Annotated in this window: 48 protein-coding genes and 1 pseudogene (2 of these 49 cut by a window edge); 33 read left to right on the top strand and 16 right to left on the bottom strand. The window is 31.6% G+C overall.

Annotated elements, in window-relative coordinates; all coding sequences use genetic code 11:
* The 3 genes from nfsA to ACXAHM_RS14615 form a co-directional block, all read left to right on the top strand.
* Window positions 1-171: the final stretch of an oxygen-insensitive NADPH nitroreductase gene (nfsA, locus tag ACXAHM_RS14625; RefSeq protein WP_474961195.1), read on the top strand. It extends 555 nt beyond the left edge of the window; the window shows 171 of its 726 coding nt (coding positions 556-726); the start codon falls outside the window, past its left edge; its stop codon occupies window positions 169-171.
* A gap of 157 nt (window positions 172-328) precedes the next feature.
* Entirely contained in the window at window positions 329-859 is a 531-nt protein-coding gene (locus ACXAHM_RS14620) for a GNAT family N-acetyltransferase (RefSeq protein WP_474961194.1), read from the top strand.
* A 106-nt stretch (window positions 860-965) separates the two neighbouring features.
* Complete coding sequence (locus ACXAHM_RS14615) at window positions 966-1,481, top strand: hypothetical protein (RefSeq protein ID WP_474961193.1); 516 nt, start codon at window positions 966-968, stop codon at window positions 1,479-1,481.
* A 33-nt stretch (window positions 1,482-1,514) separates the two neighbouring features.
* On the opposite strand, the gene ACXAHM_RS14610 is transcribed toward ACXAHM_RS14615, so the two are convergent.
* Together ACXAHM_RS14610 and ACXAHM_RS14605 are read right to left on the bottom strand one after the other, a co-directional pair.
* Window positions 1,515-2,111: a hypothetical protein gene (locus ACXAHM_RS14610; protein WP_474961192.1), complete on the bottom strand. Its 597-nt coding sequence runs from the start codon at window positions 2,109-2,111 to the stop codon at window positions 1,515-1,517.
* Window positions 2,112-2,129: 18 nt separating this feature from the next.
* A complete protein-coding gene (locus tag ACXAHM_RS14605) occupies window positions 2,130-3,053 on the bottom strand; it encodes a hypothetical protein (protein WP_474961191.1) in 924 nt (307 codons plus the stop codon).
* 258 nt (window positions 3,054-3,311) lie between these two features.
* Between ACXAHM_RS14605 and ACXAHM_RS14600 the strand changes: the two genes are divergently transcribed.
* Together ACXAHM_RS14600 and ACXAHM_RS14595 are read left to right on the top strand one after the other, a co-directional pair.
* Entirely contained in the window at window positions 3,312-4,421 is a 1,110-nt protein-coding gene (locus ACXAHM_RS14600; RefSeq protein ID WP_474961190.1) for a sensor histidine kinase, read from the top strand.
* A complete protein-coding gene (locus ACXAHM_RS14595; RefSeq protein WP_474961189.1) occupies window positions 4,418-5,098 on the top strand; it encodes a LytR/AlgR family response regulator transcription factor in 681 nt (226 codons plus the stop codon). Before ACXAHM_RS14600 ends, ACXAHM_RS14595 begins: the two co-directional genes overlap by 4 nt.
* A 58-nt stretch (window positions 5,099-5,156) precedes the next feature.
* Here ACXAHM_RS14595 and ACXAHM_RS14590 read toward each other — a convergent pair whose 3' ends face one another.
* The 8 genes from ACXAHM_RS14590 to ACXAHM_RS14555 all read right to left on the bottom strand — a co-directional run bounded on the left by ACXAHM_RS14590 (window position 5,157) and on the right by ACXAHM_RS14555 (window position 12,995).
* Window positions 5,157-5,393, bottom strand: coding sequence for an energy transducer TonB (locus ACXAHM_RS14590; RefSeq protein WP_474961188.1), 237 nt, complete (start codon window positions 5,391-5,393; stop codon window positions 5,157-5,159).
* A 175-nt stretch (window positions 5,394-5,568) separates the two neighbouring features.
* Window positions 5,569-7,095 (bottom strand): sulfatase-like hydrolase/transferase, encoded by a 1,527-nt coding sequence (locus ACXAHM_RS14585; RefSeq protein ID WP_474961187.1) that lies wholly within the window; start codon window positions 7,093-7,095, stop codon window positions 5,569-5,571.
* 316 nt (window positions 7,096-7,411) lie between these two features.
* Window positions 7,412-8,038: a transglycosylase domain-containing protein gene (locus tag ACXAHM_RS14580; protein ID WP_474961186.1), complete on the bottom strand. Its 627-nt coding sequence runs from the start codon at window positions 8,036-8,038 to the stop codon at window positions 7,412-7,414.
* A gap of 426 nt (window positions 8,039-8,464) precedes the next feature.
* Window positions 8,465-8,944 (bottom strand): N-acetyltransferase family protein, encoded by a 480-nt coding sequence (locus ACXAHM_RS14575; RefSeq protein WP_474961185.1) that lies wholly within the window; start codon window positions 8,942-8,944, stop codon window positions 8,465-8,467.
* A gap of 3 nt (window positions 8,945-8,947) precedes the next feature.
* The gene (locus ACXAHM_RS14570) at window positions 8,948-9,472 is read right to left on the bottom strand and encodes a hypothetical protein (RefSeq protein WP_474961184.1); all 525 of its coding nucleotides are present in this window, start codon (window positions 9,470-9,472) and stop codon (window positions 8,948-8,950) included.
* Window positions 9,473-9,660: 188 nt separating this feature from the next.
* Complete coding sequence (locus tag ACXAHM_RS14565) at window positions 9,661-12,378, bottom strand: AAA domain-containing protein (protein ID WP_474961183.1); 2,718 nt, start codon at window positions 12,376-12,378, stop codon at window positions 9,661-9,663.
* 169 nt (window positions 12,379-12,547) lie between these two features.
* Window positions 12,548-12,724, bottom strand: coding sequence for a hypothetical protein (locus tag ACXAHM_RS14560; RefSeq protein WP_474961182.1), 177 nt, complete (start codon window positions 12,722-12,724; stop codon window positions 12,548-12,550).
* A gap of 13 nt (window positions 12,725-12,737) precedes the next feature.
* On the bottom strand, window positions 12,738-12,995 hold the full coding sequence (locus tag ACXAHM_RS14555) for a hypothetical protein (RefSeq protein ID WP_474961181.1): 258 nt from the start codon (window positions 12,993-12,995) through the stop codon (window positions 12,738-12,740).
* A 426-nt stretch (window positions 12,996-13,421) separates the two neighbouring features.
* On the opposite strand from ACXAHM_RS14555, the gene ACXAHM_RS14550 reads away from it, so the two are divergent.
* The 12 genes from ACXAHM_RS14550 to ACXAHM_RS14495 all read left to right on the top strand — a co-directional run bounded on the left by ACXAHM_RS14550 (window position 13,422) and on the right by ACXAHM_RS14495 (window position 28,618).
* On the top strand, window positions 13,422-13,970 hold the full coding sequence (locus ACXAHM_RS14550) for an RNA 2'-phosphotransferase (protein ID WP_474961180.1): 549 nt from the start codon (window positions 13,422-13,424) through the stop codon (window positions 13,968-13,970).
* Window positions 13,971-14,255: 285 nt separating this feature from the next.
* Window positions 14,256-18,890: a glycoside hydrolase family 9 protein gene (locus tag ACXAHM_RS14545; RefSeq protein WP_474961179.1), complete on the top strand. Its 4,635-nt coding sequence runs from the start codon at window positions 14,256-14,258 to the stop codon at window positions 18,888-18,890.
* Window positions 18,891-19,592: 702 nt separating this feature from the next.
* Window positions 19,593-20,441, top strand: a complete 849-nt coding sequence (locus tag ACXAHM_RS14540) for a hypothetical protein (protein WP_474961178.1) — start codon at window positions 19,593-19,595, stop codon at window positions 20,439-20,441.
* 303 nt (window positions 20,442-20,744) lie between these two features.
* Entirely contained in the window at window positions 20,745-21,284 is a 540-nt protein-coding gene (locus ACXAHM_RS14535) for a hypothetical protein (RefSeq protein ID WP_474961177.1), read from the top strand.
* Window positions 21,285-21,668: 384 nt separating this feature from the next.
* Window positions 21,669-22,361 (top strand): energy transducer TonB, encoded by a 693-nt coding sequence (locus ACXAHM_RS14530; protein WP_474961176.1) that lies wholly within the window; start codon window positions 21,669-21,671, stop codon window positions 22,359-22,361.
* 360 nt (window positions 22,362-22,721) lie between these two features.
* On the top strand, window positions 22,722-23,213 hold the full coding sequence (locus ACXAHM_RS14525; protein ID WP_474961175.1) for a hypothetical protein: 492 nt from the start codon (window positions 22,722-22,724) through the stop codon (window positions 23,211-23,213).
* 263 nt (window positions 23,214-23,476) lie between these two features.
* Entirely contained in the window at window positions 23,477-24,103 is a 627-nt protein-coding gene (locus ACXAHM_RS14520) for a hypothetical protein (protein ID WP_474961174.1), read from the top strand.
* Window positions 24,104-24,129: 26 nt separating this feature from the next.
* Window positions 24,130-25,242, top strand: a complete 1,113-nt coding sequence (locus ACXAHM_RS14515; RefSeq protein ID WP_474961173.1) for a suppressor of fused domain protein — start codon at window positions 24,130-24,132, stop codon at window positions 25,240-25,242.
* Window positions 25,243-25,346: 104 nt separating this feature from the next.
* Entirely contained in the window at window positions 25,347-25,961 is a 615-nt protein-coding gene (locus ACXAHM_RS14510) for a toxin-antitoxin system YwqK family antitoxin (RefSeq protein ID WP_474961172.1), read from the top strand.
* Window positions 25,962-26,451: 490 nt separating this feature from the next.
* Window positions 26,452-26,862, top strand: coding sequence for a response regulator (locus tag ACXAHM_RS14505; RefSeq protein ID WP_474961196.1), 411 nt, complete (start codon window positions 26,452-26,454; stop codon window positions 26,860-26,862).
* A 108-nt stretch (window positions 26,863-26,970) separates the two neighbouring features.
* On the top strand, window positions 26,971-27,831 hold the full coding sequence (locus ACXAHM_RS14500) for a hypothetical protein (RefSeq protein ID WP_474961171.1): 861 nt from the start codon (window positions 26,971-26,973) through the stop codon (window positions 27,829-27,831).
* A gap of 64 nt (window positions 27,832-27,895) precedes the next feature.
* Window positions 27,896-28,618 carry a CPBP family intramembrane glutamic endopeptidase gene (locus ACXAHM_RS14495; protein WP_474961170.1) on the top strand — a complete coding sequence of 241 codons (723 nt, stop codon included), beginning with the start codon at window positions 27,896-27,898 and terminating at the stop codon, window positions 28,616-28,618.
* Between the two features lie 47 nt (window positions 28,619-28,665).
* Here the strand turns inward: ACXAHM_RS14495 and ACXAHM_RS14490 are convergent, their stop codons facing one another.
* Together ACXAHM_RS14490 and ACXAHM_RS14485 are read right to left on the bottom strand one after the other, a co-directional pair.
* Window positions 28,666-30,147 (bottom strand): right-handed parallel beta-helix repeat-containing protein, encoded by a 1,482-nt coding sequence (locus ACXAHM_RS14490; protein WP_474961169.1) that lies wholly within the window; start codon window positions 30,145-30,147, stop codon window positions 28,666-28,668.
* A 2-nt stretch (window positions 30,148-30,149) separates the two neighbouring features.
* On the bottom strand, window positions 30,150-31,580 hold the full coding sequence (locus ACXAHM_RS14485; protein WP_474961168.1) for a sulfatase: 1,431 nt from the start codon (window positions 31,578-31,580) through the stop codon (window positions 30,150-30,152).
* Between the two features lie 340 nt (window positions 31,581-31,920).
* Here ACXAHM_RS14485 and ACXAHM_RS14480 point away from each other — a divergent pair, with 340 nt between their 5' ends.
* The 3 genes from ACXAHM_RS14480 to ACXAHM_RS14470 all read left to right on the top strand — a co-directional run bounded on the left by ACXAHM_RS14480 (window position 31,921) and on the right by ACXAHM_RS14470 (window position 35,626).
* Window positions 31,921-32,376, top strand: coding sequence for a hypothetical protein (locus tag ACXAHM_RS14480; protein ID WP_474961167.1), 456 nt, complete (start codon window positions 31,921-31,923; stop codon window positions 32,374-32,376).
* A gap of 330 nt (window positions 32,377-32,706) precedes the next feature.
* Complete coding sequence (locus ACXAHM_RS14475) at window positions 32,707-34,131, top strand: sulfatase-like hydrolase/transferase (RefSeq protein ID WP_474961166.1); 1,425 nt, start codon at window positions 32,707-32,709, stop codon at window positions 34,129-34,131.
* A 10-nt stretch (window positions 34,132-34,141) separates the two neighbouring features.
* The gene (locus ACXAHM_RS14470) at window positions 34,142-35,626 is read left to right on the top strand and encodes a sulfatase-like hydrolase/transferase (RefSeq protein WP_474961165.1); all 1,485 of its coding nucleotides are present in this window, start codon (window positions 34,142-34,144) and stop codon (window positions 35,624-35,626) included.
* Between the two features lie 103 nt (window positions 35,627-35,729).
* Here the strand turns inward: ACXAHM_RS14470 and ACXAHM_RS14465 are convergent, their stop codons facing one another.
* Together ACXAHM_RS14465 and ACXAHM_RS14460 are read right to left on the bottom strand one after the other, a co-directional pair.
* Window positions 35,730-37,622, bottom strand: a complete 1,893-nt coding sequence (locus ACXAHM_RS14465) for a hypothetical protein (protein ID WP_474961164.1) — start codon at window positions 37,620-37,622, stop codon at window positions 35,730-35,732.
* Between the two features lie 207 nt (window positions 37,623-37,829).
* A complete protein-coding gene (locus ACXAHM_RS14460) occupies window positions 37,830-39,383 on the bottom strand; it encodes a sulfatase family protein (RefSeq protein ID WP_474961163.1) in 1,554 nt (517 codons plus the stop codon).
* A gap of 408 nt (window positions 39,384-39,791) precedes the next feature.
* Between ACXAHM_RS14460 and ACXAHM_RS14455 the strand changes: the two genes are divergently transcribed.
* The 3 genes from ACXAHM_RS14455 to ACXAHM_RS14445 all read left to right on the top strand — a co-directional run bounded on the left by ACXAHM_RS14455 (window position 39,792) and on the right by ACXAHM_RS14445 (window position 43,993).
* Window positions 39,792-42,224 (top strand): glycoside hydrolase family 2 TIM barrel-domain containing protein, encoded by a 2,433-nt coding sequence (locus tag ACXAHM_RS14455; protein WP_474961162.1) that lies wholly within the window; start codon window positions 39,792-39,794, stop codon window positions 42,222-42,224.
* A 404-nt stretch (window positions 42,225-42,628) separates the two neighbouring features.
* Window positions 42,629-43,303 (top strand): hypothetical protein, encoded by a 675-nt coding sequence (locus ACXAHM_RS14450; RefSeq protein WP_474961161.1) that lies wholly within the window; start codon window positions 42,629-42,631, stop codon window positions 43,301-43,303.
* 141 nt (window positions 43,304-43,444) lie between these two features.
* Window positions 43,445-43,993: a hypothetical protein gene (locus ACXAHM_RS14445; protein WP_474961160.1), complete on the top strand. Its 549-nt coding sequence runs from the start codon at window positions 43,445-43,447 to the stop codon at window positions 43,991-43,993.
* Window positions 43,994-44,005: 12 nt separating this feature from the next.
* Here the strand turns inward: ACXAHM_RS14445 and ACXAHM_RS14440 are convergent, their stop codons facing one another.
* Window positions 44,006-44,914 carry a toxin-antitoxin system YwqK family antitoxin gene (locus ACXAHM_RS14440; RefSeq protein ID WP_474961159.1) on the bottom strand — a complete coding sequence of 303 codons (909 nt, stop codon included), beginning with the start codon at window positions 44,912-44,914 and terminating at the stop codon, window positions 44,006-44,008.
* A 452-nt stretch (window positions 44,915-45,366) separates the two neighbouring features.
* Between ACXAHM_RS14440 and ACXAHM_RS14435 the strand changes: the two genes are divergently transcribed.
* On the top strand, window positions 45,367-51,261 hold the full coding sequence (locus ACXAHM_RS14435) for a LamG-like jellyroll fold domain-containing protein (protein ID WP_474961158.1): 5,895 nt from the start codon (window positions 45,367-45,369) through the stop codon (window positions 51,259-51,261).
* Window positions 51,262-51,301: 40 nt separating this feature from the next.
* Here the strand turns inward: ACXAHM_RS14435 and ACXAHM_RS14430 are convergent, their stop codons facing one another.
* Complete coding sequence (locus ACXAHM_RS14430; RefSeq protein ID WP_474961157.1) at window positions 51,302-51,787, bottom strand: flavodoxin family protein; 486 nt, start codon at window positions 51,785-51,787, stop codon at window positions 51,302-51,304.
* 136 nt (window positions 51,788-51,923) lie between these two features.
* Between ACXAHM_RS14430 and ACXAHM_RS14425 the strand changes: the two genes are divergently transcribed.
* The 9 genes and pseudogenes from ACXAHM_RS14425 to ACXAHM_RS14385 form a co-directional block, all read left to right on the top strand.
* A complete protein-coding gene (locus tag ACXAHM_RS14425) occupies window positions 51,924-52,427 on the top strand; it encodes a hypothetical protein (protein ID WP_474961156.1) in 504 nt (167 codons plus the stop codon).
* Window positions 52,428-52,471: 44 nt separating this feature from the next.
* Window positions 52,472-52,834, top strand: a complete 363-nt coding sequence (locus tag ACXAHM_RS14420) for a hypothetical protein (protein WP_474961155.1) — start codon at window positions 52,472-52,474, stop codon at window positions 52,832-52,834.
* A 345-nt stretch (window positions 52,835-53,179) separates the two neighbouring features.
* On the top strand, window positions 53,180-53,884 hold the full coding sequence (locus ACXAHM_RS14415) for a hypothetical protein (protein WP_474961154.1): 705 nt from the start codon (window positions 53,180-53,182) through the stop codon (window positions 53,882-53,884).
* 158 nt (window positions 53,885-54,042) lie between these two features.
* The gene (locus ACXAHM_RS14410; RefSeq protein ID WP_474961153.1) at window positions 54,043-54,708 is read left to right on the top strand and encodes a DUF4476 domain-containing protein; all 666 of its coding nucleotides are present in this window, start codon (window positions 54,043-54,045) and stop codon (window positions 54,706-54,708) included.
* Window positions 54,709-54,781: 73 nt separating this feature from the next.
* The gene (locus tag ACXAHM_RS14405) at window positions 54,782-55,288 is read left to right on the top strand and encodes a hypothetical protein (RefSeq protein WP_474961152.1); all 507 of its coding nucleotides are present in this window, start codon (window positions 54,782-54,784) and stop codon (window positions 55,286-55,288) included.
* Between the two features lie 66 nt (window positions 55,289-55,354).
* A pseudogene (locus tag ACXAHM_RS14400) lies at window positions 55,355-55,573 on the top strand (prolyl oligopeptidase family serine peptidase); the annotation flags it as partial.
* Window positions 55,574-55,753: 180 nt separating this feature from the next.
* Entirely contained in the window at window positions 55,754-56,059 is a 306-nt protein-coding gene (locus tag ACXAHM_RS14395; protein ID WP_474961151.1) for an antibiotic biosynthesis monooxygenase family protein, read from the top strand.
* Window positions 56,060-56,595: 536 nt separating this feature from the next.
* Window positions 56,596-57,162: a hypothetical protein gene (locus ACXAHM_RS14390; RefSeq protein WP_474961150.1), complete on the top strand. Its 567-nt coding sequence runs from the start codon at window positions 56,596-56,598 to the stop codon at window positions 57,160-57,162.
* 290 nt (window positions 57,163-57,452) lie between these two features.
* On the top strand, window positions 57,453-57,671 hold the 5' portion of the coding sequence (locus ACXAHM_RS14385; protein ID WP_474961149.1) for a hybrid sensor histidine kinase/response regulator transcription factor. Its footprint extends 3,819 nt past the window's final position; 219 of the gene's 4,038 nt are visible here — the first part of the coding sequence; its start codon is at window positions 57,453-57,455; the stop codon falls past the right edge of the window.

Here is a 57,671-nt window from a genome sequence, read left to right as displayed (position 1 = left end):
GATCAAAAAGTGATTGAGGAATATGATGAAACCATCAAAGCATATTATCTAAGTCGCTCTAGTAATAACAAAACCATGAGTTGGAGTGATCAAATAAAGGGTAAATTAAAAGGAGAAGCAAGGCCATTTATGAAGGAAGCCCTCCAAAAGAAAGGGTGGTCTCTCAAATAATATCCTCAAGGTGCTGTCTCTTATAGGCAGTGCCTTTTTGTTTTATAGAATGTATTATTTTAGGTATTTATTCCATTTTCACTTTGAAAAGTGAGTAGATTAATGCCCTTTATTATCTATTATTTATATTTATCGATCACTAAATTTCTAAAACCATATGAATATCAAAATCCGCCAAGAACGTCAAGATGATCATCCCTTTGTTTTCAATTTAATCAAAGATGCTTTCGAAGATGAAGAATATAGTGATCATCAAGAACATTTTTTAGTGGAGCGATTAAGAGAATCTGCTGCTTTTGTGCCGGAATTATCTTTGGTAGCTGAAATGAATGGACAAATTGTCGGTTTTATTGTATTGACTAAGATTTTAGTGAAAAATGAGACGAAAACTTTTGGTTCATTGGCGATGGCTCCAGTTGCGGTGCTTCCAAAGTATCAAGGAAAAGGTGTCGGAGGGATGTTGATTCGTGCAGCACATGAAAAAGCAAAAGAGTTAGGGTACGGTTCTATTATTTTATTAGGTCATGATAAATATTATCCAAGGTTTGGTTATGAACAACTCAATAAGTTTGGCATTCGTTTGCCTTTTGACGTTCCAGAACCCAATTGTATGGCTATAGAATTAGTGCCTAATGCATTAAAAAATGTAAGTGGTGTAGTGGAGTATCCAAAAGCCTTTTTTGAATAAAGTACTATTCATTGATCTAGAAAAAATTAATAATAAATTTTATTTCTTCTCTTCAACCTTTATTTTGTAATAATTTAATTTCTCTTTGTACAAAATACTGTTGATTATGGCTCGTCAATTTGTGAATGTTTTTTCTATTCTTTATTTATCTTCTTTGCCTCTTTATGGCCAATCAAATCCACATTTTAATAAATTTATTAGCCAACTAACAATTAAAGAACTGCCTTTTCAAGCAAATACAAATTTCGATAATTTTGCTTTCAAAGATGAACTAAATCATAAAGAGCAAGAATTGTTACAAGTGAAGAAAATCAAACCTTCAATTGATAAAGTATTCTGTAATGAGAAAATAAGTTTATCTTCTGATTTTATAACTCTATATGTTTCTGTAAAGGAGAATGAGCAAGAATTAAGATCTTATCTTGTTACTTATTCTAAAAATGGAGATATGATTGATCATATAGAGGTTGCATATGATGAAATTGCCGAAGGTATGTTACAAACAAGAAGTGAGGTGAAGTTACATATCATCAAAGTGATTGAGACGGTTTCTTTTGGAACAAGTACAGAGAAAATAAAGAGGTATGAACTTTCAGAGAATGGTGAATTTTTAAGAATTTAGAAGAAGTTCGTTTGAAAGTTGAGCTATTCACGCTTAGTACATAGAGGATTTTTGTTTGTCTGTATAGAATGGGGAATTTCTTCCAAAATCATCAACTGTATATCCTTGAAACATTCTATTTGTAATTATATCTTTTACAAAAAATGAAGTGCCAATAATTGGTACATTTGTGTTCACTAGTTCTTCTACATGAAAGACAGGACCATAAACAGTATAAGAATATTCTAAAATATCTGAATTAGCCACAAACTGTAAATACTTTGGAATAGGATTTTCATCCATCAAATTGCTTTCATCGTAAAAAAGGATATAACTGACATTAAAAAGTTCACCGATCAATTGAGCTACATATTCAGCATGGCAAACAGATTCTTCTGGCTCAAATGTTGAATAGGACCAATCCCTCACTTGAAAAGCAAGTGCTTCGAAAGTAGTTTTTTTCTCTTTTTCAGTAGGATAGTATAGAGAAATTTTTCCTTCTTTTGCAGCCAATAATAAGCTCTCAGATAATTTTAATAAATGATCATTTCCTTTAAATGAGGTATTAATATGGACTTCCTTGTATTTTGTTTGAGCGTTGATAGAATGAAAAGAAATAAGAAAAGTGATTAGATAAAATATTGTTTTCATGGGAGTAAGGTACGTGTGTTATTTTGTATATAATTCATTAAGATCAGTAGCCATTGTCATAAAGGCAATAGTATTTATTTTCTGCTCTTTTACCTCATCAATAATTGCATCAGAAGTTGATTTTAAGACGTAATCACCTCCTTTTTTATGGACTATAAATATTTTAATATCTTCACTTGGGACATCTAAAAGAGCGAAATTATCAATCTTTTTATCCTTGACAGTATAATACAGTAAGGTATTTAGAGAACGGTAATGCACATAAATCTTCTTGATATTTTCATTATTCACCATCAACTCATACTCTTTTAAATATGAATTATTAATCAAGAAATCATAGTTATGTAAACCTGCACCTTCTATGTCCATCACTTTATATATATATTCTATTTCATCTTTATTCAACGAGGCATCCCAACCCCAACTTCCTCCTCCCCAACCTTCTGAAAAGTCATCTTCATTTTTAGGTGTAATATTTCCCCAGGCAGCATCATTATCATTTCGAGCATAATCAAGGATAGGTGTGCTCAATTGTTTCCATTCTTGTTTTAGAGAATCATATCGATAACCATTGTATTGATAGATACCATCAGAAACATAGGAAATTCTAATTTTTTTTCCTTTTCGAATCGAATGCCTATGGTATTGTATGTCAAACATTCCACCCGAAACATAAATTCCTTTCGAATCTCTCATTTTAATATCCCCCTCCATCATATCTTTATAGTTTTTGAATAGAGAAATAGAAATCAATATTTTTTCATCGATTATTTGCTGTTGTTGATCTTCAAAAGTATTTGCTTCAATATGCAATAATAGACTATCATTAAAGAAGCTTAAAGTGCCACATTGCCCATTATACCATTCTTGAGTTTGCCTATTTTGTCCAAATAAAGATAATTGTGTAACAGAGATGATAAAAATAAAGAAGAGCTTTTTCATTATAGTATTTGTTTTGGTTCATAGTACTATTTGCAAAAACTGTATCTTTCATTTTTAGCGAGAATTATCTAAATAATTAATCAAAAATAAATTTTATATATCAAAATCTGAGTATAAAATAGAGAATGTGGTTTGTTCGATTTTTTCCTTGAATAGAAAGAATTACGTTTGTCCTTAAAAAAGGCTAGTTTGGCACTAAAAATAGGGTGTTCATATAAAAGAATTGGCACCCTTTTATAAGGTTAATACCTTAGAAGTATGAAAAATAAAATTATCAAATATGGTAGGTCAATTGGAATTGGTGCTACCACTATGTTCTTCTCTTTTTTAAGTCTAATGGGATTAGGCGTGATCATTTTACCCATTACAGAAACGGAAGAATTTTTCGTTGCCTATTTATTTTGGTCAGGAGTGGCTTCTGTCGTTGCCCATCACTTTCAATATTTAAAACGAAAAGTACCGACATTAATGAAAATTGTAGGTTTACTGATTGCCTTAATTTTTATTAATATATATGATGAAAGTGCAGGTCAACCTATCAATTTTCTAACGCTTTTCCTTGCTACAGTCTGGTTTAGTGCTATCGTATACTTTATTACGCCTACTTTTTTTAAGAAATATATTTATCATTTTTATGCAGTGATGATGGCGGTGACATTATATGCCAGTCTTTTTTCTGTAGACAAAAATGACCAATATGAAACCAATGTTGTCGCTTTGGTGATGTCCATTCCTGTATTACTTTCTCTTTGGGTTTACGAACAATGGAAATGGATTAAATCATTAAAAAATGAAAAAGCAAAGGCAGAACTTCAACTCTTAAAAAGTCAGATCAATCCTCATTTCTTTTTCAATACTTTAAATAATTTATATGGTTTAACGGTTGAAAAATCTGATAAAGCACCTGAAGTTGTTTTAAAATTAGGGGATATGATGCGGTATACTATTTATGAAGGAAAGGAGGAAAAAGTGAGTATTCACGATGAAATCCAATATCTTGAGAACTATATAGAATTGCACCGTATTCGTTATCAAAAAAATGTTCAAGTTCACTTTATTAATTCTGTTATTACGGATTTTAGAGTTTCACCTTTACTCTATATTATTTTAGTGGAAAATGCATTCAAACATGGAGTAGAAACCCTTATTGAAGATGCTTATATATTTATTGAAGTTGAAGAAGTAGGAAATTCTGTATCATTCACCATTGAAAATAACTTCGATAAAGTCATGCAAGATAAACGAGTAGGAATAGGGGTGATGAATTTAAAAAGAAGACTTGAATTGATTTATCCAGGAAAGTATTTTTATGATGAAATCAAAGGTGTGGATACTTACAAGGCCATTTTAACGATAGACTTATCATGAATTATTTAATCATAGACGACGAACCAATTGCTCATAGAATCATCGAAGGTTATTGTGATAAAATTTCCTATTTGGAAAAAGTAGGCAATGCCTACGATGCTTTTGAAGCATTAGAAGTAATCCATGAAGGCAATATCGATCTCTTATTTTTAGATATCAATATGCCTAAAATGACGGGTTTTGAATTTTTACGTTCCATCCCCAATGCACCTCATGTGATAGTAACTTCTGCTTATAAAGAATTTGCAATTGAAGGTTATGAGTTGAACGTTGTTGATTATTTATTGAAGCCATTCAGTTTCAGTAGATTTCTCACAGCCATTCAAAAAATTGAATCCAAAAAAGAAGTCGCAAAAGAAGAAGATAAGGAACATTTCTTTGTGAAGTCAGATAAGAAATTGATCAGCATTGATAGTAATGACCTTATGTTTTTGGAAGCCTATGGAAATTATGTAAAACTAACGCTCAAAGATAAAGTTGTAGTGTGTCATCAAAAGCTATCTTTTTATGATGATTTTTTAGCGAATAAAGGTCACTTTTTGAGGATACACAAATCATATATTATCAATGAGAAGTACATTGAATTAATCGAAGGCAATACCATAATCATTCAAAACAATGCATTGCCCATAGGGCAGAAATATAAAAAAGGAGTACTCGAAAAATTGTTTATATAAAAAGAGTATTGAATTGATATTACTTTCAGTTCAATACTCTTTTTTTCTTTTGATGAAACTATCCTAATCGGAAAGATAAAGGAAGTACAAACATTTGTTTTACTGTCTTACCTTTAACCTTATCAGGTTTCCAATTTGGTGCTGATTTAATTACCCTTTCTGCTTCTTCATCACATCCAGCTCCAATACCTCTGATTACTTTAATTTCAGAAAATCCACCATCTTCTTCGATTAAGAATTGTACATATACTTTTCCTTCAACACCCATTCTTTTTGCCTGCGATGGATATTTCATGGATTGACCAATAAATTTATAAAAAGCACTAAACCCACCATCGATAGGTTCGGCGGATTCTTCTGGTCTTTAAATAGTTTGCTCACGATAATCATAAATATCCTTTTCAGGATGATAAAAAAAGAGATTCTCTTTTCAACTAAAAGAACCTCTTATAATTTTTAAAAATATATTTTTAATTCGTCAAATAGGCAGACAAATAAGTGTCATTTGTTTCTATCATCCAATCTTTAAGTGCTGCTTTGTATTTTAGGATTTGCTCTTTATAGTCCTTTTTGTCAATCAAGTTTTCCAATTCTTTAGGATCTTTAGTTAGGTCATAAAAACCATGAGGACCTTTACTGTTGAACACATATTTAAATTGGCCATCCGTTATCATTCTACAGACTAGGTTTTTTTTGTAAGGATAAGTCCTTTCGCAAACGTTATATTTTCTCCATGCAGTATTTTTATCTTCAATTAAATCTTTGAGAGAACTTCCTTGAACTTGATTAGGAGTTTCGATGCCACAATAATCCAAAATTGTAGGCATGAAATCTATTTGACTGACCTGATTATGATTGATAATCATTTTAGTCTGTTTTGATTTTGGAGCTTTAATGATCAATGGAATACGTACTAACTCATCATAAAATGCATCAAGCGTTTTACCCATTCCGCCAAATCGTCCTTGAATATCACCATGATCAGAAGTGAAAATGATCAGTGTATTATCGTATTGTCCAGTTTCTTTTAATGTATTAATAATTCTACCAATCTGTTCATCAATATAAAAAACTTGTGAACGATAAATTGCTAAATACTCTTTGATGCCTTTCTCACCGACAAGTTTCCCTAATTTTTGAGCATCCATATTTGCTGCTAAAGGGTGAATTTTATCGACTTCAGTCATATCTACTTTCATTTTGTCACGATCGTACATACTGAAATAGGGTTCTGGCATAGCCCATGGTATATGAGGAGGGTGATAACTCACAGTAATCATCCAAGACTCCTCTTTTTTCTCTTTGATAGTTCTAACTGTCTCATTTGTTATAGAAGTATGAGGTAAATATTCTACTGGAATAGATGTTTGACCCGTTGTTGAAATACCTTTGTGTTTCCATTTTGATGCATTTGCTGCAGCATTATAATCTACCGTTTGGTATAATGGATAACCCCATAATTCATGGTCAGAAGGAGAAGGATTTATCTTTTCCATTTCACGATCAAGTGTTTCTTGATAGTCTTTACTTGCTTCATATTTATGAGATTGCCCTTTAAGCAAACTATTTTTATAACACTTGATCAGCTTCTTTTTGCCGATATGCCATTTACCCAAATGTGCTGTATAGTATCCATTTTCATATAATAAATTTTCTGTAAGTTTAAATGCTGTTTCCTCAATACCTAATTGTGTGTACTTATAGCTTGTACCTATAGAGACATTATTTAATATAGTATTACTATGTGGATACATCCCAGTTACAATTGTACCTCTTGCAGGAGAACAAGAAGGGGTAGTAACCATAGCATTATTGAAATGCACACCATTTTGAGCAAGTTGGTTGAGGTGGGGAGTATCAAAACCCTCATCAATATAATCCAATCCATACCAAACATGTTGATCAGTTTGGATAAATAAGACGTTAGGTTTTTCTTGTCCAAAGAGAGTAATTGTACTAAAAAATGTACATGCTAAGAAAAGTAGATATTTCATCATTTCATCCTAATTTAAAAAGTAAGTATTTAAATTTATCCTATCTCAATAAATAGAAAATGCCATTTATTGCGCTGTTTGATGAAAACAAAAGTAGGGGGTAAATGTGTTTTTTAAGATTGTTTATTGACCATGAATGCATAAAATAGACGCATTCAATCATTTATTAGCAATTTAATGTTGAAAATATGGTCAGTATTAATGCCTTTGATCAAAGAAAAAACACAGTTGATAATTTGATCAATTCGATCTATAAATTTTAGGTTCATTAGGCTGAATATTAAAATATAGAATTACCAATTAGGTTGTCAAAGATATTTTATATTGATGATACCTTTTCATTAGAAGAAGAAATAATTTCAGTAACTTTTTTCTCTAATCTTTTTTTATGATACCTAGGACTATAAAAGGATGGTGCTTCTGAAATAACAATAAGAGAAATGATTTCTTTTTCCGTGAGTTTTTCTACTTGTTTATCAAAAAATACATGTGCCGCGTCCTTAATGCCATATACATTAGATCCAAAATCTGACGAATTGAGAGAGTACGCCAAACATTGTTTTTGAGTGAATTTTTGATCAAGATAAAGGGCGATAATATAACTTGTCCATCCTGATGGAACCCATTTTGAATTGTCATTTCGAGCACCATAAATAGTAGGAATATAAAGGTCTAAACATGGGCAAGGAAAAGGGGAGTCACTAAATAAACGCTTTTGTTTACTAGACCATGAATTTGTTTCAAAAACCTCTGGATAATATTTTTCTAAAGTAAGGTAAATTGTATTTGGAAGAGGAGGAGTATTTTGTATTTCTTCGATCAGCAAAGTTTTTTGTTTTGCATTAAGTACTCTGTCGATAGCATTATTCATCCAATAATAAATTCCCCAATGAATAGAAATAATCATCAAAAGAAAAAAGATAACCGTTTTAAAAATTACTTTCATATTATGTATTTTTTAATTCTAGATGATGATAATTATGTTTTAAAAAATGATGTAAATCTGAAACACCCATAGGGTCAACATGATCAAAAATATCAATTTCTTTGGAATCAAATTTCAACTTTAACCTAGTATAGGGAATCCTATAACTATTGGATATATCTTGCCAACGGGTTAATGATTCAAATTTAAAATAAGAGGTTCTAAAAATTTTCTTAACCGTTAATGTCTTTTTTTTACGGTCTAATTGAACTTTACTATAACTTTTTAAAGTTTTAATACTTAAAAATAGTGAAAAAAGAAAGAAAGATAGCACAGTAATTTTAGTAGTAAAAGTATCTTCATTTATCCAAGTTTTTAAACTCAAAAGTAAGAATACAATACTTAGCAATAGGCTAAACAATAATGAACTGATGAAATTCATATCTATTATAACTCTTTATACATAATATAAGCATCTACTAACCCTTTCGTTCTGTGCCTAAAGGCTTTGGGTGTAGTGCCAATAATAGAAAACCCAAACTGCTTCCATAAAGCAACGGCAGTAGTATTACTACTTATTACTATATTGAATTGAATACCTAAAAAACCTAATTCATTTGCGAGTTGTAAAGAATGTTTACAAAGCTGTTTTCCTACACCTTTTCCTTGTGCTTTAGGAGAAACCATATAGCTAGCATTGGCAATGTGATTGCCTAAATCAATCTGATTAGGTTTTAGAATATAAGTACCTAAAATTTTTCCATTTTCTTCATATACATAGGTGTGCATATAGCTACTAAACCAATGTTTTTGAAGATCACTTTTTGGAGTATCTGCATGAAATACATAAGTATCTTCAGATTGTATAACAGCATGGAAAATTTCCCAAACTTGATCATAATCCTTTGAAGTAGCTTTTCGAATCATTCCTTAGAAGATTTTATAATCACCTAAATCTGTTAAGGCTAAACTAGATAGAATTTCTTGCGTTTCTAAAGACTTATTTTGTGATAGTTCAGTGACAATGATGGAATAGAATTTATCGTTATACTCAAATAAGTAATTGGTTTCAATCTTTTCGCCTACTTGGAAAGCAATGCGCTTACAAGGTACTTGATTGAGTTGGACATCTTGAAATTGATCTACTTTTTGATAACCTTTCTTATTGTTTAAAATCTCAGCCATTCCATTACAAAATTCATCAAAATTATGATAACCTTTTACTTTGGAGATAGTGGAATCCATGCTTGTTAATAGAATATTGGAATCTATTACTGCATTTGTATTTTCTATACCAAAAACAATCGAACGGTCTTTAATTTTTGTCCAATTAGAAGGGTAATTAAAAGAGACGCCTAAACGATCATATGTTATTGTTTTGACTTCTTTTTCTTGACAACTTTGACTTAGAATTAAAGTAAAAAATAAAATTGAAAATGTGATAATTGATTTCATGAAGAGTAATAATTTGACTTTTGATTTTAATACGAAAGTAAATTTATAAAATCTCTGATGATCAAACATTTAATTTATCTTAAATAATGTGTTCTTCTAAAAAGCTTTCCTTATCGGAATGAGTGAACTTTAGAAAAGAAGTAATAAACAATAGTGCTATTACTTTAGACATGATGATTCTTACAATATTATAACTTTTTGAACATATCCATTTTTTTTCCATTGATAAAATGCAGAAGAAGTTTTAATGCATGTTTCTTATTTCTTCTCCAATAACTATAAGGTAGAGGAAAACATTTTATACCAGTTCTACCTAATGTCTTGTAGCGTTCGATGGAAAATGCTTCCTGAAACATTCCTGGATAACCAATAAGATTAATGAAATAATTTTTGTTATTGTGAACGACCAAAATATCTAATAAAACGCCTGCTACAGGGTGACCACATCGTATTTCATCTACTGATCCTTTTAGTGCTTCAACGACTTCATTTTGAAAAGCATCTTCCTCATCATTAATTACATTGGTATGAGAAAATGATTTTACAAATCTAAAGTAATCAAATAATAGTGTTTCTTTTTTAGCAAATTGATCTGAAACAGATTTGAATACATATTGATAGGATTTGGCTCTTGTAATGGCAACATTCAGGACTTCTGGTTTATTGACATGAATAAATGCAGAATGATGTGAGGAATCGCAAACACAAAATGAAAGTAAAACGATTTCTCTTTCAGAGCCTTGAAATGTATAGGGAGTACCACATAAGAGATTGAAAAGTTTTAAATCTTCTAGTTCAAAATGCTCTTTTAATAATTTATTGATGTAATTTACTTGAGTGCTAAAGGGAGAAATTATACCAATGGAAGGGATATTTACAGCTCCTTTATATTCTTTAAAAATCACCTTTAATTGATGGATTACAGCATCTGCTTCTTTTTCATTAATTCCTTTCTTATTTCTTTCACCATCTAATTCAATTACTTCAATTTGAGAATGATTTGTATGTTTTGGTGTTGATTTAATAATTTCTAGATTACCATCATAAAATTTCTGATTACTAAATTCAATCAATGAAGGAGTTGATCTAAAGTGTTCTTTTAAAAATGAAACTTGATCTTGATGTATCAATTTTGAAATATATAAATCTAAAATACTTCGATTCCTATAATCGAAAATTTTATCTTTCGGAAGATTATACTTCTTTATAAGTGCATTTTGCTGGACTTTTGAAACAAATGAATAATGCCTTAATTGGTTAGGATCTCCTACAATTACTGTTTGTTTAGCTCTGAAAATGGCTGGTAAGGCTGTTGCAATATCACATTGTGTTGCTTCATCAATTATTACTAAATCAAAAAGATCTTTTTGAAGTGGTAAAACAGAATTGAGGTCAGATAAATTTACCAACCAAATAGGAAATACTTTTAAGATATTAGTGTATTTTACTTTATCTAATATCTCTTTGTATTCGGTGAAACTATTGGAATCAAGCGCATCATAAAATGTAGCAATATCTTTTCTATACTTCTTTGAGTTTCCTATAATACTCTTATGAATTTTTCTATTTGACCAAGTATTTATTTCTTTTTCAAAACTTTGAGATCGATCTTGAATACTATTAAAGACCTCCCAAATTTTCTGATTATCAAACAAAAAACTATTCAAATATGCTTTCTTAAGTTTATCGGAAAAAGATAAATCATTACTCATATTCAATTCTGTTTTTTCCAATTCATGATCCACATGTTTTCTATAATCTTCTTCTAAATCTAAGAGAGTGTTATAGTGTTTATATAATTTTGCTTCGTCTAACCAAGTATTCCTTTTATTATAATTTCCACTTAAATACTTACGAACTTTAGCCTTTAAACTAGTTTTGTAATTGACACCTGTGGTATGAATAAGATAATTTTTTAATTGAAAATCATCTTCCAACATACTTCTTAGTACTTCTACTGCTTGTTTTGTTTTCGAAACAACCAAAACAGATTTATTATTGACAACATGATCTGAAATAATAGAAGTGATTGTATAGGATTTGCCAGTACCTGGAGGGCCAACAATTACAGAATTATTATAATGGTGAGCATTTTCCAAGGCTTTCCTTTGTCCAATATTTAGCCGAGCATTATAAACACTTTCTTTATATATATTTTCCTGTATGGTTTCATTAAACAATTCCTTTAAACTTTTATTGAAAGTGTTTTCCTGAATAATTCCATTAAGATCATTTAAGATCTTCAAAGTAGATTCCGTTTTATTGACGAATACAGTTCCTGCTGAAGGAATAATTTTGTATTCATCTTCTTCGTACTCTTTTGTAGAAAAGTGTCTCCTTATTTTTGCAGCAGACCAAACTTTTGGATGTAAAACAAGCTCCTCAGTATCTAAATTGATAAAATATTTTTGTAGTAATGAAGTAAGTCCTAAAAATTGCTTTTCATTGATAAGTTCTTCCAATTCCTTGATAAACTCATCTTTATGTAAAGAACTATCCTTTAATACTAGATTTGAGAGAATTGCTCTATTGATGATAAGGCTTTCTTTTTCAATTGCTAAAAACTTTTCATCAGATTCCGTCACAATTGAAGTAGGATACAAGAGTAAAGGGGCGCATATTCTTTTATCCTTTATTAATGGGTTAGTATTTTTCCCAAGAATAAAAAAACAACCATAAAACAACTTTTTTTCTAATCGATAAAGCTCAATGTCTTTTTCTAAATCCTCTATATTTTTATGAATATATGGAATATAAGGTAAGGATTGTGTGAGAAGTTCTTCATCTTCAGAAACAAACCATTTATAAGGATATTTTTGAGAAAGTATATTATCAACATTAAATTCTCTGTAATCTAACTTAAAGCAATCTCTAAAATATTGATAAAAATCTTTTGGCTCGAACATCAGTTTTTTGTAGTCTAGTTTGCAAATAATCGTTGACTACTAATATAAGGAGTTTTTTAATTCGTCTTCAAGATTTTATCTAGTAATTTTTCACTGTGTGATTGGGATAAAGATTTACGTAATACGCCTCCACTAATTTGATTGACTTCAAACTCAATGATAAATGATGTCATTTTTTTAGAATTCTCATGTAAAAACCAATTCCCCAAGAAATTCCTCCAATTAACCATAAGTAAGGGAAAATATCTGTGACTCCTCTTTTTGAAAATAATACAATACTTAAAAAGAGGAATACGAAAGTATTTATACCATAAAGTATGCTGACTTTTAAACTTTTCTTGCTCATGATAGTAATGAATTTAATTTACCATTTTATCTAATACAAAACTTTTTAGTTCTGAAAATTGAGTACTACAAAACGATTTAAAAATAGATTTATTACCATAGATATATCCTTTTTTACATCGGAAACATATTTCAACATAAAGTTCTATAGCTTCATTTTTATCATAAACTAAAATACCATAAGCTGGGTCATAACAAAAAGCATTGGTAAAGAACTCAGTATTTGATTGGTATCCAAAAAGAATCTTTAATAATTCTCTTTTTGAATTCATATCTAAAGAATGGGTTTTAGAAATAAAGTTATAATCCAATATATCATCTTTAAAAGCAAGTTTTGCTACTCTTGCTGTACTTAAGTTTTTCTTTTTTCAAAATTGAGCATCTTTCTTTTTTTTGAAGTTTAATCCATAAGTTATAATCTCAATTTTTTTGTCAAGATAACTTTCTATATGTGTCTCTATGTGTTCATTTTTTTGACAACTATCAAAAACAAGAAAATATTCTTGTGCCCTAAGATTGTGAAAAGATAGGAGACAAAAAAGAAATATTAATTTTAGATGCATGCAGTAATTGTATGAAAGTTTAGTTTTAAATGAAAATTGAAAAGATTTACTTTATTAAGTATGCAAATCATTTCAATTTGACAAGAAACCCACAAAATATCAATTTTTTAATTATTTATCATTATATCATTTCAAATGCTAAACGAAAAACAAAAGAAAACAATCAGTAAATTCTTAAGCTTAATTCTTAGACATCAACCAGAAAAAATCAATCTTCAACTTGATGAATATGGATGGGCGGAAGTCCAACAACTTATTGAAAAGTCTAATCATTACGGAATGAAATTCGATCTTAATGATTTAGAAAATATAGTAGAAACAAACACTAAAAAGCGTTTTGCTTTCAATGAAGATTATTCAAAGATAAGAGCAAGTCAAGGTCATTCAATTGCTGTAAAACATGGATATGAGAATCAAAAACCTCCTCAATATCTTTATCATGGAACGGCAAAACAAAATTTCGCATCTATTTTAGAACATGGAATTCAAAAACAATCTAGACAACATGTGCATCTGAGTACAGATTATAATACAGCAAAACAAGTGGGTTCAAGACATGGGAAGCCTTTTATTCTTAAAATAGAATCCTTAAAAATGTTTGAGGATAATTATGCATTTTATTTATCTGATAATGGTGTATGGCTAACAAATGAGGTTCCTCAAAGATATATCAGTACAGAATAATTGATATTTTCAGACCAATCAATTTAAAAATTACAAATTTCTTCATTACACATTGAGTTTCTTTTCTACGTTTCAACTAACGTATTAAAATCATTAAGAAATCACCTTTATGGTATAAAAAAACGCATTACTACATTATTTCGATCGTAGTACAACATTAATTCTTTTCGCCTCTAAATGACTAAATAATGTAAAAACTGAATCAAATAATGTAGCTGTATCTTCTATCAAAGTTTAAAATTGCTTTCATGAAATGTATTATTTACAACTAAAACTAATTCTTAAATGAAAGCGAAACTTAAGACTAATTATTTCAAAATCTTAGTTTTGATGGCCTGTACTTTTCTTTATAGTGCGGTCCAAGCTCAAGACATCGATGTAAACCAAACAGGTTTTTTACCGACAAGTACAAAATTGGCTCAAGTACCTAACGGTAGCGGTGCTTTCCAAGTGGTGGATGCCAATACAAATGCGGTTGTGTTTAATGGAACACTTTCTTCTTCTACTTTTTGGCAGGAAGCACAGGAAGCATTTGCAACAGCCGATTTTTCAAGCTTAGAAACTCCTGGTACTTATAGAGTAATTGCAGGAGGAGAATCTTCTCAACCCTTTGAGATCGGACAAAATGTATATGATGATGTAGCTTCAGCTGCATTGAAATTCTATTACTACCAAAGATCTTCTACAAGTATCACTTCAGAACATGGAGGACAATGGTCAAGAGGTTTTGGTCACCCAGATACAAATGTATTAGTTCACTCTTCAGCGGCAGGAGGTCGACCGGCTGGCTCTTCATTCTCTGCTCCAAAAGGATGGTATGATGCAGGAGATTATGGTAAATATATCGTCAACTCAGGTATCTCAACTTGGACACTAATGGCTTTTTATGAGTTATATCCTGAATTTAGCAATGATTTTGAAGTGAATATTCCTGAAAGTGGTAACAGCATGCCGGATATTCTTGATGAGGTAAAATGGAACCTTGATTGGATGTTACAAATGCAAGATCCTGTTGATGGAGGTGTTTATCATAAAATGACTACATTAGGTTTTGAAGGAATTGTAATGCCTTCTAATGCCAATGGACAACGTTATGTAATTGGAAAAGGTACAGCTGCAACTTTTGACTTTGCCGCAGTAATGGCACAAGCTGCCAGAATCTATGAACCCTATGATGCTGCATACGCTCAACAATGTTTAAATGCCGCTGTACGAGCATACAACTGGGGTTTAAATAATGGAAATATTTTCTTTAAAAACCCAAGTGGAGTTGTAACAGGTGAATATGGTCAGAACTGGGATAATAACCCTAATCCTGCAAAATTAGCAGATGAAAAAGCATGGGCAGCAATTGAATTATATATTACAACTGGAGATGATGCTTATTGGAATGCTTCTGATATCTTAAACCAAGGTATGAGAGTTCCAGGATGGCCTGATGTAGGACCTTTAGCTTACCTTTCTTTGATTGCGAATAAAGATAGAGTAACTGCAGCTGCTAACATGGGTGAAATTGAAGCAAGAGTAATCAATTATGCCAACTCAAAAATTTCAGAATTTAATACCTCACCTTACAGAGTGGTAACTACTTCTTTTAACTGGGGTAACAGTGCGAACTTCTTAAATGATGGTATGATTGCACTTTATGGGTATGAATTAACGGGAAATGATGAGCATATAGCAGTAGCACAATCTAGTTTAGATTATATCTTAGGGAAAAATCCAGTAGGTATTAGTTATTACACAGGTTTTGGTGAAAATAGAGCGATGCGTCCTCACCATAGACCAAGTGAAGCCGATGGCATATTTGAACCTGTACCTGGTATGGTTGTCGGTGGTGCTCAAGACGGTACTAAACCAGCAAATGAATGTTTCCACCCTAATGACAATATTCCTGCTAAAAGATATATAGATGATTGGTGTAGTTTTTCTACTAGTGAAGTAACAATCAACTGGAATGCACCTATGGTATTTGTGGCAGCAGGTATGCTTGCAGTTGGAAATACTGCATGTGAAAATCCAGCGGTTGTAGACGTTGAAATTAGCGGAGCGAATACAGTTACGGTTGAATTAGGAGAGTCTATTTCGTTTTCAGGACGTGCACTAAATGAGTGTGGAGGAACAGTAAGAGATGCCGTTTTTAACTGGTCTTCAAATGCTCCAAATGGTGTTTTCTCTAATACAAATAGCCTAACAACAGAAACAGTTACTTTGACAGTAGATGGTATTTCTGCACAAGTAACAGTGACTGTAGTTCCAGAAAATGCAACTTTAGTAGCAGATGCGGAAAATAATGGTATTACAAAATTAAAAACGGATTGGTTTGTTTTAGATGATAATGGAAATGGTGGCGCTTCAGTAGTTTCTCCAAATGCAACTCCTCTTCCAATGACAGCTGGAGGTGCTGATGGTACAGCGAATAGTGCTGAAATTTCATACACTTTAAATGAAGGTACTTTAACTTTCGATCCTTTTGTAGGGTTTGGTTTCCCACTTACTGAAGAGGAAACTGGAAGAGCAGATATAGCAGGTGCTACGGGTGTTACTTTTTGGCATAAAGGTGATGCAATGGTAGTGAAAATTCCGACGACTTCGGTTACAGATTTTGATTATTATGGTTCTCCAGTTCCAGCGCATGCCGATTGGACAAAAGTTGAATTAGCTTGGTCTCAATTCTCTCAAGCAGGATGGGGTTCACCAGTCGCTTTTAATGAAACTGAAATCACAAGTATTCAATTTGAAGTACAAGGTCCTACTGGAACTTCTGGTACAGTGGCAGTGGATGAGGTAAAAATTGATGGTGTTGTTTTAGATCTTGGTCCGTGTGAACAACCTGAAGCAACAGATATTATTATCATTGAAGGAAATCAAAATGTAGTGATCGGTTCAACTGTTAATTTATCAGCAGAAGTAAGAAATGGATGTGGAGAGTTATTGACAGAAGAAACAATCACTTGGTCTTCGAATGCTCCAAATGGTGAATTTGAAGCGAATACAGTGGGTACTTTTGATATCACTGTAACAGTAGGTGCTGTATCTTCAACCGTTACAGTGACAGTTACACCAAACCAAGCCCCAACAGCAAACGCAGGAGCGGATATCTCTGCAAATATTGCAACCGCTGCTGCGCAATTAAATGGTAGTGGCACAGACCCTGAAGGAGATGCTTTATCTTACGCATGGACACAAATAAGTGGACCTTCAACAGCTACAGTTTTATCTTCTAATGCTGCATCCACTTTAGTGACAGACTTAGTGGAAGGAGAATATGTATTTTCTCTTACTGTAACAGATACAGAAGGTGGAAGTTCATCAGATGAAGTTACAATTTCTGTTTCAGCAGTAGTAAATATGTTGACAAATGGTGATTTCACAAACGGATTTGACAGTTGGACAACTTATGTAAATGGTGCTGCTACAGCTAACTATGATGTTGCAGGTAACGAATTGCATGCTATGATCAATAACGGTGGTTTTGAGACATGGCATGTTCAATATTATCAAGGTGGTTTAGAAATTGAAAATGGTGAATCTTATCGTTTATCATTTGATGCAAGAGCGGCAGGGAACCGTTCAATCTCAGCTTCTGTAGAAAAGAATGGAGAGCCTTGGACTGGATTTTTTAGTGAAACACCAGCATTAACCAATCAAACTCAGACATTCTCTTATGAATTTACTATGAATGAAGCTACTGAAACAAATGGTAGAGTAGCATTTAATGTGGGTAATTCAAATGCTGATGTATATATCGATAATGTTGTTTTAGAAAAGTTAGGTGGTCCATCTAATGATACTCCTATTGCAGATGCAGGTAATGATCAAGTTTTAGAAAATGGATCTACATCTACAACTTTAGACGGTTCAGCTTCAAACGACCCTGACAATGGACCTATCGCATTGTCTTATGCTTGGTCTCAAACATCAGGTCCATCTGTTACTTTTGATAATACAGCTTCAGCTCAACCAACTGTTTCTGGTTTACAAGACAACTCAAATTATACTTTTTCACTAATAGTTTCTGATGGAATAGCAAACAGTACTTCAACAGTTTCTGTAAGTGTTCAAGAAGCCGCTCAAGCTTTTACATTAAGAATAGAGGCAGAGGATTATTCGAATATGTCTGGTATTCAAACGGAAGCTACTTCTGACAATGGAGGAGGTGAAAATATTGGTTATGTTGACGCTGGTGATTTCTTGGAATACAATGTTAATATTCCAGCTTCAGGAAATGGAAAATTGAGATTTAGAGTTGCAGCCGATGGCAATGAAAACAAATCTTTGAATGTTTCAGCAAACGGAACTTTACTAACTTCAGTCAACTTCAATGGTACATGGGGATGGCAAAACTGGACAACAGTTGAAGTGGATGTGAACCTTCCATTTGGACAAAATACATTAAGAGTTGATGCGACTTCAAATGGTTTTAACTTAAACTGGATTGAAATTACAAATGAAGAAGGAACACCTGAAGAGGAGGAAGAAGAGGATGCTTGTCAAACATGGCAACCGAATACAAATTATCCTGTAGGTACTGTAGTTAGTTATAATGGAAGTAATTATACCTCTACAAACCAATGGAATGGTACAGCAGGTACACCAGATACAGCGGTTTGGGGTTGGTCTGCAGGAGGTTCTTGCTCAAGTAATGGAAGAACAGTATCTGTAAGAGATGAACTTGAAGAATTAAATATCAATGCATATCCAAATCCAGCCCATAGAAATATTAATTTAAGTGGATTGTCAAATGGAACGTATCAAGTTGGTGTGTATTCACTTTCAGGAAACTTGGTTGAATTTAAAACGATAAATGGAGCAAAAGGTAAAAGTGCTCTATCAGTTGAAAGCTTGGCTCCTGGAATGTATATTATTCAAATATCAGGAAAAGAGGTATCTAAAAGTATTAAATTCTTAAAGAAATAATCATTACCCAAAAACAACAATCACAAGGCTGTCCTATTGTAGGGCAGCCTTTTTATATGTAAAAATGTATTACAATAATTAAATCCTAGTTTGGTTTGCAAAGCTAAAAATTAAGCCCTAGTTGAATAATGGCGTATATAAAAGGTTAGTGCATATAAAATAGGGGAATATATATTGTATTATTCTTTATTGTTGCAATCATTTTATTTGTTATTCTGGTATAAAAAAGAAAGCTACAGTCCATACATTGAGACACAGTTTTACATCAATTTATTAGAAAATGGTGTTGATTTAAGATACATTCAATCCCTATAAGAACATAATTCTCCACAAACAACACAAATATATTTTCATACAAGTACAAAAGTAGTGAGTGAAATAAAGAGTTCGCTTGATAATTTGTATTATATATTAAAATAATTATGTAACGTATTGAATTATTTTAATTTATTTGATAAATTACGGTAAGCAAATTATTAATGTATATACGTCATTGTCACATTATTTCAAATAATGTGACAATGGTGTATATTTGATGTTATGAGCAATTAGAGTCATATTTAAGAAAGTGTGGAAGCCACCATTTGGCAAGCATTAACAAAAGACTTTCTTTAAAAAAATCAGAAATTGACCATGGCGGGAGAATGAAGTTACCGAACGCTCCCTAAAAAGAAGTAGGTGATAACTAAAAATTTAAACAAGATGAAAAAGCTAATCTATTTCCTCTTTTCGATATTGTTTCTCATTTCAGGGTGTAATAATGAAAACATTACAACGACTGAAACACTTCAATTGACTCACTTTAAAGAGGTCGGATTAATTCATAATGAATTTCTAACTAATACAAAGTCTAATTTCCAAGAAATCAAATCTATCTCTTCTTACGAGGAAAAAATTGAGTACGTTAATGAGTTTAATAAGTCATTTAATAAGAATCTTGATTTAGAAGAAAGTAAAAAGCAAATGCTCAGTAATGGACTAGATGAATATAAACATTTAGTAAGAACAGATTTACTTACATCTCAGGCTTTTCATCAAAATCAAAATGGTCGAGTAAGTAATAAAGATGCTAATTTGTTTCAAATTATTGAAACACTTCACAATGATGGTTTAATTTCTACATTTGGCTTTGAACTTTTGAATAACTATGCAAATGATATAAAATTAAATTATGATGGTATCTTATCTGATAAGAGCCTTAAAGATAAAACCTTAAAATACATTGTGGAATTTGAATCACATAGTTATTCAATTGAATCAGGAGAGGGGCAGATGATTGGAAATATCCTTTCTATTTCAATCTCCTCAATTGAATGGAGGGAAGAAAACCCTGATGCATTCGATTATGATTCAGAGAGCGGAAGAGTATTGATTGCTCCTTGGGCGGCTGCAGATTTAGTTGGAGCTACTATTAGTGGTGCTTCATCTGCAGCAATTCAATATGGTGTTAATGGAGATGTTAATTGGGAAATAGTTGGCTGGTCTGCTCTTGGTGGGGCAGTCACTGGTTCTACAGGCGCTGTTGGTAAAATTGCAAAATGGCTCTTTTAATTTATGAAAACTAATATACCAGTAAAATCGATTGCTATTTTGGGTATTTTATTAATTGCAATCTGGATTCCTTTTGGTTACAATTTTATAACCCTTACTAATGCTCTAATTATCACAGTAAGCATGATTATTGGGGGGGTGGCAGGTTATTATACGTTAAGAAAAGCCCATAACAATAAATAAAAATGAATGCACCTGCCTGCTTCGGAGAAAGTAAGAAGAAAATAAATACTTTCCGTACTTTTAAAGGGTGAGTGTTGGCGCACTCATTTTATCTAAATGTTACCACACATTTGAAACAAGATGAGAAGATTAGCTTACGTATTAATTTTAATCTCAACAATTGGTTGCGTAAATATTAAACAAAACCATATAGACAATCATAAAGAATTAAAAATGACGGTGATTCTTAATGATAATCAAAACCCCAATTCAGAATGGACTAAAAAGACTATTAATAAGGACTCGTTAATCTCAACTGAATCAACAATCATTGATTTATATTTCTGCAATAAAGTAGTACATCTTCCTTACTATTTGCCAACAAATGGAATTCTTCGTGATTCAATAAAAGACAATGAATGTAATATGGAAATTTATCCTTCTAATGTTAAATGCTATGAATATGACAGTAAAGAACGAGTTATAAAAATGTCAGTGAATGGTTCGGGCACTATGGGTGATTGGTCATACAAGTATGACTCTCTTGATAGGATTATTGAAATGGAAAGGTTTTCAACAACCTATACTGCACATTATATGGGCGATTTCCATTTGTTGACAGAATTACTTGTTGACGGTAGTACAATTCAGAAAAAAATTGAGTTTAAATATGAAGAATAACAACGAACGCACAATAATTAGGGCTTAGTTTGGTTTGCAAAGCCAAAAATTAAACCCTAGTTGAACAATGGCGGTGTAGCCATGAAATGCAAACTTGTAGGAGAAAATTAGTATGGACTTTTCGATTACTCGGAAGGTCTTTATTTGAATTATTTTTAATATCCCTCACTAAATTTGATTTGCAAAAACTTTTAAATTTTGCATTACAAAATCACAATATCTATCTTACATTGTCTTCCAACTATTCTTTAGTAAACTAATTTTTATGATAAGTTGGAGGTGATTTATACTAATGGATAAATGCCATAGCACAATAATGAGAAAATCTATGTTATTGTGCCATTGTGTTTATTTAATGTTAGGCAATATAAAAGATTTTAAACTATGAAATACATCATCTTTTTTTTATTCTTTTTTATAACGATTAATGAATTATTTAGTCAAGAAATCATAGAAGAGAATTACTATAAAAAATACTATAATAAATCTGTAACAAGCAATCCATCAAAAGCTAAATTTAAGGCTACTAAATATAAAAATGAGGATGGAAGTATTACTACAGAATGGGTACGATTAAAAGATAGTTTTTTACTTTCACGAAAAACTTATAAATCAGATAAACCAGTTGGTCAATGGTTTTCATATTATGAGAATGGTAAAATAATGTCTCATTTAGATTATGATAAGAAACTTATTTATTCCAATGATAAACCAAATGATTACCCATATATAGAATTATACAGTGGTAAATTATTATCCTCAGATACAGAAAATTATCAAGCACCTCAGCTTGATGGTTTCCCAAAAGGATTTACAGACTATTTAATTAAAAATCTAAGAGTTCCAGAAATCGCAATTAGAAATGGTTTGTCAGGTAAAGTATTAGTTTTAATTTCAATCGATGAAAAAGGAAAATCTGAAGTGATATCAATATATAAAGGAACAAACCGATATTTAGACCTAGAAGCAGAAAGATTATTGATTGATTTACCTGATTGGACTCCATGTTTGATAAATGGAAAAAAAACTAAGGTTTATTCTATAGTACCAATATCTTTTGCACAAATGAGATTTTAAATTTAAAACAGTACCCAATAATTAGGTCTTATTTTGGTTTGCAAAGCCAAAACCCTAGTTGGACAATGGTGTTGAAGCTATGAAATGCAGCCTTGTAGGAGATAATTAGAATGGATTTTTCAATTACTTGGAAGGTCTTTACTTGAATTATTTTTTAATACCCCTCACTAAATTTGATTAGCAAAAAAACTTTTAAATTTTGCATTACAAATTCACAATATCTATCTTACATAGTCTTCCAACCATTCTTTAGTAAACTAATTTTTTATGATAAGTTGGAGGTGATTTATACTAATGGATAAATGCCATAGCACAATAATGAGAAAATCTATGTTATTGTACCATTGTATTTATTTAAAGTTGGCAAACATTAAAATACATATGAGTCTACTCAAGAAGATATTTGGACAGAAGGCTCTTTCTCCAGATGACCAGATAGGAGAAAGAATAAAGTCAATGGTTGAAATCTGCATGGAATATGTCGGTTTTGACAATCCAGAGATTGATGACGTTTACATTTTCACAACCATTGAAGAGTCGCAATATGTAAACTATTGTTTCAGAATAAATGGTGAAATAATTAAAAAACATAAGGTCAATGAAAGTTTGACGAGTAGCGTAAATATAGAACTTGAAAGACAGAGACAGGTTTTAGAAATATGCAATGAAGAAGTGGGGAACATAAGAGAAATCTTTAGAAAAGAAGGGCGCGAAATGTTTAAACACTTCAAAATCTTGTATAACAACAAAACAAAGAAGATGGACTCGAGTTTTGAATACAATAGTTTACTTTCTGGAACTGATTTAACTCCCCATGACATTGAAGCAAATTGGATTAAAACAATAAAATAAAAACGTTTGCCAATAATTAGAATAATTAGGGCTTAGTACGCTTCGCAAAGCCAAAAATTAAGCCCTAGTTGAACAATGGCGTTGAAGCCATGAAATGCAAACTTGTAGGTGATAATTAGGATGGACTTTTCGATTACTCGGAAGGTCTTTTTTTATGGATATTGTTTTTTCTTTTCTCCGTTTTTATTATCAAAAGTAGAATTATCAAGTATATTTAAAAGTAAATTATTGTCTTAAGACCAGTAATGAATTATATATTTAACATGAAATCTTATATTAACGGAATTTTTGTATTCATTTTTTTGATTGGTATAGTATTAGGTTTAGCTATTGATAAAGGGTTAATTGGAGTTCAATACCTCATTTATGCTCAGACTCTTTCAATCATAGGGAGTGCTTTCTCTGTATTGTATATGATAAGGTTCCACATTTTTAAAAATGGTTTTCCCAAAAGAAAAGTTTTAAGTAATGTATATTATTATTCGAATGCTACATTGGTAATAAATAAATTAGTTTTGGGGATGTTTATATCTGTTGCTATAGTATTACAAGTACATGATACCTTAATTCAAATCGCTATTTTACTTATTTCAATAGTAGGAGTTATAAGCAATTTAATAGAACAATATTTCAATAAATATCATGTCAAAATTGAGGCAAATACATTATTCATTCATGATGAAAAAGATATTGAGATCGTATTAGAAGATATTTCATCTATTAATTTTAATAAATTAAGCAAGGAATTTGTCATTCTGAATGAAAAAGGGAAAGAGTTAACAACAGTTTTCCTTGAAACAATTAATAAAGGTCAAAGGGAAAAGTTTAAAAACGATTTGCTTCAATTTTTTAATCAAAAAAATATTAATATTACACTACTAAATAACTAGTACTTTTTAAACACTAAACTACAAACATGAAAATTTTAAAATCCATATTTGGAAATGTCTTTAATACTTCTTCAGAACCAAAGTTACTTATTGAAAGTAAGTCTCCAATTTGCCCTCTTATAGCAACTGTTGAACAAGATGATAGAGTAGCTTACTTGTATCTTTGGTATCCTGAGCAGTCTAATAAAGAGATGATCCCATGTTGGATTAGAAACCTGAAAGAAGCTCCCGTCAATGAAGATCAAAAATCTTTAAAGAATGGACAAGCGCCTATGATGACAAAAGAGTTTTGTCGTAATCCTGAGGGAGGGACAGCTTTAAAAGGAAAAGATCTTAGAGTAGTGTGGTTGGAAGAAGGAGACGGAGTTGCGTTGTTGGAAAATGAGAAATTAATAGCTGTGATTCCTTGTTGGGGAGGAACAGGTGGTTTTTATGGATATTCAAATGAAGCGATTGGCCGAGGTGAATTTGCTTGGGAATTAGGGGTGCAAAATATAATGCACAAAAGAGTACGAAAAGCAGATGAATTTTGGTCAAGTTGGGAACATGAACCGAATCCTTTTCAGGTTAATCAACCACTTATCATAAAGAAATACGAAGCTTATTTTGGCTCATCTGAAAGATACTTTGCCTTAAATACAGAAGAGGAAATACCAAAAGGATTATACGTGTTAGAAGGAGCTGAAAAATTGGTTTTTGCCACTGTAGGAGTATCTCTTATACCTCAACCAAAAGTTGAAATGTATCATGAAAATGTAAATGATTTCAATAGAATCGAACTGGGGTTAATGATGAATACTAATCCGAAATTAAAAACACAAACTATTGCTAATCAGATCAGTGGAGTGGTGAGTATTCCATCAACACATTGTACCTTTTTAGGAGAAGGGCATACTATTAATTTAAATTTTGGAAATGGAGTACCTTTTACTGTAGCTGTAGTAACGCAAAAGTTATCATGCCTTCCTAAAGTTGAGTTAGAAGATTATCGAACATCAAAAGTGAATTTCTTTTGGTTAATTCCTATCACTACAAAAGAGAGAGACTTTGCGATGGAAAATAAAAGTGATCTATTAATAGAAAAATTACAGTCTATTGGTGATGTAATCTACTCAATGGATAGGGATGAAGTTGTATAACTAATATTTTAATAAGAAGTACTTATCTTTCTAATAATCATAGTTTTGGCAAAAATGAAATGATGTGATATATTTATATGCACTTATCAATTAAATCATCTATAATGCAACGATATATCTATTTATTAGCTCTCTTTACATTTTGTTTTACTACATTAATTTCAAATGCACAAGACAAATCATTTGATCCTAAAACAATTGAAATTGAAACTTTTAATGATCAATCCTTTACAAATAAATCTACTTTTCTAGCAGAAGATGGGAATACTTACAAGATAAAAAATACAGAAATTTCTAAGGGTTTATATGTCAAAAAAGAAGAGCGTTGGGTAAGACATGGCGTTTGGTATGGTTTAACAGAAAATAGAATTTCTAGAAAGGACTTTTATGATTACGGTAAACGAGATGGATTGTGTGAAAGTTATCATGCAAATGGAGAAATATTATTCCAGTATACGTATATCAATGGTTTAAAAGAGGGGAAAACTTATCAGTTTAGAGATGATGGTACAATGGTAAGTGAAGCCCCTTATTTAGAGGGTAAAATAGAAGGACAAAAAATTGAATACAGAAGAGATGGCTCTATTTCGTTTCGAAAAAATTATGTCAATGGTAGATTACAAGGAGAATACTTACAGTACAATACAAAAGGTGAAATAGTAGGTAGAAGTCAATATGATCAAGGGATTAAGGTCGGTCAAACAGAATGGGTAAATTAATTAAAACTAAATGAGATGTATTAAAATAGATTCAAATCATTGGGAGTCCTTCTTTCTGTAATAATTCTTGTTTACAGTTATGAAATAATTAATGCTAGAATGCAAACTAAAGAAATAGTTGAGGATGCCTTAAACTCGGATTGAATGCTATTAAAGTTAGAGGATTTTTTCTGAACTTCAGTTAGATGCTTTATTGAAAGTACAGGATGCTAACTTTTACAATCATCATGGCGTCGATTTTATTACCCCTGGGACTGGTATTACTACAATTAGTCAAGGGCTTGTCATGATTTATTATTTCGATAATTTTCAACCAGATATTCAAAAACTTAAATAAACTTTGACTGTTTAAATAATATATTTAATTTGGTTAGGTAAAAACTAATAAACGTTTTTTTCAAATTTTTAATCAACTATCAACTCCTCCAAAAAATTACGATAATGTAACTAAACAATTTTATCCTTTACAATTAACAAGAGATAATGTCGAATAAAAAAATTAAACTGCATACTTCTAATTGATGACGATGATGCAACAAACTTCTTGCATAAGCTTATCATAGAAAGTGTGGACTGCACTCATAAATGCATCACTGCGGAAAATGGAATAGCAGCTTTAGATGCCTTGACAAAAGAAACAGGAGAAGGTTTTTTGTGTCCTGAATTAATATTTTTAGATATAAATATGCCCAAAATGAATGGATGGGAATTTTTAGAAGAATATAAAAAATTGGACCCAAAATATCACGGAAAAAGCATTCTTGTAATGTTGACAACCTCCATGAATCCAGAGGATCGGAAAAAAGCAGAAGATTCAGAATTCATCAATGGATTTATCTCAAAACCACTTTCAAAAGATTCTATAAAAAAAGTAATTGAAGAACATTTTTCAATGGCTTAATGAAATGCTTCAAATTGGCTGAGTCCTAATTTGAAGCATTTTTTATGTACCATTGAATACAATTTCTAAAAAAATGAGTAGATTGGTTAAAATTTGACTGATTTACTGATGCATCTTAAAAACTTTACTTCTGCAGAAACTTTTATGCTACTCAATCCTATAAAATCTCGATGGGAGGAACTATTACAATATGCATTACTGGATTTAATCCATAAAGAAATTATAGATCTTCAGCAGGAATGGACAGTTTCTGGTGGAAGAAAGCAATCAGAGGTGTTTTTGACTTACGTTATAAGAGGGAATCAATTCAACTATTTTCATAAAAATCTACATCAATATTTATTAGTTGAACCTTTTAAAAATGAGGATGTAAAAGTAGAACTTAGAAGACTTATTCGAAAGAGAATATTGGATAATACTTCTGAAGGGCAGGGTTTTAAAGAAAATTTAGTTTATGAAGATTTAAAAGAGACTTATTTTTCAACTTCATTTGGTTTGAAGACCATTAATCTTTATTTCTTAAATAAAAAGGGAAGACAATTAAGGAGGCAATTTAGAGATGAAGTAGCTGATACGGAACATTTATTTAAAACTTTCACAAGTAACGATTCCTATTTAGTTTGTCAAAAAATAAGAAACCTAGGGTCAAACGTCTTTTTATTGAAAAACTTTACTAGGTCTTTTGTGGAAAAATTGAAAAATCATTTTGATGAAACTTCATATATCGTTCACCCTAACTCGATGATTAAGGTATCTGAACTTTCTTTTCATGAATATTTTGATTTGCTAGAAAAGTATATTTCCTCAGCTGAAATCATAATTTCTAAATTCAATAGCCCCTCATTTTTTGCAATCTACACCAATAAACCGAAAGAAAAACAAACGTCTTCAATGTTAGACAGCTTTGATACATATAGTACGGGAAGTGATTTTGGTGGAGATAGTGGAGACGCAAGTGGAGACTTTTAATTGTTGAAACTTTGAATATAAAAATATATTTGTAATTTGTATTATATAAATTCAAACTACACTTATGCTCGGAATTCTTGTTGCTATTGCTATTTCTTGGGGAATTATCTATTTCTACAATAAAAAATCAATTTTTAAAATTTGGACTAATCCTCCACAATTCCAATTAAAAAACTTTGCCATAGGCTTTATTGTTACCTCTTTTCTATGTTTTGGACTTCAAGTGTTTGAGACTTCATTAAAGTCAATCAAATGGGTGGTCAATCAAAATTTAGAAGTTTATGATGTATACCAAATGTTCTATTTTGATATACGTTCAGTGGTTACAGAAGAGCTAATTTTTAGAGGAGTATTATTGTATTTGCTGATTGATAAAATTGGTAGTAAGAAGAGTATCATTATTTCATCTATAGCTTTTGGTGTTTATCACTGGTTCTCTTATGGTTTACTTGGAAATATTGTTCCTATGGTTGTGATTTTTATAGCGACTGGATTAATGGGTTATGCCCTCGCTTTATCATATGCACGAACAAACTCTATTATGATGCCAATCGGATTACACTTGGGTTGGAACTTTACTTTAAATACAATTTTCTCAAAAGGACCATTGGGGAATGGAGTTTTTATGGAAGCCTATCATGATGTAGTTTCTGATTGGTTTTCATTAATTGGATTATGGTTACCACCGATTATTTTGATTTATATTATTCATAGATTACTAAATGATAAAGAAGGAATCAAATTGTATCATGATGCAAAAAGTAAAGTCAATAAACATTCATTCTAACAAATAAAAAAAAGACATTCACCACGAAGATGAATGTCTCTCTTACTCTATAAAGTAACCTTTCTAGGGTCATTATTCTTTGAAATCCATTTAACGAAATTGTAAAGCTTCATGAACTCTTCGTCTTTTTCAAACAACGGATTATTTTCCAATTGTTGTAATATCTTCAGGGGATTTCTTTCTGAATAATTAAAATCTGTTTGGATATCATTGTTTACATTCGTAAACTCTTTTATTCCTTTTTCAAGAATCTTCGCTTCCGATTCATTACGAATTAAGTTGTTCTCAAAAATGGTTTGGGTAGGGTATGTTTTACCCCAATCTTGAAATTCTACCACATGATTTTCCATTTCGGGAATTTCCTTATTTGGAATAATGACTATGTTGTGATGAATGGAAGTATTCTTTACAGGACCAGTAATATGAAAAGTAGGAGCAAAGTACCTCTTGTTATGTGCCTTGTAAGGACGAATACCGTCATTGATACTCAAATTATACTTGACAACTGTATTTTCTGTACCTTTATTCATTGGCTGTCCTAAACTGAAACCATTGTTGCAAATCAGAATAAAACCACCCCAGTTATCAAAACTAAGATTGTATTGGAAAGTAGTATTTGTACAATTGAAATCTGAATCATATCCTTGTCCATCCCATTTTGCGCGATGATCACTTACGCTATTGAATTGAACCAAAGTGTTGTCACTACTCCAAGGCCAAATACCTGCGGCTGCATCACCAACCGGCATTGAATCAACTCCTTTACGGATTACATTATACTCAATCAAAGCTCCATCACAACCTAAAGCTACAATACCGTCACCAGGTATATTTTCAATTAAATTTCCTCGGATAACTACTTCCAAACTAGGATACCATGCTGTTCTTTTGATATTACCTTTTGAATTAATAGCATTACGTTCACAGTGATGCATATAGTTATTCAAAATCTGTAAATCAATGAAACGAGTTTTTACTTCATCACCTTGATTTTGCCAAAGAATTGCAGATCCTCCACCTTTTTTCTTTTCCAAAAGACCATTGACATTAAAGATTTCTAACCCTTCAAGAACGATATGATGACAATCTCCGAAGTTTTCAGCCCTAACAACTACGCCTCTTCTTCTTGCCTTTGATTGTTTACCTTTATTGGTGATTTTAAGATTTCTAACTTCCCAATATTCTACATTGTAAAGGTATAACGTGGATTCTTTTTGCCCATTACCATTTAATTGAGGAAGATCTCCTTTGCCGTATTTATCAATTTTGATGACTGCTTTTTCAGTGCCAGAACCTTTGGGCATTAATTGTCCACCAAAAGAGGATCCTGCTGCAAATAAGATTTCATCCCCAGGTTGAAAAGTTTGTTGATTCACTTTCCAAAGCGTTTTCCATGGGTGTTTTTTAGAAGTACCCGAATTCTTGTCATTTCCACTTTTTGCATCAACATAATACGTTGTGGCAAAAGTGAAATGAGCTAAAAAGAGCACTAATGTTGTTAATAATCCAAGTTTACTTTTACAAATCATTTCTAAAGTTCATTAGTAGGTTTATTCCAAACGATGGTTTTCATTTTCGCTTCGAATTCATCCATTAACTTCTTATATTTTTTATTAGAAGCAAGGTTATTCCATTCGTCTGGATCTTTTTTCAAATCATACAGATAACGCGTGCCATCTTCAGCCAGAGTAAAGCGATATTGGTCTGTTACGACACCATAATTACCTTTTGCACAAGTAAACGTAATATCATTCCATTCTGGATTTTTCTGTGTTAATAATGGTAAAAGGCTATTACCATGTAATGTAATGTTCTTTGGTGTTTCAATACCAGCGATTTCTAAAAGAGTAGGGTAGATATCAATATTCTGAACAATATGATCTACTTTTTTACCTATTGAAGAGTGAGGCATTTTGATGATCATTGGAGATCTTAATGCAACATGATATCCTGTATTTTTTCTCCATTTTCCATGATCTGTCAAATGATACCCATGATCACCCCAAACGATAATCATTGTATTTTCATATAATCCTTCATCTTTCAACGCTTGAATTACTTTACCCATTTGAGCATCAGCATAAGTCGTACTCGCCATATAACCACGGATTAATCGCTGTGCTGTTTCACCATCAACACCTTCATTCCAGATTTCACTTCCTGGTCTTCCTTGATAAAGTTCTTTTGATAAATCACGGTCTGCATCTTTAGGAACATAGGCTAATTTACCTGCGTCTTCCGGATACATATCAAAGTACTTTTTAGGAGCTACCCAAGGCATATGAGGACGAGCAAATCCACAAGAAATCATAAAAGGTTTAGATTTATCACGATCTGTTTTTATAAATTTAATGACGTGTTCAGCAGTTTTTCCATCATTCAAAATATTATCAGGACCATCCACTGAAGCATACATCAATGAACCAGGACCTGAACCTTTTTCATGGTAAATCTTGATTTGATCTTCACGACCGCCAATCTCTACGATTTTCTTTTCGATGGCAGGACCACCATCATGATATTTTCCTTTCCAATATTTTCCAAGAACATCCCATGCCGTTTGTTCTTTGTTAGGGACATTGCCATGATACAACTTACCACTCACTCCAGTCCAATACCCATTTTCTCTTAATACTCTAGCCCAAGTATCTTGCATTTTAATTTTATGAGAAAATTCATTACCCTTTCCTTGTAAAGTTCTTTTCCCATCAAAGCGTATACCCGTCATCAAGGCAGCACGTGAAGGATGACATAAAGGATAATTGACATAAGCCCTATTAAATTGTACTGCTTGATCCGACAGAGCATCGATGTTTGGCGTGATAGGTTCAGGTTCGCCATAACTACCGATTTGAGGTCTAAGATCATCAAAAGCGATAAATAGTATGTTTGGTTTTTCTTTTTGTGCCCACATTTGTAAAGGCAACACAAGTAATGTTAGATAGAATAGTCCACGTCTCATATTGTTTAGATTTAAGTAGTAATAATGATTATTTCATTGTCTCTTAATAGAGACTAAATTCATTTCATTAATCAATAAAGTATTTGTACATTTTTTTCGAATTCAATGTAGTAGGATTTTGTGCACAAAATTGACAAAAATTATGCAAAGAGTGATAAAAATGATAATTAGAAGACTTGTGCTACATTTTTTTCTTTTGAATCCAATTACACTTTTAGTGCTAATTTAGCGGTCTACAGATGACTTTTTTAGTGTGCTAAATCCATGAAATTAAGGTTATCTTTCCCATTTTTTCTATCTTTATGTATAGAGCAAACTTAAGTTTCACCAATAGAATTACATGAAAGAACAATATATTAATGATGGGAATATCATAATTGCAATTTTTTTGGCTTTAGTTGTACCATTAGCTTTGGGTTTTGCATTGTTTTATTTTTTAGAAAACATGGTCATTGCCTCGATCTTAGGCTTATTAAGTTTTTTTATAGCATTATTTTTTGCGGTTCTATTTATCAATAAAGATGGTAAAAAAATTATTTTTGAAATAAAAGATAGATGCATTTTTTATTACGGAAAAAGAGTAGTGAGATTTGAGGATATCAAAAAAATGGATAGAGATTATTCTGTTACTGCTTACAGTGGTTCTTTTAACAGGTCAAAACGTTTTTTAATCATCCAGAAAAAAAGTGGTTATCAAGTTAGATTAAATTTATCCTCAACTTCAGTAGACATTCCTTCTTTAATCAAGAAGATTAATAGAGAAATTAAAAAGATGGAAGTAGAAAAGAATACCTAATGATGTATCCTTGTTAAACCTAAATGCCTTCAAAAAACGATTCTGTAAATAAATTATTTTAGGGTGATAATCCCTTCAAAAAACAACCTTATTTCTTTAAAATTGCCCCTCAACTTCTTTTGAAAAACTTCTTCTTAACCCCTCTAACCTATTAAAAAGCCCATTTTAATAGCATAATCTTTTAAAAAACTGACAGAATCTTATCAAATTTTATTTTCGCTATTAAAAACTATATTTGCGAAGCCTAATTATGATTCACTAATGTAAATTGAGACTAGATTTATTTTTCAAGATAAATTGAAATGAAATAAGGATTAAACAAACTATACAATGAAGAAGATATTATTATTTACTCTACCGTTTGTATTACTCTTTTTTGCCTATAAAACAGAGGATACTAAAAAAAGAAAATCAAAGAAACCAAATGTGATTGTAATCCTAGCAGACGATTTAGGATATCAAGATGTAGGGTTTAATGGGTCAAAAGAAATACCTACACCTAACATTGATCGTGTAGCTAATGAAGGCGTGAAGTTTACAAATGGATATGTGACATATGCTGTATGCGGACCTTCAAGAGCTGGATTAATTACGGGTAGATACCAAGACCGATTTGGTTCGGGTAGAAACCCACTTTGGGCACCCAATGATATTGATCAAGGACTTTCGTTAGAAGAAGAAACGATGGCCGATGTTTTAGGGAGAGAAGGGTATAAAAGTATCGCTTTAGGTAAGTGGCATTTAGGAGCACATGAGGCATTAAGACCTTTGAAAAGAGGTTTTGATGAGTTTTATGGTTTCTTGACAGGTGGACATAGATACTTCCCTGAAGAGTGGGTCTTAAATGATATTTCTGAGATCAAACAACATAATGATGCTTATAAAACAAAGTTATTGCACAACAATACACGTGTGGACGAAAAAGAATATTTAACAGATGGATTGTCTCGTGAAGCAGCTCGCTTTGTAGAAGAAAATGCAGATGAGCCTTTCTTCATGTATTTAGCATATAATGCACCTCACGCTCCATTGCAAGCAACACCAAAATATTTAGATCGTTTTTCTCATATGGAAGATGGCAAACATAAGACGTACTGTGCAATGGTTTCAGCTGTTGATGATGGTGTTGGTCTAGTCTTGGATAAATTAGATGAAATGAAAATCGCTGATAATACGATTGTTGTTTTCCTTTCTGATAATGGCGGTCCATTAAAAATTACAGCCAATAACTCTCCACTAAGAGCTGGTAAAGGTTCACTTTATGAAGGTGGTATTCGTGTTCCATTTGCGATGAGATGGCCTGAAAAAATCAAAGCAGGTACTGTTTATGAGAGACCAGTCATCTCAATGGATATTATGGGTACAGCCGTAGAATATGCTAAAGCTACTCCTAATAAACCATTAGATGGTGTTAATATTATTCCATTTATCAATGGTGAAAAAACAGGAGACCCTCACCAATCATTACGATGGAGAAGCTTTGATAAGAAAGCTTACACAGTTCGTATGGGTGATCAAAAAATGATTTACTTATTTAACCAAAAAAGTAAAAAAGGACGTCAGGAATTCTACAATGTCAATGAAGATATGTCAGAAGCTTCAAATCTTAACCTTCCAAAAGAAGAAAAGGAAAAGCTTCAAAAAGAATATGACGCTTGGGTAGAACAAATGATTAATCCAAAGTACTTAGGTTTAAAACATGACAAGAAATATTCAAAACTTCATCCTGATCGTTTTAACGTTCTAGCTTACTAAATCAATAAAAATGAACTATTCAAAATTAATTTTAGCAGGTTTTCTTTCTTTAGTATGTCAATTTTCATGGGCACAGAAAGAACAACCTAATATCATCTGGATCATGTTGGAAGACGTGAGTTTGGATACAGAAAGCTATGGTATGAAAGGAGTGAAAACACCAAATATGAATGCCTTAGCGGAAGAAGGAACACAATATTATAATTGTTTTGGTACTGCTTCTATTTGTTCAACGAATAGAAGTGCGATGATCATTGGTACGCATCAACGTAAGACCAATACAATGCATCACAGATCGAATAGAAATATTGATCTAGCGGATCCATACAAGCCCTTTACGTATTGGATGAAAGAGGCTGGGTATACTACTATTCTTGGTCACCATGGAGTAAAGCAAAAAGGAAAGAAGACAGATTTTAACTTTAACTATAAACCAATTGGTGATTGGGAAAAAGATAAAGGAGTTTTCGAAAAGCAATTGGTTGCTAATCCTGAAGATCAGCCATTCGTACAACAAATTACTTTGAATGTGACGCATAGAGGAGATTGGTGGGATAGAGTAAGTGCTGCTTCAAAGCACAAAGTTGATCCTAAAGATGTAGAACTTCCAGATTACTATGCAGAACATCCAGCAATTCGTGAGGATTGGGCGAAATACCTTGATATGATGGAATATGCAGATGATGAAGTTGGAATGATCGTGAAGGAATTGAAAGAAAAAGGCATGTACGAAAATACTGTCATCATCATCATTGGTGATAACGGTAGATGTAATGTACGTGGAAAAGGATATTTGTTCGATCCTGCTTTAAGAATTCCATTGATTGTGAAATGGGCAGATGGTTTTGAAAAACCAACCAATTCACAAGCGATAATCAGTAGCACTGATATCACAGCTACTATTCTTGACTTAGGTGGTGTAGATCGTCCAGAATATATGACAGGTAGATCATTTGTTGATAAGGATTTTGACCGTAAGGAAGTGTTCTCTTACAGAGGCCTTTGGGATGAAATTATGGAATCTTCATTTGCAGTTTCTGATGAGAAATTCCGTTACATCAAAAATGATTATCCAAATATTCCATATGATGCTAAACAAGCATATTTAGAGTTTTACAGACCTGCAGTACATGTGATGAGAGGTTTAAATGAGGAAGGGAAATTAAACGAGTTCCAAGCTTCATTCTTTAATACAAAACCTGTAGAAGAGTTGTATGATTTAGAAAATGATCCATTTGAAGAAAATAACCTTGCTACGAACAAAAAGTACAAAAAGGTATTAGAAAGAATGCGTGAGAAATATGAAGAATATAAGTTGACAACAACACCTTCAGATAACTATTTCGAGCAAGTTGTACCCAAATCAGTCGCTGTTTTACAATTTGTAAAAGACAATTATCCTGGCGAATATGAAAAGATGAAAAACGGTAAAGAAATCGGTTTTCATAAGTATGTTCAGGAATACAACAAGAAAGTAGAAAGTACTCAAAAGTAATTGACTACAAATTAAAAAAAGCCGATCAACCTCAGATTTTTATGAGATTGATCGGCTTTTTTATATGATCTTTACCAAGTATTTGTTGTAAGAAGAGGGCGGTTTATTTCTCAATTTGTAATACATTATAACCATCCATTACATCAACTATTGGTTTATTAAAATCAATAACACCTTGATTTTGCTCCGCTTTTTCCTCCATATCGACCCATACATCATATTCAAAACTTTCTAAAATCCTTTTTATTCGACTACGGTAGTCTTTATTGATATCCTCTTTTAAATCTTTGTATTTACTGGATTGATTGCCATTTTGATAAAAATTTTCTTTTAATAAAGTATATTTTTCAATTAGAGCTCGTTTCCAAATACCTTGTTTTTCTCCAGAAATTATAAATCGTTTATACATTTGTTGCATCATAAATTGATTTGTAATATTAATAGAGAATGTTTCTAACTCATCATCTATGTTGGTAAATGAATAGGTCAACCAATCTACTTTCTCTGGATTATCAATAATTGTTTTTTCAGTTTTGTAATTAATGAATTTCTTTCCTTTTCTTTCAGCTACCACATGCACATTTCCTAATTCAGAAGGGGCGTAGAAAACTGAAATTCCTTTATGTGCTTCACCAATATAATTACCGTTGCAATAAATTGAACTAGGTTCATTCATGATGGCAATAATCTCAATTTGATCTTCTGCATCTTCTTCATAATACTTGTTTTTTCTTTTGATCGTGATATTTGTAGTATTCAAATACTGAGACGTATAAGCTTTGTAGGAAGTCATGACCATCTCTTTGTGGATTGAAAAATCACCTGTCATCCATTTATTCTTATAGAGCTCCAAAAGTAATCCAAATGAATAGCCGTGATGAAGTTCAGGAGACATGTGTGAACCTTCCCCGTAATTGTTCCAAGATTGTACATCAATTAAATCCACATCATTTTGAATGGCCATTTCAAGACCTTTCCTAAATGTAGAGGTTAATTTGGTATTGTGTACCTTACAATAAGTCTCTTCTAATTTTGTAGTTTTAGTAATCTGTGCTTTATGGCTTAGTTTCTTATTATTAGATTTCAAATACAATTGTGTATTTACATATTCAGGTGTCACTACTTGGAATATCGGGCGTTTCCTCTTTTTACAGACTTCTCTTAAGGCAGAAGATTCTTCCATTCTCACAGCAGAATATTGGGTCTGTGTAATGACAGGGAAATGATTAAGAAGTATATTATTGTATTGTCTGTTATTCGGATATCTAGACTCATAAACAACAGAAAAATTAGTGCCTACTTCTACTTTTATTTTTTCAAAAGTTGCTTTGATATCTTGTAAAATACCTTTTTGAGAAATCACAGAACTTGCTCCCTTGATTCCTTTTTCAGTAAATATTTTATCGGTAACATAACAGGTACTTTTTGTAAATAAAACGATTTGATCAGATGAATTTCTAACCCATTTAGGAGAGTATGTAGTTTCCTTTAATAATAAGTTTAAGTTCTTGACAGTTCGATCAAATAACTCGTCTTGCGTTAGTTTGCCATTTTGTCTTTTGAAATCAATTAACAATGCAAATTTAAAATCCAAATCTCTGTCTTCTGCTACTTTTATATACTCTGAGATTACGCTAACTAGTTTATTGACATATTCTAAGTTGGCATTAATAAAAATAGGAAACTTAAAGCCATCGATACCCATCTTTTTAGCCATTAAAATTTCATAGGCAAGTGCGTCATCAAGCTCCATAGGATTGGTCATATTTGCAACAATTGGTGAATACGTTCTGTATTTTCCAACATGTTGAACGCCTTCTAGGTAATCTTCGTAACGCATTCCTTTCAAAAAGGCAATATTCTTACTGAAGTTCATCAACGGCGTGTTTAAAGCTAAAACCATTTTCTTTTCAAAATAGGGCTTTGAATCTTGAGCACTACTGAAGGAAGCACTGATTAATAGGATTAAGCTTGAAAAAATAAAAGTATATTTCATAATAAAATCATTTCAATGTCTACAAAAGTTGTGTAGTGGGTATTTCTGATAATTTAATTTCATTAAACTTTTGAACTTAGATGAAATTAATAGAATATAATTTTTAAGAAGTATAATTTGTGTTATAAATAAAAGGTTTTATGTTAAATGAAAAAGGCCCATCTTAAGATTAAGACAGGCCTTATAAATCGAATTTCAAAAAACGATTTACTTTAGAATTAATTCTTGTGTTTTATTGTAACTTCCTCTCTTCGCAACAAACTCTTCCATTAGTTGTTTGACCAATTCAGGATTTGATTCTGCTAGATCATTCTGTTGACTAGGATCTTCTTTCAAATTATATAATTGAACTTTTTTGCTGTTCCCTAACTCAATATTTACTTTTTTATTCAAAACGGCTCCTTTGTAAGCAGGAATTAAAACATAGTCACCCTTACGGTATAAAGTTCTAGTTGTTGCTTCCAAGATGATTGACTCTCTGCCTGTTTCACTTTCTCCTAACAATGCAGACAACACATCTTCAGAATCTGCAGTTCTTTCTTCTGAACCTACTAATGCAGCAAGAGAATTAAATAAATCAATTTGACTTACTAAAGCATTTGATTTTCCACTCTGGATTTTTCCTTTCCAGTAAGTAATAAATGGTACGTGAGCACCTGCGTCATATAAAGAATATTTACCACCTCTAAGACCACCGCTTGGATGATGATCTCCTAACAACTCAACTGCTTGATCATAATAACCATCATTTAGTACAGGTCCATTATCAGAAGAGAAAATGATCAATGTATTGTCTTCGATGCCTTCTTCTCTGATAGATTTCATTAATTCACCTATACACCAATCGGCTTCTACGATAACGTCACCTCTAGGCCCCATTCCTGATTTACCAACAAAACGTGGATGTGGTGTTCTAGGAACGTGCGGTTGTTGCATTGTATACGTTAAGAAGAAAGGTTTATCTTCTTTTGCTTTTTCAGCAATGTATGATTTTACTTTTGTCAAGAAGTGATCAGCCATATCAATATCACTCCAAATTGCTGAAGCACCACCTTTCATGTAGCCAATTCTAGGTACACCATTAATCACGGCTTGATTGTGACCATGATGCCATTTCATTTCTACTAATTCAGGGTTATCTTTTGCATTCGGTACATCTTTGAATTTCTTCTTGTAGTTGATTTCAATTGGATCATTTTTATCTAAATTCACCACATCACCATTTTCAATATATACCGTTGGGACTCTATCTTGCGTAGCAGCTAAAATATAAGAGTGATCAAAACCAACTTCATTTGGCCCCGGTGAGATGTGCTCATTCCAATTTTTATCGGCAGCACCTAATCCTAAATGCCATTTACCAATAATCGCTGTATTATAGCCAGCAGAACGAAGCATCTTTGGAACTGTTGCTTGTTTTGTGTCAATAATAAGTGGAGCTGTACCAGGTAAAATCTTTAAATTATTTCTCCAAGGATACATACCCGTTAATGCAGCATATCTTGAAGGAGTACAAGTTGCTGAAGATGCATACCCATTTGAAAAGTTAACCCCATTATTCGCTAGGAAATCAATATTTGGCGTTGCTAATCCTTGCGCACCATTTGCTCCAAAATCACCATATCCAAGGTCATCTAAATAGACAAATATGATATTAGGTTTTGAAACTTTAGCCGTTTCATTTGTTTGTGCTGTTTGCTTTTGACAACTCCAAACACTTAAGGCAAGGAGTAGTAGACTTGATAACTTTAATAGCTTCATTTCATCTAAGACTTTTAATCTGTAAAATTTATAATCCAAAACTGTTCAATTCTTAATAAAGAGATGATCAATATCCTACCGATAACTATTATTATTCTTCAATTGTAAAATATTTTAATTTCAATGATGTTTGATGATCACTGATTTCTTTCATTACAGTACTTTGGGTCATCAGATTTTATTTTCCATATCGTGAAAAGATTACCTTTTTAGTATAGAATTGACATAAATGTGTACATAAATGATAAATAATAGACTTTTAACTTAAAAGTGTATCTGTGTACTAATAAAAGAGTGAATCATTCTACTTTTACATTAAAGGGAACAAATACTTTAGAATAATCTCTTCTACATATGATGTGTGACTATTAGGTATACCCGGACAAACAACATAATTATCAAAAAGAAATGAAAAGAATATTAGTAAATGTACTCCTCTTATTTCTTTGTATTCAAATAAGTAAAGCGAAAGGAATTAGAGAAAAGAAATCTATTAATTTAGATTGGAAATTTACCTTGACAAACCCTGGAAATGCTTCAGCAAAATCGTTTGATGATGCGAATTGGCGAACGCTTAATTTGCCGCATGATTGGAGTATTGAAGGTGAATTTAAAGAAAGTAATCCTTCTGGAACTTCAGGTGCTTTTCTACCTGGAGGAATAGGTTGGTATAGAAAAGAATTACAAATAGAATCTTTAAATAATTCAACTTTATATTCCATCCAATTTGATGGAGTTTATATGAATAGTGAAGTTTGGATTAATGGAGAATACTTAGGTTTACATGTAAATGGATACTTAGGTTTTGAATATGATCTGACACCTTATCTCAAAGAGGGAAAGAATACAATAGCTGTAAAAGTTGATCATTCAAAATTACCTAGTGGAAGGTGGTATACAGGATCTGGTATTTATAGAAATGTGTGGTTAAATACAAAAAATAAACTCCACATTGACCGTCACGAAACGTTTATAACAACACCAAAAGTCAGTGCTTCAGAAGCATCTGTTCATATAGTAGGAGCGGTATCTAATACATTAAAAAAGACACAAAAAGTTACGGTCGACTTTAAAGTATATGACCAAGAAAATAAATTGGTGAAAGAAAAACAGCTATCTCTAAAAGTTTCAAACCAAGAAAAATTGTCAGCTGATTTTATTATTGAACAACCGAATCTTTGGTCTCCAAATTCGCCTTCTTTGTACCGGTTGGAAACGATTGTTTCATCAAATAAGAAAGTAATTGATCAAACTTCCACTACTTTTGGTATCCGAAAATTAGATTGGAAACCCAATGAAGGGGTCTTTTTAAATGATGAGCCCATTTTAATCAAAGGATTAAGTAATCATCAAGATGCTGGTCCTGTTGGCATTGCAGTTCCTGAGCAGGTTTTATACCGTCGCCTGAAGATGTTGAAAGAAATGGGGTGCAATGCTTTGCGTACGGCACATCATCCTTTTGCCCCTGAGTTTTATGCCATGTGTGACTCTATGGGTTTTATGGTTATGGATGAAGCTTTTGATGGTTGGTGGACTGCTAAGGCGAAATATGATTATGGTTTGTATTTCGATCAATATTGGCAAAAGGATATTGAGACTTTTATTAAAAGAGACCGTAATCACCCTTCGATTGTAATTTGGAGTGTAGGTAATGAGGTAAAAGGCTACAACAATGAACAACAGGAGAAATTAGTCGCAGAATTAAAAAAATGGGATAATTCAAGGCCTGTAACACAAGGTAGAGGCTATAAAGGTACACACATTGATATTGCTGGTTTTAATGGACATGGTGAGTTTAGAAATGTATTGGAAAAATATCATAAAGAGCATCCTGAGAAATTAATCATTGGAACTGAAATAACACATACTTTACAAACACGTGGTATTTACAGAACCCAAACTTGGTACCGTACAAAAGACAATCCTGCCCCTTGGGAAAAGCCTGAGCAATTCAAAAAAATGGAGGCCAAGGTGTATAAAATAAAAGACTTATCAGAAGAAGAAGTTTTTACAGATATCTCTCCAAAATATCAATCTTCTTATGACAATTCTATCGTTAGGGTTGGTGTTAGAGATGATTGGAATAGAGTAGAAGAATATTCATATTATGTGGGGAATTTTCGTTGGACGGGCTTCGATTACATCGGTGAGTCTTTCAATTGGCCCGCAAGAACAGCTAACTTTGGGATCGTAGATTTAGCAGGTTTTCCAAAAGATCATTATTATTTATACCAAAGTTTATGGAGTGAAAAGCCAATGGTACATCTTTTACCGCATTGGACACATACAGGAAAAGAAGGTGTGGAAATTCCAGTTGTGGTATATACCAATTGTGAAGAAGCAGAATTATTTTTGAATGGTAAATCTTTAGGTAAAAAGGAAATGACAAATGCTCGTCAACTTGTTTGGCAAGTCCCTTATCAAAAAGGATCGTTAGAAGTAAAAGCGTATGCTAATGGAAAAGAAATGGCTACTAAAAAAGTAACTACAGCTGAAGAAGCTTTTACTGTTTCAATTGTTACAGATAAGAAATCTATCAAAAATGATGAAATAGATCTTATTCATTGTGAAATTAATGTGACAGATAAAAATGGAAACCTTGTTCCAAATGCAGCAGATGAACTTGAATTATCTGTAAAAGGTGGAGCCAATGTCATTGGCATCGAAAATGGTGATATATTGGATATGAGTTCTTCAAAATATGATTTTAAAAGAAAAGCATTTAATGGTAAACTTTTAATGATTATCCAATCGAATGGAGAAAATAAAGAAGTAGAAATTGAAGTAAAATCAAAGCACTTAAAGACGCAAAAAATCATCATTGGCAATGATCTTTCATAGTTTTTAATTAAAAAGAAAATATATATTTGATTGATAAAATACGTTTTGATTATTTAGAGAATAATGCATCAAAACGTATTTTTTATAACTATTATGCACGGGACTACAGCAATAACTAACTTCGTCATTCTAATTGTTTTTATTTGGTTATTCACAATTATACTATTGACTTACCTAACTTTTCGTTTATTTAAAAATAAGATAACTGAAACTATTGATAGGTTAACTTTTTGTATTTTGACCTCTGTTTCTTATTCTATACTAGTGAGTTATGTAATTAAAATGATTTTTGGGAAATGCTATTAATCATTACTTCATTTCATTTTTCAATTACTTTTTTTAATTTAACAAGACAAAAGCGAACACGTACTTTAAATTTCAACAAACTCTTAAATTCAACTATTATGGGACTGGACTGGAGACCTATGAATAAACCTCACAAAGGTCAAGAAGAAGAATACCGTAAACTTTTCAAGATCTTAAGCGGTAAACAAGAACAAAAATTGGGTTTCTTCGATAAACTAAGAGGAAAGAAACTATTATCGAAAGATGAAATTCTGGATCAATTCTTATCTATGTCATCAAGTGCTTACGAAACTTTAGAAGCACCTCAAGTAGGAATAGATGATAAAGCTACTGCATGGGCGGAAGAAAAATATGAAAATCGCACGAATAAAAATCTTACGATTGAAGAATTTATCAATGAAATGAAAGGGTATTATGTAGTGGACTTAGTTCCAGAATGTGATGGTATCCCTGTTTACATTGCCTTACATGATGAAGCACATATTTTTAGAGGTAAATTTTTAAATACAGTGCAAGATGTTATTGGAGATAACTTATTAGAGAGAGCATATGAGACGAAATTAGCAGAAGAAACATTGGCGTATTCTAGCGAACTAATGTCTGTGGCTGAAAATTATGCAAGTAAGCATGATTGTATGGAGGTCAAGGAACAAAGACGACCTCCAGAAGGAAATGAAAATTCTCCAGCTTATAAAGCCCACATTATTTTTTCTGCTGCAAAATGGCTTCAATATTGGGGCAGCAGAGGGCACGGAATGGAAGCTGATTACTAAAATATTGAATACACAAATAATCTAAATGGGTTGTTTGTGTATTTTCTTTTTAATTGACTAGACTACTTACTTATGATTTTTAAACATTCAATATTAATCTCCTTAATTTTGATTGGAGCGTGTTCAAAACCAAAAGACAAAATGGAGACTTCAAAAGAAGCAACTATACCATTACCGAAAGAGCAAATTGATCTTGAAAATATAAGCATTAATAATACGCATTTTGGAACAATCACACTTTCACATCTCAATGGAATAAACCTCCGTAAAAGGGTCAATGATCAATTTCCAGAATGTTTGGTTGAAGTGAACAACGGTGTCCAAGATGGTCCTGCTTTCAAATATTTTACATTGATATATGATAAAGAACCTATTGCTAATTTTAATATGTCAGGAGCTGATTCCCTTATTTTTGATCATTTATATATTGAAAGTAAGAGAGTTATAGATAAATACAATGTAAGAGTAGGGAGCAAGATAGATTCTCTAATGGCTAAGAACATTAATATACATTTATACGCAGACGCGCATTATAATATCTTTGCGAATTACCCCAATTCAAAAGTAAATTATTTACTTGAGGGTGATTTTAAGATGCTCAATGATTCTATGTTTACAGCAAAAGATTACTCCATAGAAAAATGGCAAGTAAAGGGAATGAAAGTGCACGCTTTACTATGGAGAAAGTAGGGAAGACAGAGATTATCCCTTTATCTTTTGTTCTATTTCGTCACCTTCTTCTGTATAGTATTTTATAAAATCAATTTTCTTACCTTCTTTATAACTGACAGAACTTTTAATATTACCGTTAGGGTAATAGGTATTTAATTCGCCATTCAATATTCCATTGATCAGTTGTACCTTATTTTTCATGTTACCATTAGAATAATATTCTATGATATCACCATTGTAAAGAGCTGGAATGGATTGTTTCTCATGATCAGTACAAAAATCATCGGGATTGCTCTTAATATAGGCTTCAAGCTTTTTGAAGACAGATGAAGAAGCCTTTAAATATTCAATTCTAAGTTCATTCAAAGCAATATCTTTATAGGCTTGATCTTCAAAATTCATTGCCTTTTTTGCATCATTAAAAGTTGACATTAAAACGTCTCCTTCAATTTTTTGAAGAATACGAAAATATTGAGTTTCCTCAATTGAATTAAAACCTCTATTGTATAAATGATCAAATCCTAGTGCTCTAATAGTATTATCAACATTCATAAATAATAATAGAACTTTTTGTCCTTCAGTTCTTTTATAATTAAAAGGAGGTTTGTGATCATTTTTTTTTCGTAAACGATTAATTTTCTGACCTCTATTTACCATTACTTCCGTCAGACTGAAAATTGTATTGATAAACATATATTGCTCTTGAGCATAGAATTCAAAAGAACTCATTTTAGGGAAAATATCAATAGAATCATTCTTATCAGTCGTCAAATTTTTTAATGGAAAATCTTTTTCAATTTCATCAAAAGTGAATAAAGAATTCGAAGGAATTAAATTATAGTTTTGATAAACCATATTGGCTACAGAGAATAAAAAAATGCCTGTGAGGATTAAAAGTGCATATTTTATTATTTCAATATTTTCGAATTTGTCAGACATGAATAGAAGTTGCTTATTAGTATTTTTTCAATGAACAATATATTTTTTATACCAAGATAAAGCAAATATTTGGACTAGATAGCATCAGCACATATGTTATTTTAAATAGCACAAATGTTTAAAATGTTCATTTTTACACTTATTAAGCCATAATAATATAGAACTTCCCCTTATTAGTACTAATTATTTCCTCTTTTCTAAAGCACATTTGTTTATAGGTAGATTCTTTTGATTTCATAATCAGAAGTGTTTAAAAATGCCTTATGAAATGAAAGTTTAATCAGAATAACAACGCATCGTTTAGAGTTACTTCCATCGTGATTTTAGTTGGGTAAAAACAATAGTTATCCAGCTAGAATTGATCCTACAAAAAAACAATGCACACATTCTACACATTGCTAATTCAGATTTTTTAGACTTTACAGAATACTGAATGCTATAAACAGATTTGTATGAAAAGAACGAATACTTTTAAAGGAATTTTTCTCTTGAGTATACTTTTAATTTCAAGTATTGCTACTCAAGCGCAAATGAAAAATATTGATGCCAAAGGTCTTTCTGATAATTTGGTCGGCTACTTCAGTTTTGACGATCCTGGAAGTGGTATTCAATGTGATTATGGAACAGGTGCTGGAAATACAGGGACGCTAGTAGGAGATGCTACTTTTACAAATTCTGTAACCAAATATTCTGGAAGTGCGTTAGAAATTGATCCTTCTATGGGTGATGCGTATGCTACTTTTGATTTGAATAATAGTCAACCTTTTCGAATGGAAGGAGCAAGTGCGATTACAATTGCCATGTGGGTACAACCTCATCAACTCGGTGAACAGTATATTGTAGCTGCTACGCAAAGTAATGGTAATGATTCTTATAGAGTGGAGATTACATCAGAAAATCTTTTCAAAACACATATTGAAACAAGAAATACTGAAGGTGCAATGGAATATTCTAATGGTAATGCACAATCTTTAAATCATAAACTAGGAGAGGATGTCAACTTAAATGAGTGGATTCATGTGGCAGCCGTTTATAGTACAGAAGATGGTAAGGCTAGAATTTTTATCAATGGTGTGCAAAGTGGAGAATACACAAATACTGATTATAACTTAGTTACATTTACAACTCGCCTTTTAAATATTGGAGCCGATTTCGCAACGGGTATTTCACCAAACGTGCAGCGACAATTTGATGGTATTGTAGATGAATTATATTTCTTTGATAGAGCACTTGATGTCACTGAGATTAATACTTTAAAAGATATTGCTGAACCTCTTGAAGATGCTCCGACATATTCTGCTACTTTTGACCTTGATTATGATGGATTGATGCATACTGAAACGGCTATTAATTATAATGATTACATGATTACGATTCCAACAGTTGAAAGAGAAGGTTATACGTTGGATGGATGGTATACTGCAGTGAATGGTGGTGGTAGTAAGTTGACGAGTTCAGAAGTTCAGGTGTTAGGTGATATGACATATTACGCAAATTGGATTGCAGATACCTATACAGTTACCTTAAATAAAGAGGCTGGGTCGGAAATGGAGTCTTTTCAGATTACAGATTTACCAAAAACAATAGCCGTTGATACAAAAGGAGGAAGTACATTTGTAGGATGGTTTTCAGATAATCATCAAGAAGAAGTATTAATTGACAATCAAATCACAGCAGTAGGTGATATTACACTTTGGTCTGTATTTACATCTAATCCAACCTATTATACCGTTACTCTTGAAAGTGAAGGAGAGGTTTTTGGAAAAAGGATCGCAACAGAAGAAACAAATTACACCGTTCCACTTCCGGTAGTTCCCAACCGTGAAGATAATTATCGATTTGCCGGATGGTACACTGCACAAAATGGTGGAGGAGAAGAAGTGACGTCATACTCTACTATCTCAGCTGATGTAACATTGTATGCAGACTGGTCAGAAATGGTGAATACTGATGAAAATACATTAGATATCGATGGCTTATCTGACAACTTAATTGCTTACTTTAGTTTTGATGCTCATGGCGATGGAGATGTAGTAAGTACAGATGGAGTGGCAACAGGAGTAGTTGGTACTTTTAGTGGAGCAGGAGCTAAATTGACCTCTTCAGATCAAGTACATACTACAAGTGCTTTAGAAATTGATAATGCATATGTGAGCTTTGATATGGACAACAGTGCTGATATCAGAATGGAAGGTGCTTCGGCAATGTCATTGGCCGTTTGGGTGAAGCCACATCAACTAGGCGAGCAACATATTTTAGCCTTAACATCGGATTTTGGTGGAGATTCTTACCGCTTAGAAATAGGAACAAACAATCGTTTTAAAGCCTTTATCTCTACTTATGAAAATGGTGCTTTGCCTGAATATTCAAATGGTAATGCTCAATCTTTAGCACATGAATTAGGGAACGAAGTAAATCTTAATGAATGGATTCATGTTGCTTATGTATATAACAGTGCTTTAGGGAAAACGATCATTTATGTTAATGGTGAATTCAGTGGTGAATATGTTAATACAGATTATAAATTGGTGACATTCAATGATAAAAAGTTAAGCATTGGAGCCAATTATGCTGCAAGTAGAACACCTGATGCGGTTCAAAAACAATACGATGGTCTGGTGGATGAATTATACTTTTTTGATAGAGCATTAAGTATCGATGAAATAAATACATTAAAGGATTTAGGAAATCCAACAGAAGCGTTAACAGAATTTATTGCTGTTTTTGATCCAAGTAATGGGGAGGAAGCAGACACATTAAAAACTACAGTATTAGATAATTACGAAGTAGATCCAACATCAATTTCTGATCCTTCAAGAGAAGCTTATGTATTTTCAGGATGGTATACAGGAAGAAATGGTACAGGTGTACAATTTGATCATAATTCAACAGCTACCCTTACTGAAGATGTCGTGTTATACGCTTATTGGACCCCATATGTCTATACCATTACATTAAATAAAGATAGTGGAGAAGAAACTGAAACTTTTGTGATTTCAGATCTACCAAGACAAGTTTCAGAGGATACAAAAGGTGGTGCTAATTTCACAGGTTGGTTTAAAGATGAATTCTTTGACGAAGTCTTAGTTAATAGTGAAATTACTGAAATTGGAGACATTGAATTATGGGCAGATTTCTCTACAGATCCTACATTCTATACAGTTACACTTATGGATAATGGAACACTAAATGGAGAAAGAATTGCTAAAGCAGAAAATGAATTCAAAGCTTCATTACCAAATCTTTCTACTAGAGATGATAACACACGTTTTGCAGGTTGGTATACGGGAGCAAATGGAACGGGTGATAAAGTAGATGCTTATACTGTAATTACTGCAGATGTCACTTTGTATTCTCATTTTACAGCTATGGAAGCTTCTGACGAAATAGTGTTAGATATTGATGCTTTATCAGACAATTTGGTAGGTTATTTTAGTTTTGATACCAATGCTGATGGAGATGTAGTGGTAGATAAAGGAACAGCAGCAGGAAATACGGGAGATTTTGTTGGTGCAGGGGCAACACTTAATACTGCAGATTTCCAATATTCGACAAGTGCATTAGAGTTAGACAATGCCTATGTTGGTTTTGATTTAGATAATAGTGAAGAATTTAGAATGGAAGGCGCGTCAGCAATTTCTTTCGCATGTTGGATCAAACCTCATTCTTCAGCAAATTCATATATTTTCGCTACAACGGATGATGATGGAAATGATTCTTATAGTTTGGAAATAAAAGATGGATTTATCAAGACAATTATCAATACTTATGATCCATCTGGACCTGATTTCAAAAATGGTAATACACAATCTACATTACATCAATTTGGAGATGAAATTAATGTCAATGAGTGGATTCATGTCGCTGTAGTGTACAATAGTGCAGATGCAACTACGTACATGTATATTAATGGTACCTTGAGTGGAAGCTACTCAACATTCAACTATAATCTTGTCACTTTTAATACTCGTAAATTAAATATTGGTGCAGATGTATTTCAAACGCCGACACCTACAGTACAAGGAACTTATGATGGTTTGATAGATGAATTATATTTCTTTGATCGTGTACTTTCAGAAACAGAAATTCAAACACTTAAAGATTTAAACAATCCAATTGAGCCATTAAGAGAATTTATCGCAGTTTTTGATCATGGAGATGGAGAAACTTTTGATACTTTAAGAACAACGCAGTTATCAAATTATGAAGTGGATCCTACTGGAATTGTTGATCCTTCAAAAGAGGCTTATACTTTCCAAGGTTGGTATACAGGAAGAAACGGTACAGGTGACGAATTCAGTACAGATGCTTTAGTGACGATTATGGATGATGTGGTTTTATATCCTTATTATACTTTGGTGCCTTATACGCTGACATTGAATAAAGATGCAGGCCAAGAAACAGAGATGTTTTACATTACTGATTTAGATAAAACCATTGCTGATGATATAAAAGGAGGAGAAAATTTTACAGGTTGGTTTACGGATGAAAATCGTATTGAATTACTTTTAGAAAGTAAAATTACTACAATTGGTGATCAAGAAATATGGTCTGGTTTTTCAACGGATGCTAATTTTTATACCGTAAAATTGTATAATGAAGGAGAACTTTATGGAGGAAGAGTAGCAACATTAGAAAATGAATATAAAATAACATTGCCAGATTTACCTACAAGAGAGGACAATTATCGTTTTGCAGGTTGGTATACAGAAGACAATGGAGAAGGAACTAGAATCACTGACTTTTCTGATATTAGCTCAAACGCAAGAATCAAAGCAGTGGCTGCAATGGAAGAAATTCTATATGCATATTGGGAACCAATGCTTTCGGATGAATATGTACAATTAAATGTTGATGGGTTATCTGATAACCTAATTGGTTACTTTAGTTTTGATTCAACGAGTACAGTGGCCAATGATATGGGTACTGCTGAAGGAACAGAAGGAACAATCAATGGTGCTGTAGCAATGAATACTGCAGATCAAAAATACACTAGTCAAGCCCTAGATTTTAGTGGAGGATATATAGATTTTGATTTAGCAAGTAGTGAACTTTACAGAATGGAAGGAGCTTCAGCACTAACAATTGCAATGTGGGTGCAACCTCATAAAACAGGGCAACAGTATTTATTCAATACCATATCATCTTCTGGTGGTGAAGGTATTCGTTTAGAAATCGGTTCTGATAATCGTTTTAGAACAACAATATCAACTGGTTCTTCCCCAACTTTTGCAACAGCATCAGCCTTTTCATCTAATCATCAACTTGGTTCAGATCTGAATCTGAATGAATGGGTACATGTAGCTGCTGTTTATGACAAAGACAATACAAATGTGACTATTTATGTCAATGGGGTAATAAGTGGATCTTTTGTGAACAATACCTATGATGTCGTTGCATTTAGTGATAGGAAATTAAAATTAGGAGCACATGTTGTGGAAAATGATGGTACGCCAATCAAAAATTTCTTTGATGGTTTGATGGATGAACTTTACGTTTACGACCGTGCATTGACAGCTACTGAGATACAAAATTTAAGAGATCTAAGTAATCCAACAGAAGGTTTATTGGAATATATAGCCGTATTTAATCATCGTGATGGGTTAAATGCAGATACACTCAGGACTACTATATTAGATAATTATGCTATTAACTCAACGGTAATTTCTGATCCAATTTTAGCAGATCATGATTTCAAAGGTTGGTATTCGCAAACCAATGGAGAAGGAACGGAATACACTTTGAATGCTTTTGATTTACTCAATGATGATGTGATTTATTATGCGAATTGGGAAGATGTCTCAGCAGGCCCTGCACTTCCTGTAGAATTAATCAATTTCTCTGGTGAAATTAATAATGAGGAAGTGTTGTTGAAGTGGTCTACTGCATGGGAATTGAATAATGATAAGTTTGTGATTCAAAGGTCAAATAATCAAAGAGATTGGAATGTTTTAGCTGAAGTAGATGGTCACGGAAATACAGACTTCACTATTCATTATGATTTTGTAGATCGAACCTATACTACGGGAGTGAATTATTATAGACTGAAACAAATTGATTTTGATGGATCATACAGTTATTCAGATATTATTGAAATACTTAATGATGAGGGTAAAGATCTTCAATTAATTACCTATCCTAATCCATTCCAAGATCATATTAAGGTGTATAGTTCTGAAGAAATCGACTTAACAGGTCTCAAAGTATTTACAACGCAGGGACAACCTATTCAATTCAATGTTGAAATGTTAAATCCACATGAGGTAGAAATTAAAACAGCTACTTGGTCAACAGGAGTTTATATTGTGAAGTACAAAGAGACTTATTCAAGAATACTTAAAAAATAATTATCTACCCTTCTTCAATTCACTTTGGAGAAGGGTATTTTTATAATTGTACTAAATGAAGTTGTAGCTCTTCATCAAAATTTTCTCTAGATATAGTATGTAAACCTTCTTTATAACGAATACCAAGATAGTTAGCAGTTTCTCGGAAAGGATGCCAAAAATGCTCTCCTAAATGATTGCCATAGGAAGTAGTTATGACTGACATTTCTTTACCTCTTAGTTGTCTTCCTAACTCTTTTTCAATAGTGATTACATCTGTCAATCGATCAAAAAACACCTTCATAATTCCACTCATTGCATACCAATAGACTGGTGTGACAAACAAAATAAACTCATATTCCTTAATTATTTTTTCCATTAGTGGAATAAAATCATCGTTTCTATTTTCATGTTTGTAATCATAATAACTGATGTTATAATCATTGAGATCAATGATGTCAAATGAAGTCAATGCTATGATTTTGTCTGTTAAATTCTTTGTTTCTCCATCATTTCGTGAGCTTCCGGAGATAATGATTGTTTTCATAAAGTTTGAATAAATTAATTTTTATTTTTACAATTGAATTACATTTTATAATTTACATTCAAGATATGAAATAGAGACATAAAAGTTTCTAAAATCAAACTAATAACTAAACCATTTACTTCAATCATTTTACAAAATGAAGCAACTTAATTTTTTATTTATTTCTTTATTGATTGGCTTATTAGCATTTCAAAGTTGTGAAATAAAAGAAAATCCATTTACATTTGATTTTAATTATTTAGAGTTCAAAGAATACAATTATAATCTAGTTCCTGAAGCTCCTATGACGTTTCATGTGATTGAAAACTTTGATACTTTTAACGAATTATTTTCTGCAACTAGTGAGTTATCTGAATCAGAATTATTACTAAACAGTGACTTCAATAATAATATTGCTGTTACAATCACTCAATTATTTTACGGTTGTAATTATAGTAATATCGTTATGAGGTTAGATGAAGTAGAATTAATAGATGATACTATTAAAGTGTATTATACTAGTACTTATAAAAATGAAGAAGGGGAAGATGATTGTACAGTACTTTCCACTAAAAATATTATATTCTTGACAAATAAAGTCAATTTTTCATCTATTGAGTTGATAGAAAATGGAGAATTAGTAAAAATAATAGAGCAGTAATAATACCAATGGAAAACAAACTTAGATTAAAAAATATATCAATCATGAAACTATTAAAAACAACAATCCTATTTTTTGTAGTATTACTCACCTTATCTGTAACTTCTTGTGAAGAAAACGAAGTTACCGTAGCATGTAATGTTGATAATCCTGTTGAAGAATTAGATTGGTTAAGAGAGATGATAGAAGAATCCAAGGATAATACAGATCTCTATTTTGTAATGGCAGATTATAACGGTATAACAGTGTTTTATGCCGACGGGTGTCATCCAGCAACGTCTTATGTTTTGAGGATAAGAAATTGTGAAGGTGAAATAATTGGTGATTTTTCTGATCTTAGAGAAGGTATGTCCAATTTCGAAATCATTTGGAAGCACCCTTTTTCAAATTGTAAAAAAGATTTTTAGTAAACTCAATTATCTAAAACAGTTTATAAAGCCATTAGAATGAATATATGAGTATTCTATTGGAGAAATATCGAAATGAAATCTATACTTATTATGTAATTTATTGTAATACTACTGTAGTGCATGTAATTATTTTGGTACAGTGTGGAAGGTGAGTAATTAGATTATTTCAAAGATCTATCTAATTTTGAACTACTTTGGAAATATCCTGAATCAGTTTGTAATATAAATTTATAGATTACTTTTAGTAAGATTTTTCTTTATTTTTAATAAATAGACGATTGTATTAAATGAATTATTTTATTTAATACAATCGTTTTTATTTTGAAGATAATGATCAAAAAGTTGAATTTTTATTTAGGAGCATATTATTTACTAAAACTTAAAGCTTTAGAGTTTGGTGATTATAAAGGTAAAAAAGTCTTTTCGGCTTGTTGTACTATAAATACATCTTACTTTGATGCATGGTCACTTTCATGGACTGAAGATGGCATTTATGAGCTTGAAACCCCCAAAAGAGAATTTTCTATTTCGGAAGATCAAATTAAAAATATTCAACATTGGTGTGATGAAAAGTTTAATGAAAAAATTCTCGGATGGGTAAATACATTCAATAATCTTCAATCTGTATATGAATATAAGAATCTCTTTTTTAATACATCAGATAATACAGAAATCCTAGGTGTTTATTTCAGTGAAGAAGATATAGAAAAAGTTACGAAATATCTTTCTCCTGGATCTGATGAAGAAGGTGAAGTTGGGATGTTGGTTAATCTTAATGAAAAAGTAGTTGAGGATAAAAATAAGGGTTTATTTATTGGTTATGACTTGATTGGAATGAATAAAAGTGGTGACTATGAATCTATTCATTGTTTTGGTATCCTTAAAGAATTAGTAGAGAAATTTGATTTGGAAATTAATGAAAAAGGGCTCATTTCTACCATTCAAAATAAAAATGAACTAATGACTTATGCCAACTCTACAGAAAGTGGTCTGCCAACTGTACCTTGGTTTTTAGTGAAAATAAGGCACTTTTCATCGAGCAATTAATTAATAAATAGTGGTTTTTCATCAATTTTGTTATGAAAATTTAAAAATTGTATAACTGAAATAAAATTACTACTTTTCAATTGTCTATTAAATATGTTAATCATCAAGCTGGAATAAAATCTTGATATTTTTATTATTATCTACTAAATCTAACAACCATGAAATATACTAAAATTCTTCTTATTACTATACTATTAATATTGACTAAGACCGATGTTTTATTTAGCCAAAATACGTCTGCTGCATTCAATGAATGTATCGTATCTATCCAGTCAACTGAAAATGAATTAGTACGTTTTAATCATGCGATGAAGTACTTTTCAAAGGAAAATTCTACTTCTAATCAATTACAAACAACTTTTCAATATTTAAATAGTGATCATAAAAAGTATGAACTTGGCGTAGTGGCTTATCCTAATATTAATGATAAAGAAGACTTTTTTATTGTTTATGATGCTTTTTCAAAATTTTCATGGGCTATTAAACTATATCATACGACACAAGGAAAATCAAACACATTAGTAGATGAAAATTGTAAAGTAGATAATACTAAATTCGCGAATATTAAAAAAAGTATTGAAGGTCAAACTTTTTCGAAAGACAAAATGAAGATGGCTCAAAATTTTGTGAAACATAATTGCTTTACCATTGAACAAATGATGGATATTGTAAAAATGTTTAATATGGACAGTGAAAAATTAACCCTCATAAAGTATATGTATAATTTTTCGTCTGAAAAAAATAGGTTTTTTGAGTTCAGGTCAATTCTCACTTTTAGTAGTACAAAAGGTGAATTAGACCAATATTTATCCACTATAAATTAAAAAGTATTTTTCTGTGTTTTATAACGATAAAAGTATAATTTTAAATAGTATACAACTTAAAATATAAATAATAATGGAACTTCTAAAAGCTGCTGATGAGTGGATAAAAGATGAAATGTCATCTGCTCTTGTTTTTATTTTGATAGGTATTATATTTCTTATTGGGACAGTATTTTTTTGGCATTACGGCAAAACAGAAGTTGCAAAAGCTTTTATTATTCCTATGCTCATCGCAGGACTACTTTTGTTGATGGCAGGGGTTGGTTTTTATTTTAGTAATACTAAACTGTTAAACTCATATGAACATTCTTATGCCACAAATGCCCTCGAATTTATTGATTCTGAACTAGTAAGGACAGAAAAAACAATATCTTCTTATCAAAATGTAGCTTTAAAAGTATTTCCAGGCATTATCATTTTAGCATCTTTATTAATAATTTTCTTTAAAGCACCGACAATAAGAGCAATAAGCATCACTGCGATCGCTTTTTTAGTTACTCTAATGCTGATGGATATGAATGCTTTAAGTAGAATCGAAAAGTATCATGCGGTTTTAGAAGAAGCAAAAAAGCAAATATAAATTGACTTAAAAACGAAACGCCTCATATACGAATGCAAATTTTAAAAAAGATCCTTCAAATCGTTTTTATCTCATCATTATCTAAAAAATGTTTCTTCTCCTGTTCTTATTTTTCATGGAGATCATGATGAAATTATACCCTATGAATCATCTATAAATCTTGCTAAATTATTCAAAAAAGGAGATAAATTATTCACTTTGAAATGGCAGAGTCACAATGGAATGACATACAATTCTGACTATTTAGTAGAGTTGAAATCTTATTTAGATGGCTATAAAATCTAAAAATCATCTAAAAGCGATTATGAGAGGTCACAGAACTAAAATCATCTATTCTCAATAATGATGTTAAAAATATTAGGGAAAATACAGTGCTACAATAATCAAAATAAACCTATTGATTACTTTTTTTATAAAAATACATCTTTACAATGTTGTTAATGTTCAAATTAAAAAAGATAAAATATGATTCTAGAAGTAGCATTACTACATGTAAAAAAGGGTTATGAAAGGGATTTTGAACAAGACTTTCACAGAGCAAGCCAATATATCAGTAGTATAGAAGGGTATAAAGGGCATTCTTTAAGAAAATGTGTGGAACAAGAAGGAAAATATATACTTCTTGTTGATTGGGTTGATATCGATTCACATGAGATCAATTTTAGAAAATCTCCTCAGTATTTGGAGTGGAAAGCATTGTTACATGCTTATTATGATCCTTTTCCAATTGTAGAACATTATGAAACCATTTACGAAAATATAAATCAATAAAGTAATACACTAAAAGAAGTAGGAAAACTCATAGAAATTGATCAACTTGAATCAGTTTATGATAATCTAAACTATCTCAGATTTATTAGTTAGATGAATCTGATTTACTGATTAGTGTCAAAAAAGGGTGCTTGGTTTGATGGAGAAACAATTTAATTTGGAATGATAACATACCATTTTGGAAAGGATACGAAAAATATCAAAACTCAAAAGTGTATTCTTATTAGTTTGAAGTCTTATGAAAAAGATGAAAGTTTAGGCACCTTAAATCTTGTTGGAAAAGATCTTAATTTCATTATGGATAGGTATCCAAATTTATCAATAATAAAAGATGAGGTAGAATTAGTAACCAAAAAGTTTAAAGTTAATTTTAGAATAGATACTCAATCTAGAAAAATAAAAAGTTATAGTTTACTTCGACACAATTAATTTATTATCTTAGAAACAGACAAACAAAATAAAAGATAGAAATAGCTAAAAATTCAATCAAAATTTGACACACCCGCTGACAGCAGATTACATTTACGTAAATTGAAATGAAACAGGTAAAAGATATAAACATTAAATCACCTATAATTCCAAATCAAGGAATTGGTGAAATAAAATTAGGGATGAATTCTTTCTATTTAAGAGATATTTATGGTGCAAGTTTTAAAAATCACCAAAATGCTTATTCAATAGATTTTGATAAAAATCAATGGAGTTCTGAGTTATCGAAACCATTTTTTGGAAACTTAAACTTATCTTTTAGTGATTTCTTGACGGTAACAATAAATTTATATAATGGCAGCGTATCTCATTTGAGGGTTAAAAATTCTTACAAAGGAAAAGTGGATGGAATTGTGGGTATTGGTGACAAAATGAGAGATTACTATCAGTTAAATACAAAAGCATTTTGTGAATTTGAAGACGGGATTTTCTTTTATTGGATTGAAAAAGACTTTGGACTTTCCTTTTTTATTGGAGAAAACCTAGAAGATTTTCCAAATGATTCTCTTTTTGAAGAGTACTTGGATAAGCCAATATTGGAGATTGAAATTTTTGATGATAAACAAAGAATTAGTATTGGTGAAGATTTGCCTGAGAATTGGAAAAATAAGTAAGCATATTTCTATGAATAAATTCAATAATATCCATTACCTTTTAATGTTAATTAGAAAATATTGTAACACTTATTCTTAGTGTTCAGAATATAAATGAAATAGAATTAAAATAGAAAATGAAACGTTTTTTCATTGCTTTACTTCTGATACCATAGCTGTAAATCCATTTAAATTAGAAATCTGTAAATAGTTATTTAATCTCATCCATATTTTATATATTGTTTCTGCAGTTTTGAATTATTTTATTCTAAACATTCACTTTTTCTTGTTACTTATCTCTTTACTTTTGGATGAAATTATTACTACTTTTTTTTCTGTTAACTTTCTATTTTACAAATTTTACTTTACTTCATGCACAAAATAAGAGCGATGAGACTTTAAGTTTTTATAATTTGACAAATTCTGATGGTTTGTCTTATAGTTTTGTTACCTCTATTGCTCAAGACAAGGAAAAACGAATGTGGTTTGGAACAATAAAAGGCTTGAATCTTTATGACGGAAGTTCTATT

The organism is Flammeovirga sp. AWQ4_249, from assembly GCF_056161045.1.
Note: the sequence above shows the minus strand (reverse complement) of the source record. Positions and strands in the feature narration are given on the sequence as shown.

Bases quoted from the DNA above. Each gene is read 5' to 3' on its own strand.
- ACXAHM_RS14620 (WP_474961194.1), top strand. From the start codon at position 329: ATGAATATCAAAATCCGCCAAGAACGTCAAGATGATCATCCCTTTGTT.
- ACXAHM_RS14615 (WP_474961193.1), top strand. From the start codon at position 966: ATGGCTCGTCAATTTGTGAATGTTTTTTCTATTCTTTATTTATCTTCT.
- ACXAHM_RS14610 (WP_474961192.1), bottom strand. From the start codon at position 2,111: ATGAAAACAATATTTTATCTAATCACTTTTCTTATTTCTTTTCATTCT.
- ACXAHM_RS14605 (WP_474961191.1), bottom strand. From the start codon at position 3,053: ATGAAAAAGCTCTTCTTTATTTTTATCATCTCTGTTACACAATTATCT.
- ACXAHM_RS14600 (WP_474961190.1), top strand. From the start codon at position 3,312: ATGAAAAATAAAATTATCAAATATGGTAGGTCAATTGGAATTGGTGCT.
- ACXAHM_RS14595 (WP_474961189.1), top strand. From the start codon at position 4,418: ATGAATTATTTAATCATAGACGACGAACCAATTGCTCATAGAATCATC.
- ACXAHM_RS14590 (WP_474961188.1), bottom strand. From the start codon at position 5,393: ATGAAATATCCATCGCAGGCAAAAAGAATGGGTGTTGAAGGAAAAGTA.
- ACXAHM_RS14585 (WP_474961187.1), bottom strand. From the start codon at position 7,095: ATGATGAAATATCTACTTTTCTTAGCATGTACATTTTTTAGTACAATT.
- ACXAHM_RS14580 (WP_474961186.1), bottom strand. From the start codon at position 8,038: ATGAAAGTAATTTTTAAAACGGTTATCTTTTTTCTTTTGATGATTATT.
- ACXAHM_RS14575 (WP_474961185.1), bottom strand. From the start codon at position 8,944: ATGATTCGAAAAGCTACTTCAAAGGATTATGATCAAGTTTGGGAAATT.
- ACXAHM_RS14570 (WP_474961184.1), bottom strand. From the start codon at position 9,472: ATGAAATCAATTATCACATTTTCAATTTTATTTTTTACTTTAATTCTA.
- ACXAHM_RS14565 (WP_474961183.1), bottom strand. From the start codon at position 12,378: ATGTTCGAGCCAAAAGATTTTTATCAATATTTTAGAGATTGCTTTAAG.
- ACXAHM_RS14560 (WP_474961182.1), bottom strand. From the start codon at position 12,724: ATGAGCAAGAAAAGTTTAAAAGTCAGCATACTTTATGGTATAAATACT.
- ACXAHM_RS14555 (WP_474961181.1), bottom strand. From the start codon at position 12,995: ATGAATTCAAAAAGAGAATTATTAAAGATTCTTTTTGGATACCAATCA.
- ACXAHM_RS14550 (WP_474961180.1), top strand. From the start codon at position 13,422: ATGCTAAACGAAAAACAAAAGAAAACAATCAGTAAATTCTTAAGCTTA.
- ACXAHM_RS14545 (WP_474961179.1), top strand. From the start codon at position 14,256: ATGAAAGCGAAACTTAAGACTAATTATTTCAAAATCTTAGTTTTGATG.
- ACXAHM_RS14540 (WP_474961178.1), top strand. From the start codon at position 19,593: ATGAAAAAGCTAATCTATTTCCTCTTTTCGATATTGTTTCTCATTTCA.
- ACXAHM_RS14535 (WP_474961177.1), top strand. From the start codon at position 20,745: ATGAGAAGATTAGCTTACGTATTAATTTTAATCTCAACAATTGGTTGC.
- ACXAHM_RS14530 (WP_474961176.1), top strand. From the start codon at position 21,669: ATGAAATACATCATCTTTTTTTTATTCTTTTTTATAACGATTAATGAA.
- ACXAHM_RS14520 (WP_474961174.1), top strand. From the start codon at position 23,477: ATGAAATCTTATATTAACGGAATTTTTGTATTCATTTTTTTGATTGGT.
- ACXAHM_RS14515 (WP_474961173.1), top strand. From the start codon at position 24,130: ATGAAAATTTTAAAATCCATATTTGGAAATGTCTTTAATACTTCTTCA.
- ACXAHM_RS14510 (WP_474961172.1), top strand. From the start codon at position 25,347: ATGCAACGATATATCTATTTATTAGCTCTCTTTACATTTTGTTTTACT.
- ACXAHM_RS14500 (WP_474961171.1), top strand. From the start codon at position 26,971: ATGCATCTTAAAAACTTTACTTCTGCAGAAACTTTTATGCTACTCAAT.
- ACXAHM_RS14495 (WP_474961170.1), top strand. From the start codon at position 27,896: ATGCTCGGAATTCTTGTTGCTATTGCTATTTCTTGGGGAATTATCTAT.
- ACXAHM_RS14490 (WP_474961169.1), bottom strand. From the start codon at position 30,147: ATGATTTGTAAAAGTAAACTTGGATTATTAACAACATTAGTGCTCTTT.
- ACXAHM_RS14485 (WP_474961168.1), bottom strand. From the start codon at position 31,580: ATGAGACGTGGACTATTCTATCTAACATTACTTGTGTTGCCTTTACAA.
- ACXAHM_RS14480 (WP_474961167.1), top strand. From the start codon at position 31,921: ATGAAAGAACAATATATTAATGATGGGAATATCATAATTGCAATTTTT.
- ACXAHM_RS14475 (WP_474961166.1), top strand. From the start codon at position 32,707: ATGAAGAAGATATTATTATTTACTCTACCGTTTGTATTACTCTTTTTT.
- ACXAHM_RS14470 (WP_474961165.1), top strand. From the start codon at position 34,142: ATGAACTATTCAAAATTAATTTTAGCAGGTTTTCTTTCTTTAGTATGT.
- ACXAHM_RS14465 (WP_474961164.1), bottom strand. From the start codon at position 37,622: ATGAAATATACTTTTATTTTTTCAAGCTTAATCCTATTAATCAGTGCT.
- ACXAHM_RS14460 (WP_474961163.1), bottom strand. From the start codon at position 39,383: ATGAAGCTATTAAAGTTATCAAGTCTACTACTCCTTGCCTTAAGTGTT.
- ACXAHM_RS14455 (WP_474961162.1), top strand. From the start codon at position 39,792: ATGAAAAGAATATTAGTAAATGTACTCCTCTTATTTCTTTGTATTCAA.
- ACXAHM_RS14450 (WP_474961161.1), top strand. From the start codon at position 42,629: ATGGGACTGGACTGGAGACCTATGAATAAACCTCACAAAGGTCAAGAA.
- ACXAHM_RS14445 (WP_474961160.1), top strand. From the start codon at position 43,445: ATGGAGACTTCAAAAGAAGCAACTATACCATTACCGAAAGAGCAAATT.
- ACXAHM_RS14440 (WP_474961159.1), bottom strand. From the start codon at position 44,914: ATGTCTGACAAATTCGAAAATATTGAAATAATAAAATATGCACTTTTA.
- ACXAHM_RS14435 (WP_474961158.1), top strand. From the start codon at position 45,367: ATGAAAAGAACGAATACTTTTAAAGGAATTTTTCTCTTGAGTATACTT.
- ACXAHM_RS14430 (WP_474961157.1), bottom strand. From the start codon at position 51,787: ATGAAAACAATCATTATCTCCGGAAGCTCACGAAATGATGGAGAAACA.
- ACXAHM_RS14425 (WP_474961156.1), top strand. From the start codon at position 51,924: ATGAAGCAACTTAATTTTTTATTTATTTCTTTATTGATTGGCTTATTA.
- ACXAHM_RS14420 (WP_474961155.1), top strand. From the start codon at position 52,472: ATGAAACTATTAAAAACAACAATCCTATTTTTTGTAGTATTACTCACC.
- ACXAHM_RS14410 (WP_474961153.1), top strand. From the start codon at position 54,043: ATGAAATATACTAAAATTCTTCTTATTACTATACTATTAATATTGACT.
- ACXAHM_RS14405 (WP_474961152.1), top strand. From the start codon at position 54,782: ATGGAACTTCTAAAAGCTGCTGATGAGTGGATAAAAGATGAAATGTCA.
- ACXAHM_RS14395 (WP_474961151.1), top strand. From the start codon at position 55,754: ATGATTCTAGAAGTAGCATTACTACATGTAAAAAAGGGTTATGAAAGG.
- ACXAHM_RS14390 (WP_474961150.1), top strand. From the start codon at position 56,596: ATGAAACAGGTAAAAGATATAAACATTAAATCACCTATAATTCCAAAT.